Consider the following 57,671-nt stretch of genomic DNA (forward strand, 5'->3'; position numbering starts at 1 on the left):
CGTTGCCGTCCACCCCGGCAATACCCAGGATCTCTCCCTGGCAGATGTTAAAGCTAATGCCCTTCAGCGCTTTCAGCCCTTTATTGCTCAGGGCTTCCAGGCCCTGGACTTCCAGCACCGTCTGCCCGGGGGAACAGGGCTTTTTGTTCACCTGGAAGAAAACTTCGCGGCCGACCATCATCCGGGCCAGCTCATTCTTACCGGTATTGCAGGTAGCCACCGTCCCGACTACTTTACCGGCCCGGAGAACGGTAACCCGCTGGCAGATAGCCATAACCTCGTTTAATTTATGGGTAATAAAAATAACAGTAATGCCTTCCTGGGTCAGCTGCTTTAAGACACGGAAAAGCTCATTTACTTCCTGGGGCGTCAGGACTGCCGTCGGTTCATCAAGAATGAGCAGCCGGGCGCCCCGATAGAGGGCCTTGACAATCTCCACCCGTTGCTGCTGGCCCACGGAGAGTTGCCAGACTTTGGCCTCGGGATCAATGTCAAAACCGTACTGCCGGGACAGCTCTTTGATTTTCCTGCTGGCTTCCTTTAAATCAATAATCCCCCTGGGCATTTGCATACCCAGGATAATGTTTTCGGCTACCGTCAGGGCCGGGATGAGCATAAAGTGCTGGTGCACCATACCTATCCCCAGGTCAATGGCCTCTTTAGGTGAAGTGATTTTTACCGGGCGACCCTCAAAATATATCTCTCCCGAGTTCGCCTGGTAAAGGCCGTAGAGAATATTCATTAAAGTACTCTTACCGGCACCGTTTTCGCCTAAAAGGGCATGGACCTCGCCGGTTTCTACTTCCAGGTTAACCCCGTCGTTGGCCCGGAAGCTGCCGAATTCCTTGACGATGTCCCGCATCACTAAAATTGGCGCCAATTTGCAGATCCCCCTCTGCTTGAAATCCCTCGCCTTTCGGCCGCACACCGCCGTAAAATTAACTTGTCCTTAATAGTTCGCCGTTGGATGACAATTTCCCTTCAAAGCCAGGACAAAAATATCTACCTGCCCCGCCTTTTTCAAACTGGACCGGCCTAAACTGGACCGGCCAGATAATTACTCGTCAGGGCCCCCTGGCGGCAGAGGGACACGCAGTAGCCGCAGGAGCGGCACTGTCCTTCGTCCAGGCCCATGACTTTATCTTCCCTTAAAGTCCGGGCGCCATAGGGACAGCGGGTAACACACAGGAGGCAGCGGTTACACTTCCCAGGGTCATATTGGAATACTAACTTTTCCTTTTGTTCCCCGGCCCGGAGATGGGATAAAGCCCGGCCGGAAGCGGCAGCCACCGAGGGGTAGCCCAGCTCGTCCAGGAGAGCTGCCAGTTTCCGGTTCAGTTCCCCGAAGATTTTAACCCCTTTGTTTATGGCCGCCGTACAGACCCCGATGGCCGTTGCCCCGGCCAGGAGCATTTCCACGGCATCTTCAGCATTGCCTACTCCTCCCAGGCCGACGATGGCCGCCTTATGGGCCAGGGCCACTTCGGCCACGCAGCGCAGGGTAATGGGCTTTAAGGCAGCTCCCGTCAGCCAGCCAAAACCGTAGGGACTGCCCAGGACCGGCCGGGCCGTCCTGATGTCCAGGCGCAGAACTGGCCCGTAGGAGTCGGCCACCGTCAGGGCATCGGCCCCCGCTGCGAGAAAACGACCGGCCGCGCCGGGCAGGTCGGGCCAGTTAGGTGACATCTTGGCCAGGACGGGGATATTGACCCGCTTTTTAGTCTCTTCCAGCATGGGCACCATGGTATCTTCCCGGTAGGATACCAGTTCGATAAAATCGGCCCCGGCCCGGGCTACCGGTTCCACCAGTTCTCTGGCTTCTTCCGGGGTATGGCCCACAGAAGCGATCACCACCGCTCCCCTGGCTTTGGCATAGGGTATTTCTTCATTGATCCATTGTTCGGCCGTGAGGTCGGCCCATTTCTCACCGTTAATTATGGTTCCTGGCCCGGCGGCAACCATATGGGGGAAGGGGTTGTCCGCCGGTCTGGCGCGCAGGGTCTTGGTGACTGCAGCGCCGGCCCCGGCCTCACAGGCGGCCACCAGGGATGCCCCAGAATAGGACAGGGGGCCGGAACCGAGGATAAAGGGAGCTTTCAGGGCGCGACCACAAAGGTTAACCTGGATGTCAGCCATAATGCGCCTCCTCCAAAAATGTGCTAATCGCGGCTCCGGGACATATCACCGCCTCGCAGTTCCCCATTTTCACTACGTTCGCTGGGTAGAGAGGCAGAAGACTCCCATGGACTCACCATTTTTCATACTACGCTGGCGTAGCGCTCAATCCCGCAGGGGACTCCTGTTTACTCCTAGCCAGCATCCCTGGTAACAGGGCATAAACAGCCACCGCTTCCAGCATTTCCGCTACAGCTATCTGGTCCTGCTCGGAATGGGGGTAGCGTTCATCGCCGGGTCCGAAGCCTATGGTAGGAATGCTTGCCTGGCCGGCGGTATAGGTGCCGTCGGTAGAAAAGCCCCAGCGGCCGATGACCGGCTCCCTTCCCAGGGCCTCCCGGAAGGCCCGGGCGCCGGCCTGCACCAGGGGGTGCTCCTCCGGCAGGGACCAGGCCGGGAAGAACTCTTCCCCGCCAATAATTTTCCCTTTATAACCGGGCTCGGCGTATTCCATAATACTTACGCGGCCGCCATAGGGGGTCGCTACCCGGCGCACCTGCTCCAGGGCTTCTTCCTTACCCTCGCCTGCCGTCAGGCGCCGGTCCAGGTAAACGACACACTCGCCGGGAATAGTATTGAGGGATGGTGTCTTGCAATCCACCTTCGTCGCTGCAATGGTGCCCTTGCCAAGAAAAGGATCTTCGGCAAAGGTGGCGCCCATTTTTTCCACATCTCTGATGAAGGCTGCGGCTTTATAAAGGGCGTTGTCCGCCAGTTCCGGCGCGCTGGCGTGGCCGCTCTTGCCCGGTATAGCCACTTCGAAAAGGGCGCGGCCGCGATGGCCGCGGCAGATGCGCAGGCCGCTGGCTTCCCCAATTAAAACGTAGTCGGGTTTAATCCCTGTTTCTTCTATAAAGCTTTTTATCCCGTTGCCCTCGCCTACTTCTTCACCTACCACGCCGACGACATAAAGGGTAAAGTCGCCTGCCAGGTTTAATTCTTTTATAGCCTTGCCGGCATAGACCATGCAGGCCAGGCAACCCTTATCATCGCTGGCCCCCCGGCCGTAGATGATGCCGTTTTCATACTTACCCTGGAAGGGATCAAAACCCCAGGCAGCCGCGTCACCGGCCGGCACCGTATCCATGTGGGCATCATAGAGGACTACAGTCCGGCCCTGGCCGACCCGTCCGGCCAGGTTACCGAGGCTGTCGCTGAAGACTTCGTCAAAGCCGACTCGCTGCATCTCTGTAGCCAGGACCCCGGCCACTTCCCCCTCCTGGCCGGACAGGCTGGGGGTGGCTATTAATTTTCTTAAAAAAGTTACCAGGGCATCCCGGTTACCCTCGACAAAGGCCTGTAAATCCCCGCGCATGGAAAGTCACTCCTTCGTAATCAGATGTGAGAAGGTCAAAAGAAAATTTAGGTGGCCGCAATCCGGCCGGGAAGGAACTGGCCCTGGCCGGCCCGGCCCAGGAAAGTACCCTTATCGTAAATAAGCCGGCCCCGCAGGTAGGTAGCTTCCGGGTAGCCCTGGAGGTTAAAACCTTCAAAGACGGTATAACCGGCCGCTGAATGAAGGCTGGCCGCCGTCAGGGTAACCTGCCTGCGGGGATCAAAAATTACCACATCGGCGTCACTCCCCGGCTTGAGGCTTCCCTTACGCGGGTAGAGGCCGAAAAGGCGGGCCGGGTTGGCGGCCAGCACGCCGACCAGCTGGGGCAGGGTCAGCCAGCCGTTACGGACGCCATAGGAATAAAGCAGGGGTAATAATGTCTCCGTTCCAGGCACCCCGGAGGGGGTATCATAAAAGGCCGTGCCGGCGGCCTTCTGTTCCCGGCTGTAGCTGCAGTGATCAGTAGCCACCACCTGGAGGGCGCCACCAGCCAGGTGCCGCCAGAGGAGGTCATTGTCGGCCGCCGTCCGGAGAGGAGGGCACATGAGGAAAAGGCGGCTGGCCGGCCCGGTATATTGAGACTCCGTAAGGAGCAGGTAGTGGGGGCAGGTTTCGCCGTAGACCTGCTGGCCTTTGCTGCGGGCAGCGGCAATGGCTTCCGCTCCCCCGCCGGTAGAGACGTGCACGATATAGACAGGCGCTCCGGCTTCCCCGGCCAGGGTAATAACGTCCCGGATGGCCTTGACCTCTGCCGTTGCCGGGCGGCTCAAGGCATGGTAGGCCGGGTCCGTCCGGCCGGCGGCAATTAACTCTTCCCTCTTAGCTGTAACTATTTCATGATCCTCACAGTGAACCGTGACCAGAGCCCCCAGCCGGCGGGCCTGTCTGAGCAGGCGGCCGATGGCGGCCAGGCTCAGGCGCTGGGCATAGGTGGTAAAAACCTTGAAGCTGGTGACACCCTTGGCCACTACGGCCCTTAACTCCCCTTCGTCTTCCTCCTGGCCGGGCATGACCACCTGGTGCAGGCCGAAGTCTACACAGGCCTGATCCCTGGCTTCCTCCAGGCGCTTGTTCAGGGCTTCAGTCAAAGATTCCGCAGGGCTTGCGGGCTCGGCATAATCGATAACGGTAGTGACGCCACCGCAAGCAGCCAGCCGCGTCCCGGTAAACCAGTCGTCGGCCGTCAGCAGGTCGCCGATGGGCATCTGGTAATGGACGTGGGCATCGATGGCTCCGGGCAGGATATATTTACCGGTTACGTCCCGGACCACCGCTCCTGGCGCAGCCAGGTCCGGGCCTACGGCAGCAATTTTTTCTCCCTCAATGGCCACGTCGGCCTGTTCTACCCGTGCGGCGGTGACAACCCACCCGCCCTTCAGTAAGAGGTCCACTTTAACCCCTCCCCCAAAAGTAGGGTTCTGCCAGAAATGGTGCCTTCTGGTGGGGATATGTCCCTACGCCGCTCAGAAGCTCCGCGCCGACAGAACTACGGCTCGGTTCGGACCGTTGCTCGCCGCCTGCGGATTGCCAATGAGAAGGCTTCCTGCTCCGCTGGCCTAGATCCTTCTATGAGGTCATGCAGTATTCCTCGCCAAGGCACGCTCAGGCGTCCTCGGCAGCGGCAACGGTTACCTCACCTCGCCTGTTCTGTTACCGGCGCTTCACTATTCGCGGCTCCGGGACATATCCCCACCCATAATTGGGCAATTTTAAATCCCCTAGTGCTTTATGAAGGGCCTCCAGGGAGGGTGCCACCCGGATGGGTTCCCCGGCAGCCTTGATGGCATTGGCCACGTCTTTGAGGCCATTGCCGGTTACCAGGACGACTACCCTTTCCTCCGGCTTAATAATCCCTTCCCGGACGGCTTTGATGAGGCCGGCCGTACCGGCCACCCCGGCCGGTTCACCGAAAACGCCGCTGGTCCGGCCCAGGACCCGCATGGCCGCCAGTATTTCTTCATCGCTAACATTAATCATAGTCCCGCGGGAATCACGAACGGCCCGCAGGGCCTTTTCGGGATTGCGGGGTACGCCGACGGCAATGCTGTCTGCCAGGGTATTTTCTGCCATAGGACGCACCCTGGTGCCCTCCCGGAAGGCACGGGTAATGGGGCAGCAGCCTTCGGCCTGGACCCCCAGCATCCGCGGCAGCTTCTCAATCCAGCCGGCTTTTTTCAGGTCCACCCAGGCCTTCCAGGCCCCGGCCATGGTGCAACCATCACCCACCGAGAGGACCACCCAGTCGGGTACTTCCCAGTGCAGCTGTTCGGCCACCTCCAGGCAGGCGGTCTTCTTGCCTTCCACCAGGTAGGGGTTAATGGCAGCATTGCGGTTATACCAGCCGTGTTCCTCTATGGCGGCAGCCGACAGGCGAAAAGCGTCTTCATAGGAACCCTGGACGCTGATGACCGTAGCCCCGAAGATTAAGAGCTGGGCCACCTTGCCCTGGGGCGCCCGGCCGGGGACAAAGATCACGGCCTTCAGGCCCACGGCAGCCGCTGCCCCCGCCAGGGAGGAAGCGGCATTGCCGGTGGAAGAACAGGCCACCACCCCGGCCCCTTCGGCCAGGGCCCGGGCCACAGCCACGGCCGAGGGCCGGTCCTTCAGGGAGCCAGTAGGATTAATCCCATCATCTTTGAGGTATAATTCCTTTAGACCCAGCTCGGCCCCCAGGCGGCCGGCCCGGTAGAGGGGACTCCAGCCCACCCTTAAAGGCGGCAGGGGTCCCTCCTGGGCCACCGGCAGGAAGGGGCGATAGCGCCACAGAGAAGGCTCCCTGTTGCCGGCCAGGCTTTCCTTAGAGATATACTTGTTGATATAGTCATAATCGTATTCCACGTCTAAGATACCGTCGGTTGACCCGCAGATGGGGCAGGTATAAAAGCCGGGCCGGGGTTGATAAGTCCGGCTGCAATTAATACAGCGTAACTGGGTAACGTTGCTCACGCAGGTCATCTCCTTCTTCCCACTTCTCACTTCCCACTTCTTGCATACGGCGTTCCTTCCAGGGGCAGGCTCAAGCGTAATTTGCCGTCGCGGCGGTAGTAGGCGCCGGCGACGGCCGCCGCCGTGGGAATGGTCGCCAGCTCACCAATACCCTTGGCGCCGTAGGCATAGGGAGTGCCGCCCTTTTCTATCAGGTGCACCTCCATCTGCGGTACCTGGTGACTCCGCAAGAGTCCCAGCCTGCCAAGGGCCTGGCGTACCGGGATACCGTCCCGGAGCGGGAAGTCTTCCGTCAGGGCATAACCCAGGCCCATGACAATGCCCCCCTCAATCTGGCCTTCCAGGTTTAAGGGGTTAATAGCCCGGCCCACATCATAGGCAGCCACTACTTTAGCCACCCGGCCCTCCTCATCCAGGATTACTACCTGGGTGGCATAGCTGTAGCCGACATGGGTTATGGGGTGCTCCTTGGTTGAATTAACCGGATCAGTGGCGCCGTAGAATTCCCCCTGGAAAACCTCGCCCTCCAGGTCGGCAAGGGAATGGTCTTTTAAAGCTCCCGCCAGGGCTACCGCCGCCCGGCGGGTTGCTTCCCCGGTAAAGAGGCTCTGGCGGGAAGCCGTCGTGCAGCCAGCGTCGGGAGTGAGGGCCGTATCGGCAAGCACACAGTCAATCAGCGTTGCCGGCAGGCCGGTTGTCTCGGCAACAATCTGGATGAGAACCGCCTCCAGCCCCTGGCCCATGCAGGCCGCCCCGGAGTAGATCTTCACCCGTCCCCCGGCAACTGCCAGGTTGGCCCGGCCGACATCCCGGGTACCAACGCCGAGGCCGACATTTTTAAAGCCGCAGGCTATCCCGGCGCAGGGGCTGCTTTCAAAGGCTTTCTTGACGGCCAGCAGGGTATCTTTCAGGCCGATGTCGGCACTGACTACCTGCCTGGTGCCCAGGGTGTCGCCCGGTTCCAGGGCGTTCTGCCAGCGGATCTGCCAGGGGGAAAGGCCGGTAGCAGTTGCCAGGAGGTTCAGCTGGCTCTCCATGGCAAAGTTGGACTGGGGCACCCCAAAACCGCGGAAAGCCCCGGCCGGCGGGTTATTGGTATAGACGGCCCGGCCGCGGATGGTAACGTGGGGGATGCGGTAGGGGCCGGTAGCGTGGGTGCAGGCCCGCTCCAGCACCTGGGCCCCCAGGGAGGCATAGGCGCCGGTATCGGCCACCAGGTCGGCCACCAGGGCCACCAGCTTACCTTCCGCATCACAGCCGGTCGTCATGGTTATGGTCATGGCATGGCGCTTGGGATGGCAGAGGATGCTTTCCCGGCGGGTCCAGGTCAGCTTTACCGGCCTCTGCGTTACCCAGGCCAGCAGGGCGGCATGGTGCTGCACGCTCAGGTCCTCTTTGCCGCCAAAACCACCGCCGACACACTTGTTGACCACCCGGACCTTTTGTGGCGGCAGGTTGAGCAGGGAAACCAGCTGGGTATGGACCTCATACACGCCCTGGGTGCTGGTGTAGACCGTCAGGCCGCCGTCCTCCGGTACCGCCAGGGCACTCTCCGGCTCCAGGAAAGCGTGTTCCGTAAAGGGCGTGGTATAAGTATTGGTTACCACGTGGGCGCAGGACTTTAAGGCTGCCTCAGCGTCGCCTTTTTTGACTACCGTTTCGCTTAATAAATTACCTTTGGGGTGCAGGGCCGGCGCCCCCGGCGCCAGGGAGTCTTGGGGCGAAGTCAGGGGGGGCAATTCTTCATAATCAACTTTAATATAGTCCAGTGCCGCCCGGGCTTGCCGGCTGCTTCTGGCCGCCACCAGGGCCAGGGCATCGCCGGTATAGCGGGTTTCCTCACCTACCGCCACCAGGGCCGGCCAGTCTTTAAAGATATGCCCCTGATAGCGCTCTCCCGGGATATCGCCGGCGGTGAGGACGGCCACTACCCCGGGCTGTTCCTTAGCAGCTGTGACATCAATGGCCTTGACCTTCGCCCGGGCACAGGGCAGGCGAAAAACGGCACCGTAAAGCATGCCGGGTACCTGCATGTCGTCGACAAAGACGGCTTCGCCCAGGACCTTGGCCGGGGCATCGGGCCGGAAAAAGGCTTTACCCATACCGGGCGGGTCACCTGCCCAGGGCTCAATCTCGCCCCTTAAAGCGCGGCCGGCCAGGCGCACGGCGGCAATAATCTTCTGGTAACCGGTGCAACGGCAGAGGTGGGTCTTGAAGGCCTGGCGGATTTCGTCTTCACCCGGGTCCGGCTGCCGGTCGAGGAGGGCTTTGGCTTCCATGACCATCCCCGGTGTGCAGAAGCCGCACTGCACGGCCCCGGCCGCCGTAAAGGCGAAAGTATAAATCTCCTTTTCCCGCGGGCTCAAGCCCTCAACGGTAATGATCTCCTGGCCGGCGGCCCTGGTGACCGGCGTCCGGCAGGCCCGGACCGCCTTGTCCCCCAGGAGCACGGTGCAGGCGCCGCAGGTACCCTCGCCACAACCGTTTTTGGCTCCCGTCAGCCGTAGATCCTCCCGTAACACTTCCAGCAAGGTAGCGTCCGGGTGAACATCAACCACCCGCCGCCGGCCATTAACCTGCAATTCCAGACGCATGCCGTTCCCCCCGTTAGCTGATTTTACTGGCAGCAGTTCGCCAGCAACTTTGCCAGGTGCAGTTCCCCTGGCTGTGGGGCCCGGGGAATCAACGCATCTCTTTTATTTTAGCGTCGTAATACTCAATTTTAGCGTACTCGTCATCCCAGAAAGAGGGGCTCTTCATAGCATCAAGGTATTCTCTGGTATACCCAAAGGGCAGCCAGTCTTTCTCCTTCTGCTGGAAGAGCCGCTCCTTGGCTTCCGGCCTGCGGGTGTCCATAATATAATGGGTATGGGCCTTGAGGAAGATATCTTTAAACCAGCGTTCCAGGACAAAGTCCTCAATTTCCAGGGTCCGCTGGGCCAGGTTCTCCAGCACGGAAGGATAGCGGTCAAAACCGTCGGTAGCAATGGTCACCACGTTATCGCCGGGCCCCAGCCGTAAGAATTTGGCCATCTTAATGGCACCCAGGATGTTGCAAATGCCGGAAGGACCGAAGTTATCGCGTAAGGCCAGGGCATCGGCTTCTTTCACACCATTCTTGATCAGGACTTCAGTGCCATCCTGGAGGACCTTCAAGCCGCGGACGGTATCTTCATCGTGGATGAGGACAATAAAGTCGGTATTGAGGACGTTGTGGATGAGGGTGCACATCTTGTCGCCGATACCTTCAATGCGGTGCTGGCCGCGGCCCCCGTTATAGAGGGTGGAACACTCATAGGGCTCCAGGGCCGCCACTTTACATTCCGGGAAAGCCTTCTTAATCTGGTCGCCGGCACCCAGCGTCCCCGCCGAACCGGGAGCAGAAGTAAAGCAGGCGATACGGCCATTACCGATACCCCGGACGGCCTCAATGGCGGCATTGCCGGTCACGTGGCGGTGGAAGCGGTAGTTGGGCAGCAATTCAAACTGGGCCAGGGCAAAGTTCCTGGGGTCCTTTTTCAGTTCATAGGTGCGCTGCAAGGTTAAAATAACGTCGGACTCCGTGCCCGGAGTGAGGTCCAGCTCGCCGCCGTACTTGCGGATGCGTTCATAACGTTCCTTGCTCATGTTATCGGGCATAATGACTACCGCCCGGAAGCCCAGGAGTTTGCAGATATAGGCCACGCCGATGCCGAAATTGCCCGTTGAGGGTCCCAGGATGGTATGTTCACCGGGCTTGATGACGCCGTCAACGCAGCCTTCAATCAAGGTAGCGTAAGCCGGTCCCACCTTGTGGGAACCGGAAGGGAAGCCCCGGCCCAGGAGGACGACGATATTGGCGTCCACCCCCGTTACCTCCGGGGGCAGGACCATTTTCCGCACCTGGTTGTTTGCGTCTTTCCAGGTGATGTTGAAGAGGTTAATGGGGTCCAGCTCATCCTCCTTGAGGGCTTTTAAGGCCCGCAGCCTTATTGCCGGGTCAATTTGCGCCGGGTCGCACATCTCCGTGAAGGTCGGGCCAAAGGGAATTTTACCCGCCATATGGATCCCTCCAGTTAAATGTAATGTTACTGAGTGCTAAAAACTTCACCCACACTTATTGTATAGTTCGACGTGGAAAAAATAAACCCTCCTTTTCTAGCTAAAAAAGGAGGGTTTTATTTTATCGATTTTTATCTTTTTCAACCTTACTTCAGCAGCCCGTCCCGGTCGCGGTGGGCCAGGCGGGAGGAGGCGGCAGCGGCGATGGCCGCCACCAGGTCGTCGAGGAAGGTGTTGACCTTCTCGTTTTTCTTGCTGTTGACCACACCGATAATGCCCGGCTTGACCTTGTCCAGGTAACCGAAGTTGGTAAAACCGATGGAGCCATAAATATTGACGATGCTCAAGGCCATGACCTCGTCAATGCCGTAGAGGCCGTCATCATTACGCAGCATGGTAGCCAGGGGCTCGGCCAGTTGCCCCTTTTCGGCCAGCTCATCAATGGCTATGCCGGTAAAGACGGCATTCTGGACCTCCCGCTTTTCCAGTACCCGCTCAACGCTCTCGCGGCAGGCGGCCATGGTCAGGTTGCGGATATACTTTTGCTGGACTTCATATACCAGGCGGGCAATATCTTCTAATGTTACCCCCCGCCGTTCCAGCCAGGCTATGACTAGCTGCTTGAGCAACAGGGAACCGGCATATTGATTCTCCTTTGGTTGCGCCACACTCACTTCTTCTGTCCCCCTTGCTATAAGAAGTAACCCTATTCTAACATAAGTTTATTTTCCGGGGAAGGGGTGAGGTGCAAGATAGCCTCCAAAACCCCGCCGGCGATGGCCCGGGCTTTATCGGAAATGGTGAAACAGTAATCCCGTTCACCGCGGGGGTCGATGTCGCCAACCTTCATTCGTATGGTGACTTCCAGCTCATCATGAAGAATCCCCCGCAACACCCCGCTTATCCTCGCTGCTATGGGCACGCCGTCAACCATGGCCACCGTTTCGCCGGCAGTCACCGGGTCGCCGATGGCCTTGCAACCCATAAATATACCATCTGCCGGCGCCCTTAAGACCCTTTCTTCGGTATAGCCCATGACTTCACCCGGGATACCGGTATTGGGGAGGGCTTCCCCCTGCCAGATGACCCGGCCGAGATAATGGCCGCGCCTGGTTTCCACTACAGCATGGGCATCCCGGCCAGCCGTAAAGCCCGGTCCCAGGGCAATGACAATGGGAGCCAGATCTGTATTTGTCCCCAAGTTGGTCTTGGCCAGGATGGCATCCACGACTATTGGTGGCCGGAGGGCCGTAATAACTTCGGCCCGGGGATCCACCAGGACGGCAATTTCCCCCTGCAGGGCTTTCGTTAAGGCCTCCTCAGGGCCGGTCACCAGGCGGGCCGTAACCCCCTCGACAGTAATGGTGCCGCTATAAACCGCTTCCGCAAAGGCCACGGCCCGCCGGATCACCGTGGGCCGGGCTATCTCCGTCATGATTACCGGAAAACCTGCTTGATGGAGACGGTGGGCCACCCCGCTGGCCAGGTCCCCCGCCCCTTTGATGACTACCAGATGCCGCACTTTCCAGCCCCTCCCCTTTTTTCCTCCAGCCAGGCCTGGTAATCGCTGGGGGTATCGATATCTTTTACAATGCCCGGGCAGTCAACTGCCACCGTTAAAACTTCTTCCGGGTGAGCCCGGATAATCTCCCTGGCCCCCACATCCCCCTGCAGGGCCAGGATTTCCGGCCAGAGGGCACGGTCAATGAGGACCGGATTGCCCCGCCGTCCCTGGTAAACGGGAGCAATAATTTTTTTCCCTTCCTGCCGGTAAGCTCCGGCCAGTTTGGTTATGACTTCCGGCGTAACTCCCGGCTGGTCGGCCAGGACAAAAAGGGCGGCCCGGCTTTCCGGCCCGAGGGCTGCCAGCCCGGCCTGCAGGGAGGTGCTCAGGCCCCGGCGGTAGCCGGGGTTGTAAGCTATATTGACCGCCAAACCCCCCAGGGCGGCAGCAACCCTGCCGGCCTCATGACCCAGGACCACGACGACATTCCCCGGTACGGCTGCCAGGGCTGTTGCTACCGCCCGGCGTACCATGGGCTGGCCGGCGATGGATAGTAGTTGCTTGTCACCGCCATAACGCTCCCCGGCCCCGGCGGCCAGGACAATAACTCCCACCGGTCCGGGAGGGACTGCTTGCCTCAGGAGTACCTGGCGCACCGGCGCCGGGGTGGCCACCGCGCCCAGGACAACCCTATTAATTGTCCTGGTACCCCCGGTAAACGAAATGGCCGTTACATCCGTGATAACACCGTCATCCCCGGCAGCCAGGATCGCCCCGGCTATCTCCCGGCCGGCCTGCAGGGCGGTATAACTTTCCGCCTGGTTGAGCAAAACCACCCACCGCGCCGCCGGCGGTACCCCCTTGCGCCCGCCGTGAGGATGGGCCAGGAGCCGGGCCACATCATGCGCTGTCACCAGGGAGCCTTCTTCTCGTCCCAGCAACCCTGCCGCCAGCCGGGGGCGGTGGACGAAGGGGAGAGACAGGGGCCGCCCCAGCACCGGCAGGCCGGCTACCGTTACCACCAGGGTTGTCACCGGCGGGATGACCGGCTCATGCCCCGCCGGGGCCTTGAGGAGGGCGCCGGCGGCCCCATCGCCCTCGAGGAGCAGATAATCAATATCGAGATCTGCCAGCGCAGCTACGCCTGCCGCGTCCAGGCCCGCAACCTTGCCCTGGTCAGTAATCCCGGACCCGCAGGTGACCAGGTTCTCCCTTTTTAGACCAGCTGCCACACCTGCTGCCAGGCTGGCGGTATCGCGAGTAATAACCGGTTCCGCCAGTTGCCGGAGCTGGCTTAAAAGCATTTTTGTGGTCGGGGCAACAACCACCCGGTGCCCCACGGCTGCCAGTTCGCGGGCCAGACAAATAAGGGCCGAGGTTTTACCCCCTGCCCCTACAACAGTAATGATCTCTTTGGCCTGCAACCCCAGGGCCTGGTATAAGCGCATTTAAAAAATCCCCCGCAAAGAGCACTTTGCCTAACCGATATTTTCCATAATACACCGCTAAGGGCGCCAGCCCCCATAAAGGACGCTAGAACTGGGGTGGCGTAATGGCCGAAATAAAGACCAGGTCTTCGTCACCAACACTCCACAGCTTGTGGGGGATGGAGGCGTAATAGTAGATGCTATCCCCCGCTTCCAACCGGTAGACTTCCCCCCCGATGTCGATTTCCATAATCCCCTCCAGGACGACAATGCATTCTTCCCCCGGGTGCGCCAGGGGCTCGTCACAGCTGGCCGCTCCCGGCTCCAGGCGGGCCATCATCACTTCCATCTTACGGTTTAAATCCGGTGACAAGAGCTCATAGGTCAAATGGGACTGGGGAAAGCGCAGCACCTTCCGCTGGTCTTTCCGGACTACCGGGCTGTGGTCTTCATGGTTTAACAAAAAATAAAAAATGGGGATATCCAGGGCCTCAGCAATTTTGCGTAAAGAGGTAATAGACGGGTCGGCCAGGTCCCGTTCCACCTGGCTTAAAAAACTGGAAGTGAGGCCCGTCTTTTCCGCTACATCCTTGAGGCTCATGCCCCGCTCCCGGCGCAGGTGGCGAATCTTTTCTCCAAGCACTATATTTTTACCCTCCCAACGGTTCAATAAATACGTCCATAACCCCGCCACAGACCATGCCTTCCTCAGCTGCCGTATCGGCGGTGAGATCCAGGTGGTAGATTTCCGGCACGCCTGTTTCCATGACCAGTAACGCCCGCTGGCGAATGGCCGCCTCGGCACAGCCACCGCCGGTGGTACCCACTGTTTCCCCACCGGCCCTGATCAGCATCCGGGTGCCCGCTTCCCTGGGGGCTGAACCCCTGACCTGGATAATGGTGGCCATGGCACAGGGTTCACCTCGCTCCATCAAGGCAACCGCCCGCCGGATAAGTTCCCGGTCCATGACTTTATCTCCCCCGCTTAAGGTTACTGAAATCGTTAGTAATAATTACAACATAATTAACCCTTTTTCCTGCTTCGCCGGCAGATTCTCGCTTTTTTTCTTTTATTTTTACCCTGAATACCTGGAAAAACTACCATGTCCGAGGAGAAAAACCGCCCCTGACGGTTAAAGGCGGTTTTCATACTACGGTTCTCCAGGCCGGCTTTCAGGCTCTACGCCGGTAAACCCGGATAATCTCCGCCAGGATACTGACGGCAATTTCCGCCGGCGTTTCGGCACCGATATCCAGGCCGATGGGGGCATGGATTCGCTCCAGGGCCGCTTCTCGTACCCCTTCGGCGAGCAGGCGCTCTTTAACGCCCCGGACGCGCCGCCGGCTACCAATCATGCCGATATAGGCCGCCGGGGAATCGATTACGGCCCGCAGGCAGTCATAATCATAGCGGTGGCCCCGGGTGACGATGACAATAAAAGTGGCGGGAGTGATCTTGATATCCTGCAGGGCCGCCATAAAATTATTACAAATAATTCGATCGGCGGTTGGGAAAAGGGCTTGATTGGCAAAGTCCGGGCGATCGTCGATGACCGTCACCAGGTAACCGGCCAGCTTGGCCAGCGCAGCAACCTGCTGGCCGACATGGCCGCCACCCAGGACGATAACTTCCGGTTCGGGGAGCACCGGTTCCAGGAAAAGGGAGACGCTGACCCCTTCCAGCTCCAGGGTCTCCAGCCTGGGCCGGCGCCCGGCTAAAACCTCCCCGGCCCGTTCGGCTACAACGGCATCCAGATTTGCTGCTCCCAGGCTGCCGTAATGACCATCCGGAGTCCAGAGGAAACGGTTGCCAGGCGCCACCCCCGGCAGGCCCGCTTCTGTTTTGACTACCATAACTGCCACTCCCGGCTCCTGCCCCTCCAGGGCCGCCAGCAACTGCCGGAAAAAGGCCAGTTTACCCACGGCTGCTCTCCTTCCTCCGAATTACCCAAACTTTTGGCAGGCCTCTTACTCCAACTCCTAAAAACATTTCCCCGCTTTCCATGGACTATCGTCAGCCGCCATGGGAGACAGGGCCGCAAATATTAACCGCAGCTAAATTACCATCCAGGCAAAAATCTACCAATTCCGCCATGGTATTTACGACGGCGTCCGGCCGGACGGCCAGGAGTCGTTCCCGGGGAATCTTGCTCCAGGTGGCAGCCACACTGGTAACTCCAGCCGCCCTGGCCGCCAGGATGTCGTGGGGGCTGTCGCCGATCATGGCTACTTCAGCCGGGGCAAGCTCTAAAAGCTCGACGCCGCGCCGGACCGGCTCCGGGCCTGGCTTGTGGCTGCGCACGTCTTCCATGGTAACCACCACCGGGAAGAAATCTTCCAGGTCGAAAAGGCGCAGGCCATAGAGGGTGGTATCCCGCACGCGGGAAGTAACTATACCAAGCTTGATACCTGCTGCCCGGAGCTGTTCCAGGCCTTCCCGCACCCCCGGGCAGGGCTGCACCAGGTTATCGAAATGTTCCTCGCTAAAGCGGCGGTAAACGGGAAGCATCTCTTCTACCAGATCGGGTTTACCGGGTACAAAGGCTGCCAGGCCGTCCCGCAGGGGGATGCCAAAATAAGGGTAAATTTCTTCCGGGGCTACCATCCGGCCCAGGTATGGCGCCAGGGTATGCTGGAAGGACTTGATCACCAGCTCGGAGGTATCCACCAGGGTGCCGTCAAAATCAAACAATACGCCGGAAAGCAAAGCTACATCCCCCTTTTTCCCCATACCCTGTCCGACTATCCAATACCCACCTTCGCTTCCAGCCGGCTAATACGGCTCCCCCTACCTTCCTGCTGACCAGGATATATTTGCTGTCATTGTGGCTAAAATCTACAGCCGTTCCTTCAGCAGCCGGTTCACCAGGCCGGGGTTGGCCTTGCCTTTGGTGACCTTCATCACCTGGCCCACCAGGAAGCCCAGGGCCTTGTCTTTGCCGTTGCGGTAATCCTCAACCACGCCCGGATTGGCGGCCAGGACTTCCTCGACGATTTGCGCCAGGGCGGCCGCATCGCTGATCTGGACCAGGCCCTTCTCCTGGACCACCTGGCGCGCCCCTTTACCGGTGGCAAACATCTCTTCCAGGACCTGCTTGGCTATCTTGCCGCTGATGGTCCCTTCCTTTTGCAGCTGCAGCAGGGCCGCCATTTCTTCCGGTGGTACGGGAGATTGCCGTGGTTCCAGGTTGCCGGCATTTAAAAGGCGCAAGAAATCGCCCATGATCCAGTTGCTGACGGTCTTAGCGTCGGGATATAGGGCCACCACCCGGTCAAAATAATCGGCGAGATCCCGGGAGCTGGTAATCACCCCGGCATCGTAGGCCGGCAGGCCATAATCGTCAATCAAGCGCCGGCAACGGGCGTCGGGCAGCTCCGGCAGTTCCCGGCGCACCCGCTCGATCCAGGCGGCGTCAATCTCTAAGGGCACCAGGTCGGGGTCGGGGAAATAGCGGTAATCCTGGGCCTCTTCCTTGGTGCGCATGACATACGTCACGCCGCGATTCTCATCCCAGGCCATGGTCGCCTGCTCCACCCGGCCACCGCCTTCCAGGATGGCAACCTGGCGCTCAATCTCATACTCCAGGGCCCGCTGCAGGGAGCGGAAGGAGTTCAGATTCTTCACTTCCGTCTTGGTACCAAAGGCCTGGCTGCCCCGGGGCCGTACCGACACATTGGCATCACAGCGTAACGACCCTTCCTCCATCTTGCAGTCGGACACGTCCAGGTACTGGAGGATGGCCCGCAATTTTTCCATGTAGGCCCGGGCTTCGGCCGGCGAGCGCAGGTCCGGCTCGGAGACGATCTCCAGCAGGGGTACCCCCGTCCGGTTGTAGTCCACCAGGGAGTAGCCGCCGTCGGGGCCGTCGACGTGGATCAGCTTGCCGGCGTCTTCTTCCATATGCACCCTGGTGATGCCGATGACCCGTTCTTCGCCGTCAACGGTTATCTTTAAATGGCCCCCCCTGGCCAGGGGCAGGTCGTACTGGGATATCTGGTAGTTTTTGGGCAGATCCGGGTAATAGTAATTCTTGCGGTCAAACTTGCAGAATGGCGCCACCTGGCAGTTTAACGCCAGGGCCGTCTTCAGGCCGAACTCCACCACCTGCCGATTAATGACCGGCAGCACCCCGGGCAGCCCCAGGCAGACGGGGCAGACATGGGTGTTGGGTTCACCGCCAAAGGCCGTGGTACAGCCGCAGAAAGCCTTGGCATTGGTTTTCAGCTCCACATGGACTTCCAGGCCGATTACTGCTTCGTATTCCACTTCAAGCCACTCCCAGCTCCGGCCGCCGCCGGTGGTATTCGGTTGTTTGTTCAAAGGCGTAGGCTACCCGCAGCAGGGTTGCCTCATCAAAGGCTTTACCAATTAACTGCAGGCCAACGGGCAGGCCCTGGCTAAACCCGCAGGGCAGGGAGAGGGCCGGCAGCCCGGCCATGTTGATGGGGATGGTGCACAGGTCGGACAGGTACATGGCCAGGGGGTCCCCCGCCTTTTCTCCCAGGCGAAAGGCCACCGTCGGCGCAGTCGGCGTCGCCAGGAGGTCATATTTAGCAAAGGCGGCTTCAAAGTCCCGGCGGATCAGGGTCCTGACCTTCAGGGCTTTGAGGTAATAAGCGTCGTAGTAGCCCGAACTCAGGGCGTAGGTGCCCAGCATAATACGCCGCTTTACCTCCGGCCCAAAGCCCTGGCTCCTGGTATTCATATACATTGCAATGATGTCCTTGCCCGGCACCCTGAGACCGTAACCGACGCCGTCATAACGGGCCAGGTTGGAGGAAGCCTCCGCCGGGGCCACCAGGTAGTAGGCCGGCAGGGCGTATTCCGTATGGGGCAGGGAAGTTTCTTCGCAAACGGCCCCCATTTCCTCCAGCCTGGCAATGGCCCGGCGGACAACCGTCTCTACCTCCGGTTCCATGCCGGCGCCAAAATACTCCCGCGGTACACCTATTTTTAAACCTTTAATTTCAGGTCGCAGGGCCGCCCGGTAATCAGGTACCGGCAGGTCGGCCGAGGTGGAATCAGATGGATCATGACCGGCAATAACCCCCAGGACCAGGGCGCAGTCGGTGACATCCCGGGTAATGGGGCCGATCTGGTCCAGGGATGAGGCAAAGGCCACCAGGCCATAGCGTGACACCCGTCCATAGGTCGGCTTCATACCGACGACGCCGCAGAAGGAGGCCGGCTGGCGGATGGAGCCGCCGGTATCGGACCCCAGGGCATAACAGGCTTCCCCGGCGGCCACGGCCGCTACCGAACCGCCGCTGGACCCGCCCGGTACCCGCTCCAGGTCCCAGGGATTACGGGTCGGGAAAAAACCGGAGTTTTCCGTCGAGGAGCCCATGGCAAATTCGTCCATGTTGAGTTTGCCCAGCATTACCGCCCCGGCCGCTTTAAGGCGCCGGACCACGGTAGCGTCATAGGGCGGCACCCAGCCGGCCAGCATCCGTGAAGCGCAGGTTGTCCGTATCCCTTCCGTGCAGAGGTTGTCCTTCAGGGCCATGGGCACGCCGGCCAGGGGCCCCGGTTTCTCCCCCCGGGCGCGGGCCGCATCAATGGCTTTAGCCTGCTCAAAAGCCTGTTCGGCCGTCCGGGTTAGATAAGCCTGCACCCGGCCGTCTACGGCCTCGATGCGGTCGATAATGGCTTCGGTAACCTCTACCGCGCTGACCTCGCGGCGCTGTAAAAGATCGCCCAGTTCGTGGGCGGTTAAATAGTGTAAATCCATCTCCCTAACCTCCCGGCCTAAACTACCCGCGGTACTTTAAATTGCCCTTCACTGGCTGCCGGTGCCCCGGCCAGGGCTCTCTCCCGGGGTAGCCCGGGCCGCGCTACATCATCGCGGAATACATTGCGTAAGGGTAGAACATGGGCCGTGGGCTCCACGTCCGTGGTGTCCAGGGCGTTCAATTTATCCATATATTCCAGGATGGCATTTAGCTGCTCGGTGTAGGCTACCTTCTCCTCAGGAGATAGCTTCAGGCGGGCCAGCAAAGCTACGTGCTCGACCTCAGCAGTGCTAATGGGCATACTTTAACCCACCTTTCCGGTGTACTTCTGCCTAATTATAGCAAAAGGGTTGGCTACCGGCAACGTTTACCGGGGTAACTCATATAAATCTTCTCGCCGCCAGCTCCGTTTTCCTTCAACCGGGCCCTGTTTGATTCGTATCTGGATAAATCTTTTCTCTTCAACCCAGGCCCTGGTATCCCTTGGTTCACCTTGATGAGTATTGCCTGGTTTTTCAAGTATCATTAGTTGTATCCCCTGCCCCCTTACCTAACGCCAGGTGAAGTGGGCGCCCCCGAAAAGGATGCCGGCAATAAGCAACAGGCGCAGGGCTTGCCAGAAGGTAATCCTTTTCAAGTTAAATACTTCGGGCATGGTGATGTTCCAGAGCCACTGGAACAAGCCGGTTACGGCGAAAAACAGGGCCACCAGGAAAGGTAATACGGCAAAAATCCTTACCGGTAACATTTTATCAACCCCCAATCTTTAGGCCAATCGTTACTGGCGCAATAGTCGCCTCAACCCCTCTACGTCAATTATCGGCACTCCCAGTTCCCGGGCGCGGGTGTACTTGGAACCCGGCTTTTCGCCGGCCACCAGGTAATCGGTCTTTTTGCTCACGCTGCTGCTGACCTTGCCCCCGGCGCGGGTAATCAGCTCTTCTGCCTCCTGGCGGGTCAGGCCCGGCAGGGTGCCGGTGATGACAAAGGTCTTGCCGCTTAAAGGCCCGGCCGGAGCCGCTGCTCTTTCAGCTTCCATCCGTACCCCGGCTTTTTTCAGCTTCTCCAGGACGGCCAGATTCCTGGGCTCGGCAAAAAATTCCCGGATACTCTCAGCAATACGGGGGCCTATATCGGGCAGGGAGGTCAATTCCTCCTCCGAGGCCGCGATTAGCTTCTCCAGAGAGCCGAAGTGGCCGGCCAGGACCCGCGCCGCCCGCTCGCCCACATGGCGAATGCCCAGGCCAAAGAGCAGGCGTTCCAGGGGCCTGTCCTTGGCTGCGGCAATGGCCGCAATGAGGTTGCTGGCCGACTGCTCGGCGAAACGCTCCAGTTTTAGCAGGTCTTCCTTCTTCAAGTAGTAGAGATCGGCCGCATCATGGATGAGGCCGGCCTCCAGGAGCTGGGCGACGATGGCCGGCCCCAGGCCCTGGATGTCCATAGCCCCCCGGGAGGCAAAATGGATGATCCCTTCCAGGACCTGGGCCGGGCAGGCCAGGCCCCCGGTGCAGCGGTGGGCCGCTTCCCCCGGCGGGCGGACTACTGCCGCGCCGCAGGCCGGGCACTTCTCCGGCATGGTAAATATCTCTTCCGACCCGGTACGCCGTTCCGGCAGGACCTCCACCACTTCCGGGATGATGTCGCCGGCCTTCTGGATAACCACCGTGTCGCCGATGCGGATGTCCTTTTCCTGGATGTAGTCTTCATTATGCAAGGTAGCCCGGCTGACGGTAGTCCCGGCCAGGCGCACCGGTGTTAAGATAGCCGTTGGTGTCAGGACTCCCGTGCGCCCTACCCGGAGGATAATCCCTTCCACCCGGGTCGTCGCCTGCTCGGCCGGAAATTTATAAGCCACGGCCCAGCGCGGCGCTTTGGCCGTCGCTCCCAGGACAGGGTACAGGGCCAGGTCATTAACCTTGATCACCAGGCCGTCAATCTCATAGGGTAAGGCCGCGCGGCGCTCCGGTGTCCAGGCCTTTACTTCTGCCAGCACAGCCTGGATGTCCCGGGCTAAGAAGCGGTAAGGGTTGACGGGCAGTCCTAGTCCGGCCATCAACTCCAGGGCTTCTGCCTGGGTAGTAACCTGTGCCCCGTTGACGCTGATCACCTGGTAGACAAAAAGGCTTAAATTGCGGCCGGCCGTTACTTTGGGGTCCAGCTGGCGCAGAGAACCGGCGGCAGCATTGCGGGGGTTGGCAAAGAGGGGTTCGCCGGCCTCTTCTCTTTCGGCGTTCAGGCGGGCAAAGGCTGCCTTGGGCATGTAAACTTCCCCTCGCACTACCAGCTGGGGCAGGGGTTGCCGTAAGCGCAGGGGGAGCACAGGGATGGTCCGGAGATTCGCCGTCACTTCTTCCCCTACCTGGCCGTCACCGCGGGTGGCCCCCAGGCTAAAAGCCCCGTCAATATAGGTGAGGGCCACCGTCAGGCCGTCTATTTTAGGCTCGATAAGGTAGGATACCTCACCGCCGGTTATTTCCCGCACGCGGCGGTCGAAATCCAGCAAATCGCCCTCATTAAAGGCGTCATTTAAACTCAATAAAACTCCGGGGTGCCGGACGGGATTGAAGTCCTCCCGGGGCGCGCCGCCTACCCGCTGGCTTGGGGAATCCGGCGTCAGGAGTTCCGGGTAGGCCTCTTCCAGGGCTATTAATTCCTGCATCAGGGCGTCGTATTCCCGGTCGCTGATTACCGGCTGGTCGAGGACATAGTAGCGGTAGTTGTGTTCTTCGATCAGGCGCCGCAGTTCTTCAACCCTCTGCCGGGCCGCAGCCAGATCCATACTATCTCCCCTTTATACGAAAATCGCCAGGCTGATATTCATGCCCCCTGGCAACAGGAGACCCACAGGGTTCTACACCTTCCTAACGGGAGCGTACCGGACCATAAGTTGCTTGATCCCTCTTTCGGGGAAGGCCACGCTGATAACAGTATCCTCACCTTCGCCACTGATTTTTACAACAACCCCGAGACCAAAACTATTATGCTGGACTTTATCCCCCAGTTGCCAGTCAAACTGGACCCCGCGAGCTATCCCGGCCCCGGGCCGGCCCTGCTGGCGGCCGGTGATACCGCCCCCGGAAGCTGGGAGGCCGGCCTGTCCATCCCGGGCGATTAAATCAGGCGGTATTTCCGCCAGGAAACGGGAAGGAGGGTTGCTCATGGTATTGCCGTAAAGGTTGCGGGTCCAGGCATGGGTAAGGTAGAGGACTTCCTTCGCCCTGGTCATGCCCACATAGCAGAGGCGGCGTTCTTCTTCCATCTCCTCCGGGTCCTCCAGGGAGCGAAAATGGGGGAAGACCCCTTCTTCCAGGCCCGCCAGGAAGACCACCGGGAACTCCAGGCCCTTGGCCGTATGCATGGTCATAAAGACCACGGCGTTACCGCCGCTGTAGGTATCGCTTTCAGCCACCAGGGCCACCTGGGCCAGGAAATCGGCCAGCTCAGGCTTCTCACTACCCTGGTCATAATTCCTGGTAACCGTCAGGAACTCCTTTAAGTTTTCCAGCCGCGCCTGGGCTTCCGGCGTTTTTTCCGCTTCTAACTCGGCCTGGTAACCGGTTTCCCGTAAAATGGCGGTCACCATGGCCGTTATTGTTAAGTTTTCCTGCTGTTGCCGCAGGTTATCCAGGAGGGTTATCATTTCCTGCAAGGCCTGACGGCCCTTAGCAGGTATGCCGGGGATGCACTCCACCTGTTGCAGGGCCCGGTAAAGGCTAAAGCCCCTGCTGGCAGCGAAAGCCTCCAGCCGGGCCAGGGAGGTTTCGCCGATGCCCCGCCGCGGGACATTGATAATCCTCAAGAGGCTCGTGGCATCATGGGGGTTGGCTATCACCCTTAAGTAGGCCAGGATGTCCTTGATCTCTTTCCGCTGGTAGAATTTCAGGCCGCCGACGATTTCATAGGGAATACCCGCCTGGAGAAAGGCCTCTTCTAAAGCCCGCGACTGGGCATGGGTACGGTAGAGGACGGCAAAATCGCTGAAGGGCCGGCTTTCCTGGCTGTGGCGGCGGTAAATTTCAGCAGCAATATAATTACCTTCGTCGCGTTCATCGCCGGCGCTGTAGAGGTGCAGCAGTTCCCCTTCCCGCCGCCGCGTCCAGAGGCGCTTGTCCTTGCGGCCCACATTATGCTGGATAACGGCATTGGCCGCCTTGAGGATGGGCTGGGTGGAGCGGTAATTCTCTTCCAGGAGGATTACCCGGGCATTGGGAAAATCCTCTTCAAAGGCCAGGATATTGCCGATGTCGGCCCCGCGCCAGCCGTAAATGCCCTGGTCCGGGTCGCCGACAACGCAGAGGTTTTTACCATTGCCGGCCAGCAGGCGCACCAGGACATACTGGGCATGGTTGGTGTCCTGGTACTCGTCCACCAGGATATGCTGCCAGCGCTGCTGGTAGTAGCGTAAAATCAGGGGGTTATGCTGCCACAGGGCCACCGTCTGCATGATGAGGTCATCAAAATCCATGGCATTAGCGGCTTTAAGCCTCTCCTGGTAGCGGCGGTAGATAGTGCCCTGCTGCTGTTCTTTTACAGTTGCGCTCCAGCCGAGGTATTGTTCGGGTGCCTGCAAGGAGTTTTTAGCATTGCTGATAACATGGGCTACCGAGCGGGGCGGGAACTTTTTCTCATCCAGGTTTAATTCCTTTAAAACCTCGCGAATGACAGCCTGCTGGTCGTCGGTGTCGTAGATGGTGAAATTGGGCCGGTAACCCAGCAGGTGGGCATCGCGCCTTAAAATGCGAACACAGGCCGAGTGGAAGGTGCTGACCTGGAGGCCCCGGGCCGCGTTACCCACCAACCCCTCCAGGCGTTCCTTCATTTCCTGGGCCGCTTTATTGGTAAAGGTCACCGCCAGGATATTTTCCGGAGCCACCCCTTCCTGGATCAGGGAGGCCACCCGGTAGGTCAAAACCCTGGTTTTGCCGCTCCCGGCACCGGCCAGGACCAGGAGGGGCGCACCGCGATGGCTGACAGCTTCTTGCTGGGGCTTGTTAAGTAAAGTCATAAAGTCTACCAAGATCTTCACACTCCCAAACATTACTTATATTCGCCCCGATAGATAAAAAACCTGCTTATAGAAATTAACCGGGCACCAGCAAACGTTGCCGTTAAGAGCAAGAGGGGACGGTCATTCCCAACCGTGAGAAGGCTGCATATAATGCAAGAGATACAAAATTGTGAGGTGAACAAGGTGCTTTACAGGGATCCCCAAAAATTAGCTACCCGCCTGCATCCTACCCGGGAAGATCCAATTACCATCGCCCTGGACGGACTGACAGGAGAACACCCGGATGGCGATGTGGCGGCAGTGTCCCCGCTTCTGCCGGAAACCGGCGCTACCCCGGGCATCCTGGCTATCGGCCGGCCTTACGGCGGCAACGATATTGCCAATCCCGGCGCGCCGGAGGGGAGTAACCCAGATTCTGCCACCGCAGCCGAGCCATCCCGGGATCAATCCCCGCCCCAAAGCCAGCCCCTGACCCTGGCCGCCCACAGCCAGGCCCTCTTCCGGGAAGCTATTTTAAACGGCAGCGTTAACCAGGTCCTGGCCGAGCTGCGGGTCTGGATCGAGAAAATCCGGGCTTTTTTGATGTATGCCGATACCGGTATCGAGACGGCCGGAAACATTGTTAACATCGCCAAAGGTACCCTGGAAAAAGAGCTGGGCCTGGCTCCAGCCGCCAGTACCACCAGCACCACTTCTATGCAGCTACCGGCTTCATCCTTACAATTAGTGTGGAACCTCATTCGCACCCCGGAATTCCAGCAGTTTACCGGCCGGATGCTGGCCCAGGTCCTGAAAATGGGCCTCAACCCGCCCCCGCAAGGAGAAAGCTCTGGCTAGAGCCAGAGCTTTTCCCTTAACTCCTGGTATTCAACTTGAGCCAACCCGCTGTCTATATCCCACAGTCAAATCTTTGCTGCCCTGCCCTTATTGCCATCCTACCAGTTCAGCAGGCGCTTTTCTCCTTCCAGGGCGCGGATGCCTGTCACGTCCTGGGTAACCTCCACCACGCCCCGGTAGCGGCCCTCAGCGTCGCGCACGGCGAAATAACGAATATGGATGAAACGGCCGTTCATGGTCAGCCAGAATTCAGCCTCACTCCTGGTACCGTCCCGGAATTCGGCCAGAATCTTCTCCACCACATGGACGCTGGCCGGGGGGTGGCAGTTTTGCACTTTACGGCCGATGATGGCCGGGCTGCGGGTAAAGATGCGGTGCTTACCGGCGGAATAATAGCGGACAAGGTCATTCTCATCAACAAAGGTGACATCTACAGGTAAATGGGTGAGGAGCAGGTCAACCTGCTCCGGGGTCAACCTGCCGGTAGCTAACTCCATTGCCCTTGCCGGGTCTTCTTTTTCCTGCCCTTCCGGGACAGCCCCGCCCGCCGGGCGCGGCCGCCACTCGTTCCCGGGAGAAACTAGGGCGTAACCTATTTCCTCTTCACCCCGGCGTACCTCAACCCAGTCGGAGGGCGTAAGTTTTTCCAGGGCCATGGGGAAGAGGATGTTTTCTTCCTTATTAATCATTTCCACTATAGCCGTGAGCAGTTCGTTTCCCTGGTTGATAACAGTAGCCAGATCATCTTCATCCACGGCACGGGTTACCTTTTTCAACATATCCCGGATGTCGTCGTGGAGCTGCCACATGACCTTGGGCGGGCCGTATACTCCCCGCCGTTCCAGCAGCGGAAACAGCTGGTGCTCCTTGCGGAGGTAATGCTTGTCGATTTCCGCCAGGCGGGCCAGGTCTTTTTTAATTTCTTCTTTCAGCTGCCGGAAAACTTCCCGGCCTTCCTTATCACCAGCCTTAATTTGCCCCAGCAGCTTCTTCAGGGCTTCAACCACGCCGCGGATGGCCTCGTTCTCCAGGCGGAAGGTATGGATGGGGTGGCCGGGCGGGGTGGGATCATGGTGTTGTTCGGCCAGGGATTCCTTAAACAGGGCGACGTGAACATCACATAAGCGCTTTATCTCCTCTTCCGGCATGCCCTCGGCAATGAGCTGGCTTTCCAGGGCCGCGATTTCACCCGGGCTGACGTTACGGATCAGCCGGGCAAAGCGTTGTTTCAGTTCTTCTAGGTCTTTACCGGCATGTAAATCCCGGATAATCCCCTTTAAAATTTCCTGGCGCTCTTCCCGGGCATCCAGCAGTTCACTCATAACTATTCCCTCCTGGCTTTTAGAATGGCTGTCCTTTACCAAACGAACGGTAACCCGGCACGTCTCTACCGCCGGGAGCACCGCCGGGCAGCCGGCGGTTAGTTAAAGATTTCCCTCTCCAACCGTCGTTATTCCTTCGGGCAACCTACCCGCCGTAAATTTACCCCCAGGCATTGTTCCTGTTTTTTGCTTACTTGCTTATTTAATGGTATAATAAACCAGGACAAACAAATATGCAAGCAAATTATCGAGATTAGGGGGAGCTTTAAAATGGCGCACCATGAAGGCAACGGCGGGGGAAGCCTCATAGGCCGGGCGGTAGATTTAAGGGAATTGACGGGTTACCAGGAAGGAGCCGTCGTCAGCCGGACCATTATCGATAAAAAGACCGGTACGGTAACGTTATTCGCCTTCGCTGAAGGACAGGGCCTGAGTGAGCACACGGCGCCCTACGACGCCCTGGTGCACGTACTGGAGGGTGAAGTGGAAATTACCATCGCCGGCAACCCCATACGGGTTAAAGAAGGGGAGGCCGTGATCATGCCCGCCCACCAGCCCCATGCCCTGCGGGCGCTAACAAACTTCAAGATGGTCCTGACCATGATCCGGTCCTGAGTGAATCCTACAAAAAATTTCCCCATAATGACTACCGAAGTCAATATGGCGGCTCTCTGTGGTATAATCCTCATATACCATCACTATCTATGAGGGTCGGAGCAAGGATGCAGGAGAAAAAATTTTCATCAACCCTTAAACCTATATTTGCCTCATTTCCGGATGTCATAGCCGTATATTTATTCGGCTCATATTTAAACGAGCCTGAGCGGGCGCGGGATGTGGACCTGGCACTTCTTCTCAAGAAACCGGTAAGCGGCATATCTTACCATTTTATGCATCTTTATTCAAAGCTGGGAGAAATTTTTTCGCCCCTTGAAGTGGACCTGCTCTTTTTAAATTTTGCACCCGTACCTATAGCTTTTGAAGTGATTAATACCGGCGAGGTTATTTATTGTACTAATGAGGAGCGCCGGACAGACTTTGAATACGTTATTTCCGGTTTATATCTTGACTATAATTACCATCTACACCAGGGCAGGCGGGAATTATATGAAACAATAAGGGAGGCTTCATCCCTTGTTCAATGAGGAATTAATAGCCGCAAGGCTGGGTATTATTCAAAGCGCTATAAGAAGGTTGCAGCTCCTGGCGCGCCTGCCACGGGAACAATTCCTGCAAGACGAAGATGCTGTGGATATTGCCGAGAACAGGTTGCGCCGGGCCCTGGAAGCATTGTTTGACCTGGGCCGGCACCTGGTGGTAAAATCAGGCCTGGGCGTCCCCCAGGACTATCGGGCGATAATCGAAAAGCTGAAGGACGGGCAAATACTACCCGCAGATTTTGCCCGCCAGATTATGGGCATGGCCGGCTACCGCAATCGTCTTGTCCATGAATACAACAAGGTGACACCGGAAGAACTATATGAAATTCTGCAAACCCGCCTGGGGGACTTTACGCTGTTCTGTCAACATATTGTGAATTACCTGGAGAGGCGCTAACAAAGCAATCGGGTTACCTAGCATTGATGATGCGGACCTGCAAGAACCCTGTAAAAAATATCCGCCATAATGACGCCTAAAGTCATTATGGCGGCCCCCTGTCCCTCCGGCTCGCTATGTTTCTCATTACCCAAGTCTACTTCTCTTCTTGCCCGTCTTTTTCGGATAGATAGATTGCATCAACTCATAATCCGCCGCAGAGATAAGCCAGAAATCAGCCGCAATGTGTAAAATGGCCTCTAAAAACGCCTGCTCTCCAGTTCCTTCTTTATCGTAAAGGCGGGCCAGCGTTCTTGCCGTTTCGTAGTCATGACGCCGCCAGCGGTGGCCCCAGGCAAAACGCCTGATTTCCTCATCCATAAAACGGTGAATAAAGGCTAAAGGCTCCACTCCCAGGAAAAGCCTGCTTATGTTAAAGTGCTCCCGGAAGCCGGTGCCCCATTTACTGATTTTCCCTCGGCAAGCATCCGATTTGTTATGCCTTCAAATAGTTCGCCGATCTCCTGTTCCCCATATTTGTCCTGCAACTGCTGGAACTTCTGGAGCACTTTCGCATAGGCATGGCCCCATACCTTCCAGTTTTCATTTATGGCCTTGATCTCCAGCCCGGACTTTTCGTCTTTTGCCTGCTCGACCAGGGTCACCATCTCCTCCTTCTGCAGGAGATTGGTCGGTTTCAAGTTCAGGAGGGCATTCAAATCCCTTTCCAGTATCTGGCTCAGGGCTTGCGAGCGCAAAATCGCCGTCCTTAAAACTTCCTCTTGCATCCGTTTCTTCCTCCTTAATTAATTCAGCATATTTTTTCCAGGCAAGCTTTCTTTCGCGGTAAGGCAGACATTTATATTCCCGCCACTGATAGGCCCGGTACCTTAAAGGAACCTGGCGATAGGAGCGCCTGTTCAAACGAAAAACACGACGCCCCAGGGCTTTGAGTTGCAAATCATCACCCCTCCCAAGGGAACCCTCTACCACCACGTCCTACTAGATGGATCTTTCGACATTGCAGCTTAAATTCCTCTCTTCTTCCTCCTATGTTTTGACACTTTTTCCCCTGCTTCGATTTCCTGGCTACGACAGCCCTATAGATAATGCTTCCCCGTCTTCCTTCTAGTGCCGGGGACATCTATCCCGGCAAGCAGGATGTTAAATTGATGTTAAATTATACTTAATACTCTATCCCCCCTATTCCTGCGCTTTTCCTCCACATCAACTCCGCTTTTGTGCCTGTTTTCGCAATTAAATATAGTTTAACTTTTTTCTGCTGCCCCTCTATCATGGCATGATTATCGTCAGCAGGTCCTCTAAAAAAGGTATCCAGCCTAACTTCCTGATATAAGCGTTTTCTGCCTCTAAACCCGCTCACCCAATGGTAACAGGGTTTACAGTATGATATAATTACATCTGGAAGAAGGTGTTCTTGTGCCGGAAAACGAAGAACAGCCTCGTTCTCCCCACCACCCCCACGACAAGGGTTACCGGCAGCTCCTGGCCGACAAAAGGGTGTTCCTGGAACTCTTAAAGACCTTCGTCCGGGAAGAATGGGTGGAAGCCATTGACGCAAATGAACTTATCCTGGTGAATAAGTCCTATGTCCTCCAGGATTTCAGCGAGAAAGAAGCCGATATCGTCTACCGGCTTAAGACCAGGGATAAAAACGTCATCTTTTACGTTCTACTGGAGCTGCAGTCGACGGTAGATTACCTGATACCTTTCCGGCTGCTGCTCTATATGGTCGAGATCTGGAGGGAGATCTACAACAACACCCCGCAGCACGAGCGGGAGAGCAAGCATTTTCACCTGCCACCCATCGTCCCGGCGGTGCTCTACAATGGGGCTAACAACTGGACAGCGCCCAGCACCTTCAAAGAAATGCTAGACAGTTACCAGGATTTCAGCGGGCATCTCCTGGACTTTCGCTACTTGCTGTTTGATGTCAACCGTTACAGCGAAGAAGAGCTTATCAAGGCGGCCAATCTGATCGCTGGGGTCTTCCTTTTGGACCAGAAGATGCAGCCAGAAGACCTGGCTAGACGGCTACAGAAACTGGCAGGGATCTTAAAGCGCCTCACGCATGATGAGTTCCGCCATTTCACGACCTGGCTGAAGAACGTCGTCAAGCCCAGAATGCCTGAAGATTTTAGGGAAAAGGTTGACCGCATCCTGGACGCAAGCAATCCTTGGGAGGTGGAACGGATGATTTACAACCTGGAAATAACCCTGGAAGAGATGCAGCAGCAGGCCTTATTGAAAGGCAAGATGGAAGGTAAGATGGAAGGTAAGATGGAAGGTAAGATGGAAGTAGCGAAAAATATGTTGTTGCTGGGCATAGAAATGGAGACGATTGCCCGCGCAACAGGGCTTGCTCCGGACGAGATCGCCACGCTTAAAAAGCAGATGGAGCAGTGACCCCTGCTGCCCATATAGGCCCTCCTCATCCCTTGGGTGGGCCTTATCCTTCCCGTATGCGTTCTGCGGCGTTAATCTTATCCATACCATGACCCGGAATAAATACACGGCTATCATTACCAGGGCCACGGGGCTTACCCTGGAAGAGATAAACGCCCTGCGAAGGCAACTGGAACATTGAACTTGCCCTGGGTTTTGGCTATTTAAACCGCGCTTCTACCATTGTAGCTTTAAAAAGGGGATAGGCATTTCCCTATCCCCTTCCTGCATTGTCATTTAGCACACTATCATCCTTAAAACTAGTCCTAACTTTATCAATTTAAAATATCGAGATAACATGTAACAGTTCCCCCAAAGTGATATAATTTTAGCAAATTATTCTGGGGGGCTGTTTATGCAACTGGTATACAATTTCGGTATTTCCCTGGAGGATTATGCTGCCCGGGGTAAGAAAAATGAGTTTCCCGTCATAGAGTCTTGCCCTATCTGTATGGCCCGGCAGGCTCTAAAGCGGCATGGTTTTTACTGGCGTAATGCCGGTAGTGACTCGGAAAAGTGGCTACAGCTGCCCATCTGCCGCTTTTGGTGCCGCTCCTGCCGGCACACCTTCTCTCTTTTGCCTTCCTTTCTCCTGCCGTATTACCAGTATTCCCTTAAGTTCATTCTGGACTGTCTCATATATTTCTTCTCCAAGGCCCGCCTCCTTATTTACTACCAGCTGCTCCAGTTCTACCGCCGCCGTTGGGCGAAGAACATGAATTGCATCCAGGCCTTCTTCCGGGAGCAGGGTTACCAGGAAATAATCCCGCCGGAATTTAAACAAAGGGCCATAAAATTGCTGGAAATGATTGCCGCGTTCCCCAACGCCGAAACCTTTTCCCAAAGGTTCCATAATCATTTCCGGCGCAATTTTATGGCTAATTAATTTTACCATGCTTTCCCCGGTTCCGTAAAGCCTCCCTGCTACATTAGCCACCACACACCTTTTGCCTGTCCTGGGGGACAGGTTAAGGTTAAACTGGTAAATGACCGGACCGGTTAACCTTAAATCCTGGGGAGGGGTTGTGATGGACGAGAAGGACCGGGAAAATATCGCTCTTTTTCGCTTTAGCTTGATTGCGCCGTTGTTGCAGGGTCAGGTAGCCAGCAGGAAGGCCTACCTGGAGAGTATTACGGCCAGACCCCATGAAGTACCGTATTATGGCCTCTGCGACTATAGCCCCCAGACCATTGCCAGCTGGCTCAGGGATTACCGCCGCGAGGGGTTTGAGGGGTTAAAACCGAAAAGGCGTTCTGACCGGGGAAGGCCGCGGGCCTTATCCCCGGAGTTACAGGAGCAACTCCTGGCCCTGCGCCAGGAGGAGCGTTCCTGTCCGGCTTCTGTCTTTTATGAACAACTGGTGGCTAAAGGTGTTATTTTACCGGACGCCGTTTCTTACGCTACCATTTACCGTTTCCTGAAATCCAGGGGGCTTTTAGGCCGGGAGATGCGGCGGGAGCCGGAACGGAAACGCTTTGCCTATGATACGGTGAATACCCTCTGGCAGGGGGATGTGGCGGCCGGGCCTTACCTTCGCGTTGGCAACAAAAAGGTGGCTACTTTCCTCTTTGCTTTTATCGATGATTGTTCCCGCCTGGTGACTTTTGCCCAGTTTTTTACTTCCGAGAAGTTTGAGTCTTTGAAGGTGGTCTTCAAGGAGGCTATCTTACGCCGGGGCATTCCGCAGATGGTCTACGTGGATAATGGTAAAATCTATCGTTCGGAGCAGCTGCAGCTGGCCTGCGCGGCCCTGGGGATAGCCTTGATCAATACTAAACCCTATGACCCGCAGAGCAAGGGTAAGATCGAAAGGTTCTTCTTGACCGTCAGGCAGCGTTTCTTGCCCCTGGTTAAAGATGAACACCTTAAATCTCTGGATAACTTGAACCGCTCTTTCTGGCAGTGGCTGGAGGAAGATTATCACCGCCAGGTCCACAGTGCTTTGGGTATGAGCCCCCTGGATAAGTTTATGTCCCAGTTCAGCCAGGTTAAGATGGTGAGCGACCCGGCTGTTCTGGAGCCGCTTTTTTTCAAGCGGGAGGAACGGCGGGTACATCATGATGCTACTATCTCCATTAACAAGCGCCTTTTTGAGGTGCCGCCTCAATTTATCGGCAACCGGGTGGAGGTGCGCTTTGACCCGGAAAAACTGGAGCGGGTCTTGATTTTTGTGGCCGGTAAAGAGGTGGCGGTGGCACAGCCGGTGGCGCTCAGTGTTAACGCCCGGGCAAAGCGGGAGAGCAAACTTTCTTTTGCCAGCTTACAGGGAGGGGGCCAAAACTAGAATGTACCAGGCTTTTTATGGCTTAAAAGGGGCTCCTTTTGGCAAGGAGCTAAAACCCCAGGATGCCTTCCTTTCCTGCAGTTTAAAAGAAACGAGGGCCCGGCTGGAGTATTTATCCCGCGTCCGGGGCATGGGGGTCCTGGTGGGGGAACCGGGAGCCGGTAAGACCTTTGCCTTGCGGGTCTTTTGTGCTAATTTAAACCCGGCCCTCTTTAAGGTTATTTATTTGCCCCTGGCCACAGGGACGGTCATGGATTTTTACCGCGGTTTGGCCCGGGGCCTGGGGGAAGAACCGTCTTTCCGCAAGATTGACCTTTTTCACCAGATCCAGCAGGCGGTCCAGGTGTTCTTCCGGGATAAAAAGATTACGCCCGTCTTCATCCTGGATGAGATGCACCTGGCTAACCCCAAATTCCTGCTGGACCTGGCCCTGCTCTTTAATTTCGCCATGGACGCCTTTAATCCTTTTATCCTGGTCCTGGCCGGCTTGCCTTTTTTGTTGAGCCGCTTGGAGTTGAACCAGACCCAGTCTCTGGCCCAACGCCTGGTGGTTCGCTTCCAGGTGGAACCTTTAAACCGTGAGGAGGTGGGCGCCTACCTGGAGCACCATTTATCCCTGGTGGGGGCTACCAGGCCTTTATTTGAGCCGCCTGCCGTCGAGGCCATCGCTTCTCGCTCCCGCGGCTGGCCGCGCCTGGTGAACAACCTGGCCCTGACTTCCCTCCTCTGGGGCGCCCAGCTTAAAGCCCAGCTGATTAGTGCTGATGTGGTACGCCAGGCAGCTACCGAAATTGGCCTTTAAGGGTGGTGGCTATGCTTAAGCTTGATTCCCCCAGAGACGTGGAAAGTCTCCTGGAGATCCTGGCTTTCGTCCTCTGGGCGAATACTTTTGGGTCCTACGGTGAGGAATTGGAACGCCCGGTATTGGATTTCGCCCGCGACCTTTACGCTGAATTGCTAAAATACCTGGAGTCTTTCTATACCGCCCGCGAGGAACCCCATTATTACAGCTTTATTTGCCAGTTGCAACTGGAACAAGGATTTGATTTCCAGAGAAAACGCCTGGCTGCCCTTGATAAAAAATTGGCGGAACGGTTCAAGGCCCCTTCTTTTTAGGCCGCGTTGAGCGGCTTTTTTCTTTGGGGATTTTATTGTGCTAATGTGCAATTCCTGAGAATTTGGGGTGCTGTAATTTGATAATCTTGCAGTTTGTGCCGGCGGCGTGAGTTACTTTAATTTGAAAAACGGTGGTTAATTTAATGTGCTAAATGACACTGCATACCTTACTTATATCTATATATCATTAGCGTATATGTTTCTTCATCATTTCTTCAAGCATGTCTTCATCTTTTGCATCGATTTCATCCTTAAAATATACAGCTACATCACCGATTAATTCCCATTCCTCAACATGGCTTACAGTTGCCTCTGGCTCTAAAAGAGTCAAAGGTGATAAACTTTCCATTTCCAGCATATAGTTATTCATATAGGTTTCGTAGGAAACGCCATAATCCGGGTATCTAGCATCAACCTGGTGTTTGAAACGCTTGATAAACAAATTTCCGTGGTTTAAGTAGGCAGCCCAACCATCTTGATTGACAATCCCGAACTTAAAGGGATTATTTATCGCCCGGTCATGCTTCATCAATATATATCTTTCTCCCCAATAAACCCGCGGGTCATTCATTCTGGAATAAGGCCAGAGAGCGATGACACGATTGGGTAAGAAACCCTTATCCTGCCGCGGCTGGGGTACAATTTCGAAGCCACCGGGAGCCATCACCGTCAGTGCCCAAACCGCCAGTTCAACCGGCCAGGCGTTTTTGTTGGTAAGATGATGGACAATCTTTACCTTGCTCGAAGATTCCACCAGGGTAACTTCCATCTCTTTTTTGATCTGTACCCACGGCTCTACCCTTTGTGAAACCTTAATTCCTCCCTCTATTTCAGACCATTCCACAGGCTCATTGTCGGGAGAGTAAGTGCGCGGGTAAACTTCCGGGCTGTGCCACAGGCGGTGGCCGCCCATGAGTCTCCATTTCTCTTTTCCTACGAGCATGGTTATAGGTACTTCCTCACAAAACTCATTTTCTCTACCGATAAAACCATAACGGACCACGCGAGGTCCAGTATCAATAGTGATTATAAGATCTACGATACCGTTGGTAAGCTCAAGACACTTGCCGTATTTGTTATGCTTCATTACTTTAACATCAATACGAGACATTATTAAGGCCCTCCTGATTGGTTACCATTATAGTCATTTTTATGGGCCAACGTTATATCCTAACGTTGGCCCAAAAATTAATACTTACCATATTCTTCTAAGGCCTCAAGCATGGCAATAAAATTTTCTGGTGGCACGTCTGGTTGAATATTGTGGACGGTATTAAATACGAACCCTCCTCCGGGAGCGAAAATTTCAATTTGCCTTCGCACTGAATCCTTTACCTGTTGGGGAGTACCATGAGGTAAGATATTCTGAGTATCTACTCCTCCTCCCCAAAAGGCTATATCATTACCAAATTCTCTCTTTAATTTTGATGCCTCCATATTTTTGGCTGTAAATTGAACTGGGTTTAAAATGTCCACCCCTACTTCAATAAGATCAGGAATTAATTCGTAAATGGCTCCGCAACAATGAAGGAAAATTGCCGCCTTAGTCTTACTATGGATGAAATCGAATAATTCTTTGTGGCGGGGTTTAATAAGTTTGCGGTACATTTCAGGAGAAATGAGCAAGCTATTCTGAGTGCCCAGATCATCAGCCTCTTGAACAACCTGGATTAAATCTCCCACTTCCTCTAGAACCCGCGACCAGTATCTCATTTTTATTTCTAACGCTTTATCGAGTATCCTGCTTATTAACTCAGGCCGAAGTACCAGATCCATATAAAAGTTTTCAAAACCCCTTAACCAGGCACCAAGTTCCATTATTCCGGCTGAGATACTCGACATTACAATAGCATAACCTTGCTCATAAAGTTTCAATGCCCGCTCCCGCAAACCAAGATAGCGATTTTCGTCATCAGGGTCAGGAAAAGTATATTTGTCTATATCCCTGACATCTTCGACATCCGCCAGGGGATTCTTATACATATCAAAATATAATCCATGGCCCAGAGGCATGCGCCATACAATACCCCATTCATCGGTAAAATAGCGATAATGATCGTCTTCTTCAAAGTGCAGCTGCCATTTAGAGGAGTTTTTCGGTGACAGGTTGCGGGTATCCACATTAATTCTTTGCAGAAAATTTTCGCTCGGTGCCGCTAATTGCTGGACGACATCAAAAATGGGAATCTCTTCTTCTTTCATCCCTATATACTTAAGAACATTTTGATAGGCTATTTTATGAATACCAGTTATCAATGAAGCCCCTAAATCAAAAGGCACCCGGTCTGGCTCTTCATGGTTCAGAGCCTTAACTAAACGTTCTCTTGAATTCATTATTGGCAAGCCTCCCATAAGGAACAGATACTGCCCCCAACCTTAAAGGTATAATGGGGCAGTATCTGTTTATAACTTTACTCCTCAACATCAACTCCAGTAATGTCGCTGATTCTATTAGCATATCTTCCGGTATCCTGATTCGCCTCTGCCCGGTTTCTTAGCCGGGTTTTCTGTGCCTACTGCCTGAAATAAACCTTTTTCCTGATGCCTATTTCATTCTATCTTGATAATATGGTGGTACCTTAACTCCTTCCTTATTAAACCATTGCGGTACATCTACCCCGCTGAACAAAAGGATATTACCCCATGGATTGAAAGCTCCTGTACGAACAATGGCCTTCGCCTTATACGGCATCTCACTTAATACCTTCTCATGGGGAATAGTTTCTAATTTTGCTTCTGCAAAAAGTTCCTTAACAGCTTTAAATAAATTAGGGTTAAACTCCTCCATTTCTGCCGCTACAGCAACACGTTCTACAATAAAGTCCTCTTTAATCAAACGAAGTACATGCAGTAAATCAGGATAATCTTTTTCAAGGGCAAGATCTACTCGGCGAACATTAGACGGTATCGGAAAACCAGCATCACATACTATTAGCAGATCTCCATGACCCATACTTGCAATAACTTCATTTAAATCTTTGTTAAGAATTCGTCCACGTTTCATAGCCATTTAACCTCCTGTATTCATACATGTATGTTTGCGGAGAATCAATACCCTAATAAGGTATAAAGGTAAACAAAAAACTTAACTTAAAAATATATTCATACAGCATCGACCTCATGGCGATAAGGCAATGCCGGAATTACACCATATTTAGTTACAGCCAGCGCCGCCGCCCTAACAGCAAACTCCATAGCCTTCTTTATATCCTTACCTTCAGCCAGAGCCAGGGTTAGGGCAGCACTAAAAGTGTCACCAGCACCCGTGGTGTCTACTACATCCACCTCTTTACCGGGGATATGATAAATCTCCTCTCCAGTTACCAGTAATGCCCCTTCAGCCCCCAAGGTAATTATCACCCTACCAACGCCCTTTGCTAAAATTGCCATGCCAACCTCTTCTATAGGAGAATCATCGTCCGGAGGCAGGCCGGCTAATAGTCTGGCTTCTGTCTCGTTCGGGATCAAGATGTCAATCTTGGATAGTACTTCACCAGGCAAAGGCTGGTAAGGAGCGGGGTTTAAAAGTACTTGTACCCCGTACCGACGAGCCAACTGTGCTGTATATGCAACTATTCCCGGCGAAATCTCCAGCTGCATTAAAACCGCTGTGCTGGAGGCTATAATCTCTTCCGCTCGTTCAACATCTTCCGGAGTTAACATGTTATTGGCACCAGGATCAAGAACGATTATGTTTTGACCGTCATTGTTAACGACAACAAAGCCAACTCCTGTATAACTATCCTTTACCATTCTAACAAAACTTGCGTCCACATTTTCCTGGGTATAAAGTTCCAGGGCATTACGGCCATAATAATCGTCTCCTAAACAGGCTACAAAACTCACATCGCCGCCCAGCCTGGCAATGGCAACTGCCTGGTTGGAACCCTTACCGCCATGAAGGACTTTAAAATTATACCCGATTACTGTTTCTCCGGACACAGGGAATTTGGCGGTAGACATGGTCATTCCTACCGCATAGCTGCCGACAACCGTAATTTTAGGTTTTGTCATCCCATCACCTTCTTGGATTTTAACTTTGGCTTTTTAATAACACCTATTTCTTTGGACTGTATTAACCATGGCTAAAATTTTTTCTGTAGATACGCCGGGTTGAATATTATGATCCTGGGCAAAGATGTACCCCCCTCCGCGCCCAAAGATGCGCAGCATTGTCACCACTTCTTTTTCTACGTCAGCTATGCTACCAAAAGTCAGGGTGGTCTGGGTTGAACAGCCACCTCCCCAAAAAGTTATATGACGGCCGTATTCTTTCTTTAAATTTGCAGGATCCATCTTAGCGGCGCTTAACTGTACGGGATTTAAAATATCAACGCCGGCTTCAATTAAATCGGGGATCAGATCATAGACACTGCCACAACTGTGTAAGAAAATATAGGCATCCGGCTTCCTCTCCTTAACAAAATGGAAAAGCCGTTGATGGTAAGGTTTGAATACTTCCCTATATATAGCTGGGGAAATAATAGTGTTGTTTTGCATACCCAGGTCGTCATGAAAGGCGAAGATCTGGACATACTTACCTACCGCGTTCAAATATCCTTCCAGAAATTTTAAATATGCTGAGGTGAGTTTTTCTAGATAATACAACACAAGTTCGCGATCGCTATAAATCCTGATTAGAAAGTCCTCATAACCGAAATCCTTGATGCCTTTCTCAAAAATGCTTACGGCTGTATTGCCAAGGATGGCATAATCCGTCTGCTCATAAAGCTCCCGGGCCTTGTTAGCTAAATAATTCTCTTCTTCGGCACTTAAAAAAGGAAATTCATGTTGATCAATATCGCTATATGACGTAGCACCCTTCAATGGATGGTAAATCTCTTCAAAATAATAGCTACCCTGGGGCCTGACGGCAGTGATAATGCCATTGGCATTGCGAATGCCCTCACTGCCGTCTGCCAGCAGGACCGGATTGAAGTCCGCCGGCACCTCACAGGAAGAACCATCCATCAAGGACCCTTCTTTCCAGGACGTGATTGCCAATCCAAGGGATGGGCGCAGGCGATGCAACCCTATAACATCACACCCCCAAAAACGCCTTATCCTCTCATCAGGCTCGGCCAGCAATTGTTTAACATCAAAAACCCTGGCCTTGCCATCATAGCCCAAATATTGTAAGAGCTGATTATAGACAATAGCGCTTATTCCAGTTGAAGAACGTGTCCCTCCCAGGTCGACAGGTACCATGTCAGCTTCTTCATGACGTAGGGCCATTAAAACACGCTGGCGCGAAGTTAAAGCAGTCACTGTCTCATCTCCTGTCGGTCAGGCAATTTTACCAGGGTCCGTTATCTGCCCTGGTTGTTCTTCCGGTATTACCGATTTAACGCTTTCACGGATTATCAGTTTAGCATCAAACACCAGTCGTTTCTCTGGCTGTTCTTCACCATTAATGGCCATGAGCAGCATCTCGGTCGCTTTTACCCCCATCTGGTAAGAAGGTATCTCCACTGTCGTTAAGGGTGGCTCCATGGTTTCAGTTAAAAAGATGTTATCATACCCTACCAGGGAGACATCGCTTGGTATTTTGAGCCCGTATTCCTTTAAAGCCCGCTGCGCACCCAGAGCCATGAGGTCGTTGGCAGCAAAGATAGCGGTAAACTTACTGGTGCCCTTTTCCAGTAAATCCTTGATAATCTGGTAACCGCTATTCATTTTGTAGTCCCCTTCGACGATCAGGCTGTAATCCGGCGCTATAGCAGCTTCTTGCAGGGCTTTTAAAAAACCCTGCAGGCGATGGCGCGCGTTGGTGGTTTTTTGGGGACCGGAAATAAAAACGATCTTCCGGTGCCCTTTTTGAATGAGGTGTTTTGTAGCCTGGTAGGCACCATCAATGTTGGCAAAATATACACCCGGTACATCATCGAGTTCCTCAATATACCTCTCGATCAGGACGTACGGATATTTTTGCTGGCGGAGGCGGAAGAATATAGGATGGTACTCGATATTGTTTTGGGTCGTGAAAATAATGCCGTCCACAAATTTTTCCTGGAAGACCCTGATGTAGTTCTCTTCTTTTAAAGGATCGCCATCTGTGTTGGCCAGAACAAGTTGATAACCGTATCTGTTGGCCGTATCCTCAACACCCCTGGCCAATTCGGGGAAAAAGGGGTTGCATATATCAGGAATGACCAGGGCGATGGTATTGGTCCTCCTGGTAATCATGCTTCGCGCTATAGTGTTGGGACGATAGTTCATCTCGTCCATAATTTTTAACACTCGCTGACGGGTTTCCTCGCTGATGCCTTCGTCTTTATGATTAATTACCCTGGAAACCGTCGTTATGGAAACATTTGCCAGTTTGGCAACATCTCTGATCGTTACCACTTTTCGTCTTCAACCTCTGCTTTAAATTAATTTTAGACTTCCATACCCGCAGCCAGACGCATGATCTTCTCTTCGCTGGCGTCTTTAATTTTTAACTCACCGGTAATGGTGCCTTCATGCATGACGACAATCCTGTCGCAGATAGCCAGTAATTCAGGTAGCTCCGAAGAAATTAAGATTATTCCTATCCCCTCCCGGGTCAGCTCATCTAAAATTGAATGGATCTCAGCTTTAGCACCCACATCGATCCCCCGTGTCGGCTCATCGCAAATCAAAATCCGCGGTTTTTGGGCTAACCAGCGGGCAATAATAACTTTTTGTTGGTTCCCTCCGCTGAGATTGGTTATTAGTTGAAGGGGGGAGGCCACCTTAATATTAAGCCTGGCCACAAGCTCCTGGAAAAGTTTTCTGATGCGACCTGCCCGTAAAAAACCAATTGTACTGGCTTCGTCAAGGGCCACGATAATCAAATTATCCTTTACCGTCATTAGGGGTACAATACCTTCGTCACGACGGTTTTCGGATATCAGCCCGATGCGGTTTTTAATGGCATCAATGGGGCTTTTTATTTTTTTTATCCGGCCATCAATGTATATTTCACCTGCATCGAAACCATCCAGGCCGAAAATAGCCCGCATTACTTCAGTTCGTCCGGCGCCTTGAAATCCGGCAAATCCTAAAATCTCTCCTTCATACAAGTCAAAACTGATATCGTGGAAGGTCCCTTTACGGCTTAAATGTTTAACCTCCAGTATTTTGTTAGCCTTTACATCCTTCCCCCTGGTCACCGTCTTTTTTATCTCCCGGCCGACCATCATATTAATAATTTTATCGGCATCAGTTTCCCTGGCCTCAAGGGTACCGATATACCTGCCGTCCCGCAGGACAGTAATCCTGTCAGCTATCTCAAAAACTTCTTCCAGCCGGTGGGAGACGTAAAGAATGCTTAATTCCTGTTCCTGCCGCAGGCGTTTTAAAAGGGAAAATAAAGTATCTTTTTGGTTGGTGGTTAAGGCAGCCGTGGGTTCATCTAAAATTAAAAGCCTGGGTTTCCGGTAAATAACCCGTGCTATTTGGACTAACGATTGCTCGGCAATACTTAAATTCTCCACTAGCTCTCGGGGATCATTTTTCATATTAAACAAAGCTAAAAGCTCTCGCGCTTCTTCTTCCATTGCATGCCAGTCCAGCAAACCGTTATTTAACTTCAATTTGGGACCCAAAAATATGTTGGCGGCTACAGTCATATTTTTGCAAAGGGGTATCTCCTGGTAGGCTACGCCAATACCCAGCTCTTCTGCGTGTAATGGGGATAAGATCTTTTCTATACGGCCATCGAATAAAATTTGGCCCCCATCGGGCTGGTAAACGCCGCCACAGATATTAATTAAAGTCGACTTGCCGGCACCATTCTCACCGCATAAACAGTGAATCTCCCCTTTCTTAATCGTAAAAGATACGTCATCAAGGGCGACCACGCCGGGGAAGTGTTTGGTAATATGCCGGAGTTCAACTAGGTTTCCCGCTTGCATGACACCTTCCCTGCCTACTTTTTATTTTTCGTCAGCCACGTATCAGCCAGAACAGCAATGAGTATGACCACACCGATAAAAGCTTCTTGATAATACGCTTCCACCCCTAACAGGACCATGCCGTTGCGCACGACGCCCATAATGGCAGCTCCTAAGAGTGTCCCGAGAATTGTTCCTTTACCGCCAAAAAGGTTGGTCCCGCCGATAATTACAGCGGCAATTACATCCATTTCCCGTCCGGCTCCAGCCGTAGCGGCAACCGAATTTAAATGAGCCAGGCCAATAATCCCTGCCAGGGCCGCCATAGCCCCCGCCAGGACGAAACTTGCTATTTTTATGCCGTCAACATTAATACCTGCCAGCCTGGCAGCGTTTTTATTGCCACCAACAGCGTAAACTTTAAAACCGAAGGTGGTTCTACTTAAAACGATAAAGGCGAGCAAATTTAACAGCAGCATAATTATGATCTGGACGGGAATAACACCGCCAAGGCTCTGTCCCAGGAAAAATACCCAGTTATGGGTATCGGGAAATTCACTGATGGGCCACCCATGGGAAATGGCATAGGCTCCCCCGCGGGCTAACTGGAGCATGCTCAAAGTAACGATAAAAGAAGGTATCTTGCCTTTTGTGCTTATGATACCGTTTATAAAACCCAGGCCTACACCCGTAAGCATGGCTAACAAAAAGGCCAGGGTAGCCGCATAACCGTTATGCAAAAGATATCCGGCTATAATGGCTGCAAGCCCATAAATAGAGCCAACCGACAGATCGATTTCGGCACTGATTATTACAAAAGTCATCCCGATAGCCATAATGCTGATCTCGGAAAACTGGCGTACCACATTAATTAAGTTCGTCGGCTCACGGAAGTTACTCGTAAGTACAGAGAGGATTAAACAAATGACCACCAGTACCAACAAAATACCTAGCTCTTGGAAATTTATTTTCGTTGCCCTGCCAACAGGAGTTGCTCCAGTTGATTTTTTTGTCATTAGCATCAACTTTCCACCCCGGTTTCCTGATTGGGCTGGCAGCCCGGCAATCTTCGGCCAGGCCACCAGCCCATTTCCCAGATTATTCCTTACGATTTAAATAATCCTGGACGTTTTCTTTAGTAACAATTTCGACGCCAGTATTGATATTGACGGGCGAAATATCCTTCGTTTTCTTTAGATACAGCATATGAATAGGAAAGTAGCCCTGCAGATAGGGATTTTGTCCTATCGTCACCTGCATGGCACCGTTGGCGATGTGTTTTAAAGTACCAGGAGTAAGATCAAAACCGCCGCCTAAAACCTTACCATTTAAATTTTTCGTTTGGATAAAAGTACCGATAGCTTCGGAGTAAACATCAACACCGAGGAAGGCTTTAACATCCTTATTAGCTGTATAAGCGTTTTCAATCACGCCGTAAGCCTTGGATAAATCGCTGGTAATATCAATTATATTGACTAACTGGATATTGGGAAATTCTTTCTGGGCCCTCTTGATACCAGCAATGCGTGCTTCCAGGGCCGTATGGCCGGGCGCACAGGTAGTTATAATATATTTGCCTTCTCCTTTCATATACTTTTCAAATATTAATTTACCTAGGATATAACCAGATTGCTCCAAATCCTGACCCACAAAAGCGTCGCGGCCACAATCCGGTGCGTCCGTATTAAAGGCAACGGTTGGAATACCTTTTTCCTTAGCTTTCTTTATAGGCCTGTCAAAGGCTTTGGGGTCCGGAGCCGTAAAAGCAATACCATCATAACCAGCATCCACAGCCGACTCCAACATATTTACTTCCTGAGCAACGTCAAAAGTTTTGGGACCCATAAACTTAACTTCTACGCCCAACTGTTTAGCAGCATCCTGAGCCGCCCGGTCCATTACCGAAAAGAATGAGTTACCAGTATCGTGAATAATCATAGCAAATTTTAATTTCTTGGTAGATGTAGAAGAGGCATTTTCTTGGCTTTTCTGACCTTCTAGCTGCGATTTGCCAGCAGACTGGTTACTCTGCCCACAGCCCGAAAGAAACAGGAAAGAAAGAACGAGCACCCCCAACAAAATCAATAACTTTTTCATTCTTATCCTCCTTTCTCAATTTCAAGCACTAGCCCGTCATGTAGATTTTAAAACCCTCTACTTTATAACCATCTGTGTCCTCGTTGCTCGCCCTATCACCTCCTTAATAGATAAATTGTATTCCAATTAAAGGCCAATTCGCCTTTTATTGGCTACCTTTTGACTAAGGTACATAAAACGGTTTCTTCTATTGTTTTGTTACCTTTTTATGCTATTTATATAAAGCTATGATATCATATTAAGTGAACGTTTTACTAAACCGTTTTCGTAATAATGTATTCGACGCTTTCAATAAAATTCCTCCTTCCATCTATAATTTTTTTAATTTATAAAAAGCCTTACCTATACCCGGCCAGTATCCTTCAGAAACCTGGTGTTAGTTACCGCCTGAAAGTAGTATGTTGTTAAAGGTCACAAAGACCTGACGTGCATCGCCACCATTTGACCGCGTTGCTGCCATGAAAACCCCACTCACGAAATCGAAATACTGCAGCAAACAAACAGTTTTTATTTGCCTCTAAGACTACCTTTATTTAATGCCAATCCTCCAGTGCCATACGAATGGCATGGCTCTCTACTTTGCCCCACAAGATTCCCTGATAACCAGGCTCGTCTTAAACTCGGTTACCGTCGGCTGCATCTCTTTATTCTCGATCTGCTGGATCAGGGACCAGGCAGCCATGGAGCCGATTTCGTACCGCGGCTGGTGGATGGTGGTCAGGGGCGGCGTTACCAGGGAAGCCAGTTCAATATCGTCGTAGCCCACCACTGCCAGTTCCCGGGGCACCTTTAAGCCCAGTTCGCGCGCCGCATGGATGACGCCGTAAGCCATCAGGTCGTTAGCAGCAAAGATGGCTGTCGGCCGCTCAGGCAGGGATAATAGTTTCTTCGCAACCGGTATGGCCCCTTCGGTGGTAAAATCGCTGTAAACGACCAGGCTTTCATCGTAGGACACACCGGCCTCGGCCAGGGCCTGGCGGTAGCCGGCCAGGCGTTCTTGCGATACCCGGGCATTTTTATGCCCCGCTACATGGGCAATGCGGCGGTGCCCCAGGCCCAGCAGGTGCCTGGTGGCCAGGTAACCGCCACCCCGGTTGTCGATGGCAATAAAGTTCGCCTTCAGATTATTGATCCAGTACTCTACCAGAACTAAGGGAAATCTTTCTTCCACCATCTCCCGCACGTAGTCTTCATTGCCTACGGTATGGCCCATCATGAGCAGGCCGTCTACCCGGCCGCTGCGTAAGAAATTAACATAGTTGTGCTTGATTTGCGGGTCCCAGCGCATGCTGGCATACACGATACCATAGCCGAACTTATGGGCTACATCCTCCACTCCCTGGATGATGCGGGAGAAGAAGGGGTCGGTGATGTCCGACAGGATGACGCCGATGGTATCGGTTTTTTGCTTCACCAGGCTGCGGGCCAGGGCGCTGGGGCGGTAATTAAGCTCCCGGATGGCCTCCAGCACCCGGCGCCGGGTCTCTTCGTTGACGTCGTCTTTCCCGTTGAGGACCCTGGATACTGTAGTTCGTGATACTTTGGCTCTTCTGGCTACATCAGAAATATTTGGCAAGTCTTTTTCACTCCGTCAATTTGGTCAAATCGTGCATGGTGTCCCGCAGGAGGGGATATAAGGACTTATATAAGGCATAAAGGTGGTCGTAGGCGCTTACTTCTGACAGTACCGGTTCGGCCCGGCTGGTCACCTTGATGGTAGATCGGCAGGCGGCTTCTACGGAAGGGTAAATACCCGCCCCCACCCCGGCCAGCAAGGCTGCGCCAAAGGCCGGCCCATCGGTACTATTCACCGTGGTCACCGGGTGCTTAAAAACGCCAGCGAGAATCTGCCGCCATAAAGGGCTACGGGCGCCGCCGCCGGAAACGCGGATTTCTTCCACCTTCACCCCGGCCTGCTGTAATAATTCCAGGGAATCGCGCAGGCCGAAGGCCACGCCTTCCAGGACGGCCCGCACCAGGTGACCCTTCCTGTGGCGCATGGTGAGACCGATAAATCCGCCCCGTGCTGCCGGGTCGGGATGGGGCGTCCTTTCCCCCAGCAGATAGGGCAAGAACAGCAACCCTTCGGCTCCCGGGCCCGCCTCAGCCGCCCGGGCCGTCAACAAGTCATAGGGATCAGTACCCGTTGCCGCAGCTTCCTTGATCTCTTCGCCACCCAGCTGGTTGCGGAACCACTGTAATGAAGCCCCGGCGGCCAGCATCACTCCCATAAGGTGCCACTTACCGGGGACGGCATGGCAGAAGGCGTGCAGGGTACTGCCAGGCTGGATACTCGGCTTAGCAGTCATGGCGAAAACCACACCGGAGGTTCCCAGGGCCGCCGATAGAATCCCTTCTTCTACAATGCCTGTGCCTACAGCACCGGCAGCCTGGTCACCACCGCCACCCACTACCGGCGTCCCGGCCGGGAGGCCGGTGGCAGCCGCGGCTTCCGGGGTGATCTGGCCGGTTATTTCCGGCGACTCGTGTACCCGGGGCAACCATTCCCGGGGAAGGTCCAGGGCCGCCAGCATTTCTCCCGACCAGCGGCGGGCAGCCACATCCAGGAGCAACGTCCCGGAAGCGTCGGATACTTCGGTGGCCAGTTCTCCCGTCAGGCGGAAACGGATATAGTCTTTAGGAAGTAACACATGGCGGATTTGATTATAAATTTCCGGTTCGTGGCGTCGAAGCCAGACCAGCTTGGGTGCCGTAAAACCCGGCAGGGCGGGGTTCCCCGTCCACTGGTAGAGCTTTTCTTCCCCTATTTCCTGGTACATCCAGGTACATTCCCCACCGGTGCGCTGGTCGCACCAGAGAATGGCCGGCCGTAAAACCTGGTAGTTGGCGTCTAAAACTACGGCCCCGTGCATCTGGCCCGACAGGCCAACGCCGGCGACATCCCGGCCGTCGAGGCCGCTTTTGGCCCAGATTGCCTGCACCGCCGCCACCACGGCCTGCCACCACTGTTCCGGGTCCTGCTCGGCCCAGCCCTGCCTGGGCTGGCTTAAGGGATATTCCACATAGGAGGAGGCCACTACCCTGCCGTCTTCCTCCACCAGGACGGCTTTGGTGCCAGAAGTACCGATGTCGATCCCGAGTAAGTATAGCATGATCTTTTTTCCCTTCCTGCCAGGACTAATAGCTGGTTGCTTATTAGGACCCCTGCGCCCACTGCTTGATTCGATTGCCCTTAAGAGGGCTTTTATGGCTCACTGTAACGACCCTTATCCGGGAGTTGGGGATTTTGGCGACGTGCCGGGCCCCGGGATATAGAACTATGGCGTCGAGAAGGATAAAGGGCTCAAAATATCCGCCTTCCTGGCCCGGGCGCGGATGAGGATGGCCTCCAGGTAACCGGCATAGCGTTCCGGGTCCTGCAGGCAGGTGACTACCAGTTCATGATCCAGGCTGTTGATGCGGTCATTCATGGCCCGTAAGGCATCGATACAGTTCAGCAGCGCCCTTTCCACCGGCATCCGCTCAGGGTTGATGTCCAGGCCAAACCAGCCCTGGTAGCCATGCATCTTGAGGACGTAGAGGGCGGCCTCGGCCTGTTCCGGCGCTACGACGCCGACATTCAAATCCTGGTCGTAGTTACCCGGGGGCTGGCTGTTCCAGTGGGTATGCACCAGCCGGCCGTACTCCAGAGGCAGGCTCAACGCATAAGGCAAATCTTCATAACCCATGAGGACATGGCCGATCTCAGGGTTGAGGCCGACCAGGGTATAGCCCTGCTCCAGGAGTTGTTTATTCTCCTGGTTCTGCAGCAGCCTCTCAACCTTCCCGGCCAGCAAAACCCCCTCCGCGGTGGTGCCGTAGATTATTCTCCCCCGGGGCTCATACGGTTTTGGCTCAATGGCTACCCGTACCCCGGGCACAGCATCCATGGCTTCTGCCAGGCCGGCAGCGAAACGACGGCGCATTTCTATGAAATCGATACCAAAGGGGTTTTCATAGCCATCTATTCCGGGCCAGACAACCATGAACTCCGTCCCCAGTTCTTTATTTATTTCTAGTGTTTCTTTAACGCGCTGGATGGCCGCCTGCCGGGCCGCCGGCAGGGGTGAAGATAAAGACCCATGGCGGAACTGTTCTTCATAGAAAAGATTGGGTACTACCGTTACTACCTGCATCCCGGTATCCCGGCAAAAACCCTGGTAAAGGGGCAGGTTATGTTCATTGATCTCGTTGGGATAATGGGCCTCAATGCCTTCCAGGCCATATTGTTGCAGACCCGCGTACTTCTCCAGGCGTTCCTCAATGGTCAGTTCCCTGCCATAGCGGGTATGAAAACGGCTGTTGCTACCGGAAAAGAACCATATGCCGGCCGAAAAGCGAAGTTTTAGCTCAAAATTTTGCAAGTGCCGGATTAACTCTGCTGGCGAACGGCGGTTAGTTTGATAGCGTAAATCCTGCAATTTTTCTCCCTCTTTTCTGCCCCGGTTGCCCCAGTTTACCGAAAACGGTTCCTGGGACTAATTATATTGTAATATAAGGTTATGTTTAGCATCAAATGGTGCATATACCGGAATCGGTTCCGGTTAGCTAATATATTTCGCCATTTAAATTAAGATTCCTGCTTTTCCTTAACACTTTTATAAAAAATTTTTCAGACAGGTGTTAAATTATACTTAACCGAATATACTACCCTTTTGCGCCGCTTTTCCTCCACATCAACTCCGCTTTTGTGTCCGTTTTCGCAATTAAATATTATTTAATTTCCTGGATAAAATTCCCGGTTGGCGTGGGCAAAAAGGTCTAAAACCTCCTCAAAATCCAGATGATGCCCGCCTTTTAGAAGGGCAACCGTAGCGGCCGCTTCCCGGGGATCGGGGTGATCCACAGGGGCGTCGGAGCCGGCTAACAAGCGGATGCCTTTGTCCCTCATGAGCCCCCAAGCATAGGCTGTTTTCATCCGCTCCGGACCCAGCCTGCGCACGGCCCAGGACATTTCCCGGGAAAAGATGGGCTGTATACAGACGGGGATCTCGAGCGCCGCCAGGGCCTCCAGCTGCTCCTCCCGGGCGTACTGGACGTGCTCCAGGCGGTCCAGGGGGTGGCGGCTCTGCCGCACAACGCGCAGGAATTGGTCCACGGCCCTGTCCCCGATGGCGTGGGCGGCTATGGGCTTACCTTTGCGGTGGACCTTTTCAACCAGGGAAAGGAGGGCTGCATCACTGTGATTAAGCAGGCCGTAGTTACCGGGATCGTCGGCGTATTCCTCTGTCAGGGCGGCGGTACGGGCGCCCAGGCCCCCGTCCAGGAATACCTTGAACCCCAGGGCCTCATCCAGTAGCCCGAACTCCACCGTGTAGAAATCCACTTTCACCTCCTGCTCAAGACCCTCAAAGAAGGGACGCTTGTGCCGATCCATTCCCATATCGATGACTTTAACTATCCCCAGTTTCTTAAGCTCCCTTAAGCCCCGGGAGAGGATGTCTCCCGGTTCCAGGTTTAGCCTGGCCACCAGGGTCTTAAGAAGGTTAAATACTTTGGCTTCATGGAAGAGCCCGTTTTCCGCGAAAAATCCCAGCCCCTGCATGGCGGCCGTATTGGCTGCAGCCAGGTGCAGGCAGGTCCGTATTATTACTACCGGCGTCGAACCAAAGGCACGGTCCAGGAAGGCCCTTGCGGGGATAATCTTTTCGGCCAGGCTTTCCTGGTTAAAACGTACCCCTACAGCCCACCCTGCAATCAGACGTGACTTCAGCGTTTCCACCAGATCGTCAAGGTTTGAGCATTTTTCCAGGCTGGCGAAGTGATTGAAGAGGGCAAATTCCCATACATGACAATGGGCGTCCACATATCCCTGGCGGCGGATCGTTTCCTGATTCATGTTTATCCCTCCACCCTAAGCTTAAACTCAATGCCCCGCTTGTTCAAGGGGCAAACTTTCCATTATTACCTAAGTCATTTCTCCTCTTACCCGTCTTTCGCGCGTAGACAGATGCATCAACTTATAATCCACAGCAGGCTGTTTCATAGTCATAAACCGCCTCTCCGGCAAGCAAATGTTAAATTATGCTTAACCCCTTATCCCCCTCTATTCCTCCGCTTTTTCTCCCCATCAACTCCGCTTTTGTACCCGTCTTCACAATTAAATATAATTTAACCCGGATGTCAATGCTTCCAAAAATATGTTATAATGATTAAGAGATTAAGAAAAAAAGGTGGTCCTGTGCCAGCAAATGCAGGCAATCCCGGCCACCCAGGCAGGTGGAACGGATGATATACAAGCCAGAATTAACCCTGGAAGAGATGCAGCGGCAGGCTTTATTAAAGGTTGGAGGTGATTACAAACAAGTGGACCATGGAAGTAGCTGTTGAAACCCACCTGTAGAAGGTGTTGGTCAACACCAGGAAGCAAATACTGAAAATTGTCTGGTTTGCAGCGGGAAACTGGAATACCTTGAATTTGGCAAGGAATTTACGTGCATGCAATGCGGCGCAAAAGAGACGGGTTATGTTTATTGTCCGGGTGGTCATTATATCTGTGATAATTGCCACGGCGAAAATTTGTTTAGCGCTATTTTAAATTTAATGCTTTCTGCAAAAGGTACTAATCCTTTGTCCATAGCTGAAGAAATAATTAAACAAGTTCCTCTTCCCATGTTAGGATGCGAACATGCCTGGATTGCTGCCGGAGCCCTTTTGTCTGCCATCAGAAATCATGGAAAAATCGAAGTCACAAATGGCCAAATTACCGAAGCACTCAACCGGACCCGTAGGCAAGCCATTGGTGCCTTTTGTGGCCTGACGGGCGTTTGCGGTGTAGCTCCGGCGATTGGGGCTTCCTTTAGTGTTATTCTCGGCGCCGCCTGCCCAAAGGACCAGGAAACCGCCACCACCATGCGTGTTGTCTCACGGGTCATAGAAGCTATCGCCGACCAGACCGGCCCCTGTTGTTGTAAAAACTTCGTACGGACAACATTAACATTGAGTTGCCAGTTAGCTAAAGAGTATCTCGGGATTGCATTGCCGCATACCGAAAAAATAGTATGCCAGGATAGTCACCGTCATCCCCACGGTTGTAGAAAAAACAAATGCAACTACTACCTTATAGAGGGGGAAAGTCGCCATCAAATCAAATAGCCCGATTGGAGTTTAAGACGAAAAACAACCGGAGCAATGATTATGGCGTCTAAGGTTAAAAACCCGCCTTCCTTTATGAAGGCGGGCAAAATATTATTAAACCGCACCCCGGACAGGGGTTGAGTAAGTAGATTAAAGATACAGTCCTTGCTTGATTAAGTCACATATTTAAGTCGGATATTGACTTAACATCCCGGGTCTGTTAATGTAAGAATAGCCTTGGGGCTGGCGGTCGCAGTCACCCGCCTGAACAAAACAAGGAGTGATTCTCTTGCGTTACAAACTCTTTCCTTTCATAATGGTTGCCTTCGTGGTGGTTTTGCTCCTCTCTAACACGGTAGCCGTCAAGGTAGCAAAATTGGGACCCTTCTTTTTCGACGGCGCCGTAATTTTATTTCCCATCTCTTATATCTTCGGTGATATTTTAACTGAGGTTTACGGCTACAAGCGCAGCCGGGTAGTAGTATGGACGGGTTTTATAGCCTGCCTGTTTATGTCCTTTGTCTACTGGCTGGTAGGGATACTTCCTGCCGCCCCTCCCTGGGGAGGCCAGGAAGCTTATCAACGGATCCTGGGGCAAACACCCAGGATAGTTATGGCCAGCCTGGTAGCCTTTTTCTGCGGTGAATTTACCAACTCCTATATCCTGGCCAAACTAAAAATCTTCACCCGCGGCCGGTGGCTGTGGACCAGGACCATCGGCTCTACCATAGCCGGCCAGCTGGTGGATACTGCCCTGTTTATCACCATCGCTTTTGCCGGTATTATGCCGGGAACGGTACTGCTACGCATGATAATGACCAATTATTTCTTCAAGACCACCTATGAGGTCCTGGCAACACCCCTGACCTACGCCGTAACTGCCTGGCTTAAAAGAGTGGAAAACGAGGATTACTACGATTTTAAAACCAACTTTAATCCCTTTATGGTAACTATGGAGGATTTGAGATGATGGAGTTTGAAGCATTAGGAAAGGTCGTCCGCGAACCGCGTAAAAAGCTGGAAGTATTTCCTAAGCCGGCTAACGTAAAAACCGTCATACTCGAATCTGACGAAGTAACTAGTCTTTGCCCGGTAACGGGGCAGCCGGACTGGGAAACGGTAGTCGTGGAATACGCCCCCGCCAAATACTGTATTGAATCTAAAAGTTTCAAGCTTTACCTGTGGAGCTTCCGGGAGGAAAGCGTCTTTTGTGAAGCCCTGGCCGATACCATTGCCAGGGACATTTACCAGGCCTGCTCGCCCCATTGGTGCAAAGTAACTGTAATCCAGAAACCGCGCGGGGGAATAAAAATAACTGCGTCAGCATTTTATGGCGAGGGCAATTAAAGGCCGGTGCGACCCATACATTTAAAAGCGACCTGGAACCAGGTCGCTTTGTATTTAATTTGTCGTGGAAGGTATTACACTTAAAGGAAGATCTGCCGGGCCTTCCCTGACCTCATCATTAAAGCGGGTCCCGGCCGCCAGGAAGGAGGCATTCACCAGTCCGGACCCCTGTTCCTCGGGTGTTAAACCCGGCAGCCTGGTGGCCGTACTAGTGATGGTCTTCACTACCTGCCTACCGGATATGCGCCCCTCCCGGGATAAAACCAGAGCGGCGACACCGGCCACATGGGGACAGGCCATGGAAGTACCGCTCATGGCCCGGTATTTACCGCCCGGGTAGGTGGAAGAGATATCGACGCCCGGAGCGGCTACTGTTACTTCCGGACCCCGGCTGCTAAAGCTGGCCAGGTTATCCTTCCGGTCAATAGCCGAAACGGCGATGACACCGGGATAACGCGCCGGGTACATGACGCTGTTTTCTTTCCCCTCATTGCCGGCGGCCGCCACCAGGACCATGCCGGCCTGGACGCACTGGCGGACGGCCTCTTCCAGGGCCTGACTCGGCCGGGTGGTGCCGAAACTCATGTTGACGACCTGCATCTTGTTCTGCAACGCCCAGTCCAGGCCGGCAATGATCTCGGATATATAACCGTTGCCCCGGCGGTTGAAAATCTTGACGGCATAAATCTCCGCCCGGGGGGCTACCCCCACCACGCCGAAATCATTATTTACGGCCGCAATAATGCCGGCCACATGGGTGCCATGGCCGTTGCCGTCCCCGGCCTGCCAGCCGGGGAATTTGATATTCTTGGTACCACGGATATTAGCCTTAAGGTCGGGGTGGCCGGCATCAATCCCTGTATCCAGGACTGCCACCTTCACCTTCTCCCCGGCGGCCTCCTGCCAGGCCTTTGGTGCGCCAATACGTTCCACTCCCCAGGGGATGGTCTGCTTCCTTTGCCACATCCTGACTGCCGGCAGGGCTACTGTCTGGACCTGGAAATCGTCTTCAATTAAAAGGACATCCGGGTGTAAGCCCAGCTCTGCGAGGGACTGGCCCCGGTCCGGTAGCCGGACTACCAGGGCATGCACCAGGGGTAATTCCCGTACCACCCGCCCGCCCTTTTTCAGGACTGTATCATGACAACTGCTCAAGGGCCGGTGCTTGTGGAACATTACAATCTTCCGGCTGCCGTAATTATCGCTACCCACCCGGGACAGGGAAACACCGGCCATCGCTACTACGCCGGCGTAATAAGCCAGCAAAACAGGCCACATGTCTAACCCCTCCGTAAATGGAAGTGATCTGCTGCATTTTATGCATTGCTGCCGCAAGAGGTTCAAAAATGCCACCCGGCCTGGAGGAAATTTTTTTCTCTTTTACTTTTAACCTACAGCCCTGCAGCTGCATATGCTAAGTCTAGAAAAGGTCCCGACAAAGGGAAAAGGAGGGTATTTTTAATGACACAAGAGTTATTGTGGTGGTTTATTATTATCATCCCAGTTATCATTATCATCCCCATCATCTTCCTGTTTTTCTTGTTCCCGTTAAATGCCAAATAGGAGGAATTCTTAATGGGCGGCCACGGTTTTAACTTCTGGTGGTTTTTTATTCCCATTATCGTGATTATCATCATCTCCATCTTCTTCCTCTTCTTCATCATTCCCCTCAATGCTGCCAATGCATGAGCGGGAAAAACCCCGGCCCCGCCGGGGTTTTAATATAAAGGCCCCGGGTTGCTAAACCCGGGGCCGCTGTAATTTTGTAGCGGTTGAAGGGGTAAGCCGTTTGTTGACCACCCAAAAGGGGAGATTGGGTTGTCATGGATAACTACCACTTAGTTAGTTATTGCCAGCTTTTGAGAAACTCCTGGATATCCGGCGGCAAGGGTTGGCCGTTATTAATCTCCACCGCCATCCCTTCAATTAGCTGGGCAAGCTGCTTCTTCATCTCCAAGCTCAGATCTTTGGTCATGTTGTTAACAAATTCGGCCATATCCGCCTGGCCATCCGGGAACATGGCAGCAGGGTCAATACCCGCTTGCGCCATTATTTCCTGCACGACAGCAGGATTATCGGGTGTTATGCCCATTTCTTTAAAAACCTGTCCCAGAGATTTCCCGTTAGTAGCCGCTTCAATTAGACGCCGGCGCAGGGCATCAAGATCAGCACTCATTGGCTTCACCTCACATAAAATTTACCCTTGATCATTATATGCCCTGCCGTAGCCTTTAGTGCCGGCCATGTATTATTTTCCCGCCGGGGCTATATTGGCTGCCAGGACGCCGGCGAACCGGCCGTCATCAGCGCGGACAGGAACAGAGACGGTAATGGCCACCCGGTTGGTGCTCTGGGTCACATAGGGCTCGCTGGCATAACGTTCACCCCGTACGGCCGCCTGGAACCAGGGCCGGAAGGACCAGTTGGTAACTGCCGCAGCCGGCCGGTTATAAATAGTTGCCCCGTCCGCGAGGGTAGCAATTAAGGTCTGGATAATAGCCGACTCACTGAAAGCGGCGTCAAGAAGCGGCGCCAGGGTGGCGGCTTCCATTTTCTTAACAGCAGGATCGGCGGCCAGCTTTTCCAGCACGGCATAACCCTGGTTAACAAGTTCCCGGCGCAGCTCCTGGTCCCAACCGTCCCGGGTAAAATCGGCGGCCATGGTAAAGAAATTCTGGGCCATGGCCGTAAACTGGCGCGTATTTTCTTCCACTACCGCCATGGTGGCCTTTTGTTCCTCCGTCGCTGCCGATACTTCTTCAATGCTGGCCGCCGTTTCCTGGGCCACGGCCGCCATACGGCCAGCCGCCTCGCTTACCTCCCTCACCCTGGCCAGCTGGTTCTGGGCCTGATGGCTGATGTTGATCATGACTTCAGCGGCCTTATTAATGGCCTGGCTTACGGCCATAAAATTCTCTTTTACCTGGTTTCCGCGCTGGAGGTTGCTCCGGACCAACTCGACGTTTTTGTCCACCTGGGCCGCCGTCTGGCGCGCCTCTTCACTAATGGCTGCCGCCAAGGAGGTTATATTCTGGGCGGCCGCCGCCGATTGTTCGGCCAGTTTCCGCACCTCTTCGGCCACCACGGCAAAACCGCGGCCCTGCTCGCCGGCCCGGGCGGCTTCAATGGCGGCATTCAAAGCGAGCAGGTTGGTCTGATCGGCAATGGCCGTGACAGCCTGGACCAGGGTATTGATCTGCTCCATTTTCGTTTCCAGCTGCCGCATGCGGCCGGCCGCCTCCTGGATGGAAGCGGCCCCGGCCTTGATTTCCTGGAGTAACTGCTCCAGCAGCCGGCGACCTTCCTCTTCCTTGCTCCTCACTTCCATCCCTAGCTCCGTCCCCAGCCCGGCCCGGTCGCTGATATCTTCCGCCAGGTTGTGTAACGTTTTGATATTTTCCGCCACCTTCTGGGCGGCACCCGCCTGCTCGTCGGCACCGCCGGCAATCTCCTGGATGGCTGCCGTCACCTCTTCCAGGTTGCGATAACTGGTACCGGTGCTTTCCTGGAGATTGCGGGAAAAATAGGACAGCTCATCGGCGGTACGCTGCATGCGACCCACCAGGCGGTAAAAACTGTCCAGGACGGCAGTTACCGGTCCCTGGAAACTCTCCCCTAATTGCGCCCCGGTCAAAGATTGCTGGGCCCGAACCGGGTCGCCTTCGCCAAGTAAATTAAGAAACTGCATGACCCGCTGCAGGGGGCGCATCCATTTTATGTAAAGATTAAGGAGGATAACCAGGCTTAAAATTAGACCCAGAGCCCCGGCGACAATAGCGGGTAAAAGGAGCATTTGCCAGTTAACACCCTGAACGGCAACTAAAGCAGTACCAACCGTCCCCGGGCCTAGAGCCAGAAATAGTAAAAGGATGAAATAAAGAAGTTTGGTGCGGAAATTAATTACCAACTCCTCCACCTCCCGGCATTATTCTTTATATTACCACATTTTTCTGCCTTTGCCTAGATAAAACTTGGTCAGGGCATATGGTGGTCAGGCATTGGCAGATGCCAGCAGGAGCAGTTACGGCCATTTCTTGGCCAAAGGATCTGCTGCCGGCAGGCGAGCGGCCAGTTCGGCAGCCAGTCGTCCCGGTTCCAGGTCATGGTAGGCCAGCAAGACCAGGGTGTGGTAATAGAGGTCGGCCAGTTCGTATAAAAGCTCCCGCCAGCTGTCGTTTTTAGAGGCAATGATGGTTTCACTGGCCTCTTCGCCGATCTTTTTCAGGATTTTATCCTGGCCGTTATTAAAGAGATAGGACGTGTAGGAGCCTTCCGGCCGGGTAGCCTGGCGCTCTTTAATCACCCGGAAAACTTCAGCCAGGACGGTCCCCAGATCCGCAGTTACGGGTCCAGCTCCAGCGGGGTGATCGGCAGCTGCGCTTCCCGCAGACGGCCGGGCTCCAGCTTGATGCTGACCTAATTTGCCGCTACCTTCCTGGCCGGGGACATTTTGGGCAGCCTGGCCGGCATCCCGGGTCGCCGGCATTTTCCCTCCAGTTACCCTGGGGGCGCTTACTTGTAATGCTAAGGGATGGTGAAAACAAGAAAATTCCCCTTCATGGCAGGCCACCCCTACCTGGCGGACCTGGAAGAGCAAGGCATCGGCGTCACAATCGTAGCTGGCATTGACAATATACTGGCGGTGGCCCGAGGTGGCTCCTTTATGCCAGAGTTCCCGGCGGCTGCGGCTATAAAACCACGTCTCGCCGGTGGCCAGGGTGCGGGCCAGGGCTTCCCGGTTCATATAGGCCAGCATCAGCACCTGGCCGCTTCCTACATCCTGGATAATGGCCGGTATTAAGCCGTCGGCATTAAAGCGAATTTCTTCAGGTATGGTGACACTCATAAGCAAATATCCTCCGAATATAGCATACTTCGTATAAGGGCATGTGTCACACGCTCAAGGACCACGCATCTTCCTGCTCTTATAAACGTATGGGCACGCCGCGCCCGGCCAGGTAACGTTTGGCTTCCTCTATAGTGTAAGTGCCAAAGTGAAAGATAGAGGCCGCCAGGACGGCGTCGGCCCGGCCTAGCGTTAAACCCGCATACAGGTGCTCTAGCTTCCCCACGCCGCCGGAGGCAATTACCGGGATGCTGACAGCTGTGCTTATGGCTGCCGTCAGTTCCAGGTCATAGCCTTCTAAAGTACCGTCGCAGTCCATACTGGTGAGCAGGATCTCCCCCGCCCCCAGCTTCTCCACCTGCCGGGCCCACTCCAGGGCGTCTTTTCCCGCCGGCCGGCGGCCGCCGTGGGTATAAACCTCCCAGCAACCGGTTCCGGTACGGCGGGCATCGATGGCCACCACCACGCACTGGCTACCGAAACGCCGGGCGGCCATGGCCACGAGACTAGGATCCTGTACGGCGGCCGTATTCAGGGAAACCTTGTCGGCCCCGGCGGCCAGCATGCGGCGAATATCTTCCAGCGTGCGCAGGCCACCCCCTACGGTAAAGGGGATAAAGACCTCCTCCGCCGTCCGCCGGGCCACGTCGACCATAATCTCCCGGCCTTCGGCCGAAGCCGAGATATCCAGGAAGACTAATTCATCGGCACCG

Annotated in this window: 53 protein-coding genes (2 of these 53 running past the window's edge); 12 read left to right on the top strand and 41 right to left on the bottom strand. The window is 54.4% G+C overall.

Going from position 1 to position 57,671, the window contains the following annotated elements:
- From MGLY_RS02780 to pcrA, 20 genes are all read right to left on the bottom strand, one after another.
- Positions 1-880: the 5' portion of an ABC transporter ATP-binding protein gene (locus MGLY_RS02780; RefSeq protein ID WP_156271638.1), read on the bottom strand. 638 nt of this gene lie to the left of the window's left edge; the window shows 880 of its 1,518 coding nt (coding positions 1-880); it begins with the start codon at positions 878-880; its stop codon lies off the left edge, out of view.
- A 155-nt stretch (positions 881-1,035) separates the two neighbouring features.
- Positions 1,036-2,136 carry a dihydroorotate dehydrogenase gene (locus MGLY_RS02785; protein ID WP_156271639.1) on the bottom strand — a complete coding sequence of 367 codons (1,101 nt, stop codon included), beginning with the start codon at positions 2,134-2,136 and terminating at the stop codon, positions 1,036-1,038.
- A gap of 127 nt (positions 2,137-2,263) precedes the next feature.
- Positions 2,264-3,490: a YgeY family selenium metabolism-linked hydrolase gene (locus tag MGLY_RS02790; protein WP_156271640.1), complete on the bottom strand. Its 1,227-nt coding sequence runs from the start codon at positions 3,488-3,490 to the stop codon at positions 2,264-2,266.
- Between the two features lie 47 nt (positions 3,491-3,537).
- Entirely contained in the window at positions 3,538-4,902 is a 1,365-nt protein-coding gene (gene hydA / locus MGLY_RS02795; RefSeq protein ID WP_156271641.1) for a dihydropyrimidinase, read from the bottom strand.
- Positions 4,903-5,161: 259 nt separating this feature from the next.
- Complete coding sequence (locus MGLY_RS02800; RefSeq protein ID WP_156271642.1) at positions 5,162-6,457, bottom strand: threonine synthase; 1,296 nt, start codon at positions 6,455-6,457, stop codon at positions 5,162-5,164.
- A gap of 26 nt (positions 6,458-6,483) precedes the next feature.
- Positions 6,484-9,051, bottom strand: coding sequence for a selenium-dependent xanthine dehydrogenase (gene xdh, locus MGLY_RS02805; protein WP_156271643.1), 2,568 nt, complete (start codon positions 9,049-9,051; stop codon positions 6,484-6,486).
- A gap of 88 nt (positions 9,052-9,139) precedes the next feature.
- Positions 9,140-10,498, bottom strand: coding sequence for a PLP-dependent cysteine synthase family protein (locus MGLY_RS02810; RefSeq protein WP_156271644.1), 1,359 nt, complete (start codon positions 10,496-10,498; stop codon positions 9,140-9,142).
- A gap of 146 nt (positions 10,499-10,644) precedes the next feature.
- On the bottom strand, positions 10,645-11,130 hold the full coding sequence (locus MGLY_RS02815; RefSeq protein ID WP_170291183.1) for a phosphatidylglycerophosphatase A family protein: 486 nt from the start codon (positions 11,128-11,130) through the stop codon (positions 10,645-10,647).
- A gap of 74 nt (positions 11,131-11,204) precedes the next feature.
- A complete protein-coding gene (gene yqeB / locus MGLY_RS02820) occupies positions 11,205-12,020 on the bottom strand; it encodes a selenium-dependent molybdenum cofactor biosynthesis protein YqeB (protein ID WP_156271646.1) in 816 nt (271 codons plus the stop codon).
- Entirely contained in the window at positions 12,005-13,450 is a 1,446-nt protein-coding gene (gene yqeC, locus MGLY_RS02825) for a selenium cofactor biosynthesis protein YqeC (protein ID WP_156271647.1), read from the bottom strand. The genes yqeB and yqeC overlap by 16 nt, the downstream gene beginning before the upstream one ends.
- Positions 13,451-13,535: 85 nt before the next feature.
- Entirely contained in the window at positions 13,536-14,072 is a 537-nt protein-coding gene (locus tag MGLY_RS02830; protein ID WP_156271648.1) for a cupin domain-containing protein, read from the bottom strand.
- Between the two features lie 7 nt (positions 14,073-14,079).
- Complete coding sequence (locus MGLY_RS02835) at positions 14,080-14,397, bottom strand: XdhC family protein (protein ID WP_156271649.1); 318 nt, start codon at positions 14,395-14,397, stop codon at positions 14,080-14,082.
- A gap of 205 nt (positions 14,398-14,602) precedes the next feature.
- Positions 14,603-15,352 (bottom strand): XdhC family protein, encoded by a 750-nt coding sequence (locus MGLY_RS02840; protein ID WP_156271650.1) that lies wholly within the window; start codon positions 15,350-15,352, stop codon positions 14,603-14,605.
- A gap of 91 nt (positions 15,353-15,443) precedes the next feature.
- Entirely contained in the window at positions 15,444-16,136 is a 693-nt protein-coding gene (locus MGLY_RS02845) for an HAD family hydrolase (protein WP_156271651.1), read from the bottom strand.
- Positions 16,137-16,265: 129 nt separating this feature from the next.
- Positions 16,266-17,696 carry an Asp-tRNA(Asn)/Glu-tRNA(Gln) amidotransferase subunit GatB gene (gene gatB, locus MGLY_RS02850; protein ID WP_156276134.1) on the bottom strand — a complete coding sequence of 477 codons (1,431 nt, stop codon included), beginning with the start codon at positions 17,694-17,696 and terminating at the stop codon, positions 16,266-16,268.
- Position 17,697: 1 nt separating this feature from the next.
- On the bottom strand, positions 17,698-19,161 hold the full coding sequence (gatA, locus tag MGLY_RS02855) for an Asp-tRNA(Asn)/Glu-tRNA(Gln) amidotransferase subunit GatA (protein ID WP_156271652.1): 1,464 nt from the start codon (positions 19,159-19,161) through the stop codon (positions 17,698-17,700).
- Positions 19,162-19,178: 17 nt separating this feature from the next.
- Positions 19,179-19,463 (bottom strand): Asp-tRNA(Asn)/Glu-tRNA(Gln) amidotransferase subunit GatC, encoded by a 285-nt coding sequence (gene gatC, locus MGLY_RS02860; protein WP_156271653.1) that lies wholly within the window; start codon positions 19,461-19,463, stop codon positions 19,179-19,181.
- 249 nt (positions 19,464-19,712) lie between these two features.
- Positions 19,713-19,910: a hypothetical protein gene (locus tag MGLY_RS02865; protein ID WP_062284292.1), complete on the bottom strand. Its 198-nt coding sequence runs from the start codon at positions 19,908-19,910 to the stop codon at positions 19,713-19,715.
- A gap of 30 nt (positions 19,911-19,940) precedes the next feature.
- On the bottom strand, positions 19,941-21,941 hold the full coding sequence (gene ligA / locus MGLY_RS02870) for an NAD-dependent DNA ligase LigA (RefSeq protein ID WP_156271654.1): 2,001 nt from the start codon (positions 21,939-21,941) through the stop codon (positions 19,941-19,943).
- A 72-nt stretch (positions 21,942-22,013) separates the two neighbouring features.
- Positions 22,014-24,167, bottom strand: coding sequence for a DNA helicase PcrA (pcrA, locus tag MGLY_RS02875; protein ID WP_170291184.1), 2,154 nt, complete (start codon positions 24,165-24,167; stop codon positions 22,014-22,016).
- Positions 24,168-24,353: 186 nt separating this feature from the next.
- Here pcrA and MGLY_RS02880 point away from each other — a divergent pair, with 186 nt between their 5' ends.
- Positions 24,354-25,007 (top strand): hypothetical protein, encoded by a 654-nt coding sequence (locus MGLY_RS02880; RefSeq protein ID WP_156271656.1) that lies wholly within the window; start codon positions 24,354-24,356, stop codon positions 25,005-25,007.
- A 98-nt stretch (positions 25,008-25,105) separates the two neighbouring features.
- Here the strand turns inward: MGLY_RS02880 and MGLY_RS02885 are convergent, their stop codons facing one another.
- Positions 25,106-26,329 (bottom strand): DUF438 domain-containing protein, encoded by a 1,224-nt coding sequence (locus tag MGLY_RS02885; RefSeq protein ID WP_156271657.1) that lies wholly within the window; start codon positions 26,327-26,329, stop codon positions 25,106-25,108.
- A 270-nt stretch (positions 26,330-26,599) separates the two neighbouring features.
- Between MGLY_RS02885 and MGLY_RS02890 the strand changes: the two genes are divergently transcribed.
- The 3 genes from MGLY_RS02890 to hepT all read left to right on the top strand — a co-directional run bounded on the left by MGLY_RS02890 (position 26,600) and on the right by hepT (position 27,886).
- On the top strand, positions 26,600-26,944 hold the full coding sequence (locus MGLY_RS02890; protein ID WP_156271658.1) for a cupin domain-containing protein: 345 nt from the start codon (positions 26,600-26,602) through the stop codon (positions 26,942-26,944).
- A gap of 107 nt (positions 26,945-27,051) precedes the next feature.
- Positions 27,052-27,474 carry a type VII toxin-antitoxin system MntA family adenylyltransferase antitoxin gene (mntA, locus tag MGLY_RS02895; RefSeq protein ID WP_156271659.1) on the top strand — a complete coding sequence of 141 codons (423 nt, stop codon included), beginning with the start codon at positions 27,052-27,054 and terminating at the stop codon, positions 27,472-27,474.
- Positions 27,464-27,886, top strand: coding sequence for a type VII toxin-antitoxin system HepT family RNase toxin (gene hepT, locus MGLY_RS02900; RefSeq protein WP_156271660.1), 423 nt, complete (start codon positions 27,464-27,466; stop codon positions 27,884-27,886). The genes mntA and hepT overlap by 11 nt, the downstream gene beginning before the upstream one ends.
- Before the next feature lie 126 nt (positions 27,887-28,012).
- Here the strand turns inward: hepT and MGLY_RS02905 are convergent, their stop codons facing one another.
- Positions 28,013-28,246: a hypothetical protein gene (locus tag MGLY_RS02905; protein WP_156271661.1), complete on the bottom strand. Its 234-nt coding sequence runs from the start codon at positions 28,244-28,246 to the stop codon at positions 28,013-28,015.
- A gap of 47 nt (positions 28,247-28,293) precedes the next feature.
- Positions 28,294-28,653, bottom strand: coding sequence for a hypothetical protein (locus MGLY_RS02910; protein WP_156271662.1), 360 nt, complete (start codon positions 28,651-28,653; stop codon positions 28,294-28,296).
- 652 nt (positions 28,654-29,305) lie between these two features.
- On the opposite strand from MGLY_RS02910, the gene MGLY_RS02915 reads away from it, so the two are divergent.
- From MGLY_RS02915 to MGLY_RS02935, 5 genes are all read left to right on the top strand, one after another.
- Positions 29,306-30,292: an Rpn family recombination-promoting nuclease/putative transposase gene (locus MGLY_RS02915; RefSeq protein ID WP_156271663.1), complete on the top strand. Its 987-nt coding sequence runs from the start codon at positions 29,306-29,308 to the stop codon at positions 30,290-30,292.
- A gap of 490 nt (positions 30,293-30,782) precedes the next feature.
- Positions 30,783-31,217 (top strand): DUF6431 domain-containing protein, encoded by a 435-nt coding sequence (locus MGLY_RS18710; protein WP_422880105.1) that lies wholly within the window; start codon positions 30,783-30,785, stop codon positions 31,215-31,217.
- A 142-nt stretch (positions 31,218-31,359) separates the two neighbouring features.
- Positions 31,360-32,616: a helix-turn-helix domain-containing protein gene (locus MGLY_RS02925; RefSeq protein ID WP_156271578.1), complete on the top strand. Its 1,257-nt coding sequence runs from the start codon at positions 31,360-31,362 to the stop codon at positions 32,614-32,616.
- Position 32,617: 1 nt separating this feature from the next.
- Positions 32,618-33,418, top strand: coding sequence for an ExeA family protein (locus MGLY_RS02930; RefSeq protein ID WP_156271664.1), 801 nt, complete (start codon positions 32,618-32,620; stop codon positions 33,416-33,418).
- Between the two features lie 11 nt (positions 33,419-33,429).
- The gene (locus tag MGLY_RS02935) at positions 33,430-33,732 is read left to right on the top strand and encodes a hypothetical protein (protein WP_156271665.1); all 303 of its coding nucleotides are present in this window, start codon (positions 33,430-33,432) and stop codon (positions 33,730-33,732) included.
- Between the two features lie 187 nt (positions 33,733-33,919).
- Here the strand turns inward: MGLY_RS02935 and MGLY_RS02940 are convergent, their stop codons facing one another.
- The 13 genes from MGLY_RS02940 to MGLY_RS03000 all read right to left on the bottom strand — a co-directional run bounded on the left by MGLY_RS02940 (position 33,920) and on the right by MGLY_RS03000 (position 49,527).
- A complete protein-coding gene (locus MGLY_RS02940) occupies positions 33,920-34,843 on the bottom strand; it encodes a DUF4380 domain-containing protein (protein ID WP_246187400.1) in 924 nt (307 codons plus the stop codon).
- Positions 34,844-34,920: 77 nt separating this feature from the next.
- Complete coding sequence (locus tag MGLY_RS02945; RefSeq protein WP_170290902.1) at positions 34,921-36,066, bottom strand: uroporphyrinogen decarboxylase family protein; 1,146 nt, start codon at positions 36,064-36,066, stop codon at positions 34,921-34,923.
- 211 nt (positions 36,067-36,277) lie between these two features.
- On the bottom strand, positions 36,278-36,736 hold the full coding sequence (gene rbsD / locus MGLY_RS02950; protein WP_156276137.1) for a D-ribose pyranase: 459 nt from the start codon (positions 36,734-36,736) through the stop codon (positions 36,278-36,280).
- Positions 36,737-36,834: 98 nt separating this feature from the next.
- Positions 36,835-37,746 (bottom strand): ribokinase, encoded by a 912-nt coding sequence (gene rbsK, locus MGLY_RS02955; RefSeq protein ID WP_156271667.1) that lies wholly within the window; start codon positions 37,744-37,746, stop codon positions 36,835-36,837.
- Positions 37,747-37,779: 33 nt separating this feature from the next.
- Complete coding sequence (locus tag MGLY_RS02960; RefSeq protein WP_156271668.1) at positions 37,780-39,000, bottom strand: uroporphyrinogen decarboxylase family protein; 1,221 nt, start codon at positions 38,998-39,000, stop codon at positions 37,780-37,782.
- Positions 39,001-39,018: 18 nt separating this feature from the next.
- Positions 39,019-40,080 carry a LacI family DNA-binding transcriptional regulator gene (locus MGLY_RS02965; protein ID WP_156271669.1) on the bottom strand — a complete coding sequence of 354 codons (1,062 nt, stop codon included), beginning with the start codon at positions 40,078-40,080 and terminating at the stop codon, positions 39,019-39,021.
- Between the two features lie 32 nt (positions 40,081-40,112).
- Positions 40,113-41,612, bottom strand: a complete 1,500-nt coding sequence (locus MGLY_RS02970) for a sugar ABC transporter ATP-binding protein (protein WP_156271670.1) — start codon at positions 41,610-41,612, stop codon at positions 40,113-40,115.
- Positions 41,613-41,626: 14 nt separating this feature from the next.
- On the bottom strand, positions 41,627-42,613 hold the full coding sequence (locus MGLY_RS02975; protein ID WP_156271671.1) for an ABC transporter permease: 987 nt from the start codon (positions 42,611-42,613) through the stop codon (positions 41,627-41,629).
- Positions 42,614-42,689: 76 nt separating this feature from the next.
- A complete protein-coding gene (locus tag MGLY_RS02980) occupies positions 42,690-43,688 on the bottom strand; it encodes a sugar ABC transporter substrate-binding protein (RefSeq protein ID WP_156271672.1) in 999 nt (332 codons plus the stop codon).
- 574 nt (positions 43,689-44,262) lie between these two features.
- On the bottom strand, positions 44,263-45,264 hold the full coding sequence (locus MGLY_RS02985) for a LacI family DNA-binding transcriptional regulator (RefSeq protein WP_156271673.1): 1,002 nt from the start codon (positions 45,262-45,264) through the stop codon (positions 44,263-44,265).
- Positions 45,265-45,271: 7 nt separating this feature from the next.
- Positions 45,272-46,801: a xylulokinase gene (gene xylB, locus MGLY_RS02990; protein ID WP_156271674.1), complete on the bottom strand. Its 1,530-nt coding sequence runs from the start codon at positions 46,799-46,801 to the stop codon at positions 45,272-45,274.
- 165 nt (positions 46,802-46,966) lie between these two features.
- Positions 46,967-48,109 carry a TIM barrel protein gene (locus MGLY_RS02995; RefSeq protein ID WP_156271675.1) on the bottom strand — a complete coding sequence of 381 codons (1,143 nt, stop codon included), beginning with the start codon at positions 48,107-48,109 and terminating at the stop codon, positions 46,967-46,969.
- A 296-nt stretch (positions 48,110-48,405) separates the two neighbouring features.
- Positions 48,406-49,527 (bottom strand): amidohydrolase, encoded by a 1,122-nt coding sequence (locus tag MGLY_RS03000; protein ID WP_211662058.1) that lies wholly within the window; start codon positions 49,525-49,527, stop codon positions 48,406-48,408.
- Between the two features lie 422 nt (positions 49,528-49,949).
- Between MGLY_RS03000 and MGLY_RS03005 the strand changes: the two genes are divergently transcribed.
- The 3 genes from MGLY_RS03005 (at position 49,950) to queF (ending at position 52,112) form a co-directional block, all read left to right on the top strand.
- Complete coding sequence (locus MGLY_RS03005; protein ID WP_422880106.1) at positions 49,950-50,783, top strand: DUF5714 domain-containing protein; 834 nt, start codon at positions 49,950-49,952, stop codon at positions 50,781-50,783.
- A gap of 262 nt (positions 50,784-51,045) precedes the next feature.
- Complete coding sequence (locus MGLY_RS03010; RefSeq protein WP_428846619.1) at positions 51,046-51,735, top strand: queuosine precursor transporter; 690 nt, start codon at positions 51,046-51,048, stop codon at positions 51,733-51,735.
- On the top strand, positions 51,732-52,112 hold the full coding sequence (queF, locus tag MGLY_RS03015) for a preQ(1) synthase (RefSeq protein WP_156271677.1): 381 nt from the start codon (positions 51,732-51,734) through the stop codon (positions 52,110-52,112). The genes MGLY_RS03010 and queF overlap by 4 nt, the downstream gene beginning before the upstream one ends.
- 54 nt (positions 52,113-52,166) lie before the next feature.
- On the opposite strand, the gene MGLY_RS03020 is transcribed toward queF, so the two are convergent.
- From MGLY_RS03020 to hisF, 5 genes are all read right to left on the bottom strand, one after another.
- Positions 52,167-53,390 (bottom strand): S8 family peptidase, encoded by a 1,224-nt coding sequence (locus MGLY_RS03020; RefSeq protein WP_156271678.1) that lies wholly within the window; start codon positions 53,388-53,390, stop codon positions 52,167-52,169.
- A 568-nt stretch (positions 53,391-53,958) separates the two neighbouring features.
- Positions 53,959-54,288, bottom strand: coding sequence for a hypothetical protein (locus MGLY_RS03025; protein WP_156271679.1), 330 nt, complete (start codon positions 54,286-54,288; stop codon positions 53,959-53,961).
- 72 nt (positions 54,289-54,360) lie between these two features.
- On the bottom strand, positions 54,361-56,019 hold the full coding sequence (locus tag MGLY_RS03030) for a methyl-accepting chemotaxis protein (RefSeq protein WP_156271680.1): 1,659 nt from the start codon (positions 56,017-56,019) through the stop codon (positions 54,361-54,363).
- A gap of 114 nt (positions 56,020-56,133) precedes the next feature.
- Complete coding sequence (gene hisI / locus MGLY_RS03035; RefSeq protein WP_156271681.1) at positions 56,134-56,958, bottom strand: phosphoribosyl-AMP cyclohydrolase; 825 nt, start codon at positions 56,956-56,958, stop codon at positions 56,134-56,136.
- Positions 56,959-57,037: 79 nt separating this feature from the next.
- Positions 57,038-57,671, bottom strand: partial view of an imidazole glycerol phosphate synthase subunit HisF gene (gene hisF / locus MGLY_RS03040; protein ID WP_156271682.1) — the 3' portion only. Its footprint extends 125 nt past the window's final position; 634 of the gene's 759 nt are visible here — the last part of the coding sequence; its start codon lies beyond the right edge, outside the window — the gene reads right to left on this strand; the stop codon is at positions 57,038-57,040.

Source organism: Moorella glycerini, assembly GCF_009735625.1.
In the GTDB taxonomy this organism is placed as follows: Bacteria; Bacillota; DSM-521; order Neomoorellales; family Neomoorellaceae; genus Neomoorella; species Neomoorella glycerini.

Coding starts and splice junctions, on each gene's coding strand:
- MGLY_RS02905 (WP_156271661.1), bottom strand. CDS start 28,246: ATGGATGAGGAAATCAGGCGTTTTGCCTGGGGCCACCGCTGGCGGCGT.
- MGLY_RS02940 (WP_246187400.1), bottom strand. CDS start 34,843: ATGTCTCGTATTGATGTTAAAGTAATGAAGCATAACAAATACGGCAAG.
- MGLY_RS18710 (WP_422880105.1), top strand. CDS start 30,783: ATGGCCCGGCAGGCTCTAAAGCGGCATGGTTTTTACTGGCGTAATGCC.
- MGLY_RS02885 (WP_156271657.1), bottom strand. CDS start 26,329: ATGAGTGAACTGCTGGATGCCCGGGAAGAGCGCCAGGAAATTTTAAAG.
- MGLY_RS02790 (WP_156271640.1), bottom strand. CDS start 3,490: ATGCGCGGGGATTTACAGGCCTTTGTCGAGGGTAACCGGGATGCCCTG.
- MGLY_RS02785 (WP_156271639.1), bottom strand. CDS start 2,136: ATGGCTGACATCCAGGTTAACCTTTGTGGTCGCGCCCTGAAAGCTCCC.
- xylB (WP_156271674.1), bottom strand. CDS start 46,801: ATGCTATACTTACTCGGGATCGACATCGGTACTTCTGGCACCAAAGCC.
- MGLY_RS02980 (WP_156271672.1), bottom strand. CDS start 43,688: ATGAAAAAGTTATTGATTTTGTTGGGGGTGCTCGTTCTTTCTTTCCTG.
- MGLY_RS03020 (WP_156271678.1), bottom strand. CDS start 53,390: ATGTGGCCTGTTTTGCTGGCTTATTACGCCGGCGTAGTAGCGATGGCC.
- ligA (WP_156271654.1), bottom strand. CDS start 21,941: ATGGATCTGGCTGCGGCCCGGCAGAGGGTTGAAGAACTGCGGCGCCTG.
- MGLY_RS02945 (WP_170290902.1), bottom strand. CDS start 36,066: ATGAATTCAAGAGAACGTTTAGTTAAGGCTCTGAACCATGAAGAGCCA.
- gatC (WP_156271653.1), bottom strand. CDS start 19,463: ATGCCCATTAGCACTGCTGAGGTCGAGCACGTAGCTTTGCTGGCCCGC.
- MGLY_RS02925 (WP_156271578.1), top strand. CDS start 31,360: ATGGACGAGAAGGACCGGGAAAATATCGCTCTTTTTCGCTTTAGCTTG.
- MGLY_RS02810 (WP_156271644.1), bottom strand. CDS start 10,498: ATGGCGGGTAAAATTCCCTTTGGCCCGACCTTCACGGAGATGTGCGAC.
- mntA (WP_156271659.1), top strand. CDS start 27,052: ATGCAGGAGAAAAAATTTTCATCAACCCTTAAACCTATATTTGCCTCA.
- MGLY_RS02975 (WP_156271671.1), bottom strand. CDS start 42,613: ATGCTAATGACAAAAAAATCAACTGGAGCAACTCCTGTTGGCAGGGCA.
- rbsK (WP_156271667.1), bottom strand. CDS start 37,746: ATGACAAAACCTAAAATTACGGTTGTCGGCAGCTATGCGGTAGGAATG.
- MGLY_RS02865 (WP_062284292.1), bottom strand. CDS start 19,910: ATGTTACCGGTAAGGATTTTTGCCGTATTACCTTTCCTGGTGGCCCTG.
- pcrA (WP_170291184.1), bottom strand. CDS start 24,167: ATGACTTTACTTAACAAGCCCCAGCAAGAAGCTGTCAGCCATCGCGGT.
- gatA (WP_156271652.1), bottom strand. CDS start 19,161: ATGGATTTACACTATTTAACCGCCCACGAACTGGGCGATCTTTTACAG.
- MGLY_RS02910 (WP_156271662.1), bottom strand. CDS start 28,653: ATGCAAGAGGAAGTTTTAAGGACGGCGATTTTGCGCTCGCAAGCCCTG.
- hisI (WP_156271681.1), bottom strand. CDS start 56,958: ATGAGTGTCACCATACCTGAAGAAATTCGCTTTAATGCCGACGGCTTA.
- rbsD (WP_156276137.1), bottom strand. CDS start 36,736: ATGAAACGTGGACGAATTCTTAACAAAGATTTAAATGAAGTTATTGCA.
- MGLY_RS02890 (WP_156271658.1), top strand. CDS start 26,600: ATGGCGCACCATGAAGGCAACGGCGGGGGAAGCCTCATAGGCCGGGCG.
- MGLY_RS02935 (WP_156271665.1), top strand. CDS start 33,430: ATGCTTAAGCTTGATTCCCCCAGAGACGTGGAAAGTCTCCTGGAGATC.
- xdh (WP_156271643.1), bottom strand. CDS start 9,051: ATGCGTCTGGAATTGCAGGTTAATGGCCGGCGGCGGGTGGTTGATGTT.
- yqeC (WP_156271647.1), bottom strand. CDS start 13,450: ATGCGCTTATACCAGGCCCTGGGGTTGCAGGCCAAAGAGATCATTACT.
- MGLY_RS02970 (WP_156271670.1), bottom strand. CDS start 41,612: ATGCAAGCGGGAAACCTAGTTGAACTCCGGCATATTACCAAACACTTC.
- MGLY_RS03025 (WP_156271679.1), bottom strand. CDS start 54,288: ATGAGTGCTGATCTTGATGCCCTGCGCCGGCGTCTAATTGAAGCGGCT.
- queF (WP_156271677.1), top strand. CDS start 51,732: ATGATGGAGTTTGAAGCATTAGGAAAGGTCGTCCGCGAACCGCGTAAA.
- MGLY_RS03000 (WP_211662058.1), bottom strand. CDS start 49,527: ATGAATCAGGAAACGATCCGCCGCCAGGGATATGTGGACGCCCATTGT.
- MGLY_RS02835 (WP_156271649.1), bottom strand. CDS start 14,397: ATGGACCGGGAACTTATCCGGCGGGCGGTTGCCTTGATGGAGCGAGGT.
- MGLY_RS02930 (WP_156271664.1), top strand. CDS start 32,618: ATGTACCAGGCTTTTTATGGCTTAAAAGGGGCTCCTTTTGGCAAGGAG.